Source organism: Pseudomonas sp. K8, assembly GCF_014889455.1.
GTDB classification, from domain to species: Bacteria; Pseudomonadota; Gammaproteobacteria; order Pseudomonadales; family Pseudomonadaceae; genus Aquipseudomonas; species Aquipseudomonas veronii.
The window spans coordinates 1-57671 of record NZ_VJWO01000032.1 but is presented as its reverse complement, the minus strand read 5'-3'; the positions used below and the strand labels follow the sequence as shown (position 1 = coordinate 57671).

The 57671-nt window shown below is 59.5% G+C and carries 49 protein-coding genes, 1 tRNA gene, 2 pseudogenes and 1 riboswitch (1 of these 53 running past the window's edge); of the genes and pseudogenes, 17 read left to right on the top strand and 35 right to left on the bottom strand.

Annotated features, from left to right (window positions below; all coding sequences use genetic code 11):
- The 3 genes from INT12_RS20465 to INT12_RS20455 form a co-directional block, all read left to right on the top strand.
- On the top strand, positions 1 to 385 hold the 3' portion of the coding sequence (locus INT12_RS20465; RefSeq protein ID WP_017844849.1) for a TPM domain-containing protein. 344 nt of this gene lie to the left of the window's left edge; the window shows 385 of its 729 coding nt (coding positions 345-729); its start codon lies off the left edge, out of view; it ends in the stop codon at positions 383 to 385.
- Positions 386 to 416: 31 nt separating this feature from the next.
- On the top strand, positions 417 to 1034 hold the full coding sequence (locus tag INT12_RS20460; RefSeq protein WP_193041241.1) for a TPM domain-containing protein: 618 nt from the start codon (positions 417 to 419) through the stop codon (positions 1032 to 1034).
- Positions 1035 to 1255: 221 nt separating this feature from the next.
- Positions 1256 to 2473, top strand: a complete 1218-nt coding sequence (locus INT12_RS20455; protein WP_017844851.1) for a class I SAM-dependent methyltransferase — start codon at positions 1256 to 1258, stop codon at positions 2471 to 2473.
- A 102-nt stretch (positions 2474 to 2575) separates the two neighbouring features.
- Here INT12_RS20455 and INT12_RS20450 read toward each other — a convergent pair whose 3' ends face one another.
- A complete protein-coding gene (locus INT12_RS20450; protein ID WP_046490281.1) occupies positions 2576 to 3475 on the bottom strand; it encodes a DMT family transporter in 900 nt (299 codons plus the stop codon).
- A gap of 187 nt (positions 3476 to 3662) precedes the next feature.
- On the opposite strand from INT12_RS20450, the gene INT12_RS20445 reads away from it, so the two are divergent.
- On the top strand, positions 3663 to 4244 hold the full coding sequence (locus INT12_RS20445; RefSeq protein WP_102618437.1) for a DJ-1/PfpI family protein: 582 nt from the start codon (positions 3663 to 3665) through the stop codon (positions 4242 to 4244).
- An 18-nt stretch (positions 4245 to 4262) separates the two neighbouring features.
- Positions 4263 to 4562: a ribbon-helix-helix domain-containing protein gene (locus tag INT12_RS20440; RefSeq protein WP_017844854.1), complete on the top strand. Its 300-nt coding sequence runs from the start codon at positions 4263 to 4265 to the stop codon at positions 4560 to 4562.
- A gap of 7 nt (positions 4563 to 4569) precedes the next feature.
- Here INT12_RS20440 and INT12_RS20435 read toward each other — a convergent pair whose 3' ends face one another.
- The 4 genes from INT12_RS20435 to INT12_RS20420 form a co-directional block, all read right to left on the bottom strand.
- Positions 4570 to 7128 (bottom strand): TonB-dependent receptor, encoded by a 2559-nt coding sequence (locus INT12_RS20435; RefSeq protein ID WP_193040812.1) that lies wholly within the window; start codon positions 7126 to 7128, stop codon positions 4570 to 4572.
- A gap of 126 nt (positions 7129 to 7254) precedes the next feature.
- Positions 7255 to 8223 carry a FecR family protein gene (locus INT12_RS20430; protein ID WP_046490287.1) on the bottom strand — a complete coding sequence of 323 codons (969 nt, stop codon included), beginning with the start codon at positions 8221 to 8223 and terminating at the stop codon, positions 7255 to 7257.
- Entirely contained in the window at positions 8220 to 8759 is a 540-nt protein-coding gene (locus INT12_RS20425) for an RNA polymerase sigma factor (RefSeq protein ID WP_017844857.1), read from the bottom strand. The genes INT12_RS20430 and INT12_RS20425 overlap by 4 nt, the downstream gene beginning before the upstream one ends.
- Positions 8760 to 8869: 110 nt before the next feature.
- Positions 8870 to 9886 carry a DUF4917 family protein gene (locus INT12_RS20420; RefSeq protein WP_169884306.1) on the bottom strand — a complete coding sequence of 339 codons (1017 nt, stop codon included), beginning with the start codon at positions 9884 to 9886 and terminating at the stop codon, positions 8870 to 8872.
- A 123-nt stretch (positions 9887 to 10009) separates the two neighbouring features.
- Here INT12_RS20420 and yiaY point away from each other — a divergent pair, with 123 nt between their 5' ends.
- On the top strand, positions 10010 to 11158 hold the full coding sequence (gene yiaY, locus INT12_RS20415; protein WP_193040813.1) for an L-threonine dehydrogenase: 1149 nt from the start codon (positions 10010 to 10012) through the stop codon (positions 11156 to 11158).
- Here the strand turns inward: yiaY and INT12_RS20410 are convergent.
- Together INT12_RS20410 and INT12_RS20405 are read right to left on the bottom strand one after the other, a co-directional pair.
- On the bottom strand, positions 11125 to 12312 hold the full coding sequence (locus tag INT12_RS20410; RefSeq protein WP_193058987.1) for an MFS transporter: 1188 nt from the start codon (positions 12310 to 12312) through the stop codon (positions 11125 to 11127). The two genes, yiaY and INT12_RS20410, sit on opposite strands and share 34 nt — an antisense overlap.
- A 142-nt stretch (positions 12313 to 12454) precedes the next feature.
- On the bottom strand, positions 12455 to 13681 hold the full coding sequence (locus INT12_RS20405; RefSeq protein ID WP_193040815.1) for an aminotransferase class I/II-fold pyridoxal phosphate-dependent enzyme: 1227 nt from the start codon (positions 13679 to 13681) through the stop codon (positions 12455 to 12457).
- 340 nt (positions 13682 to 14021) lie between these two features.
- On the opposite strand from INT12_RS20405, the gene INT12_RS20400 reads away from it, so the two are divergent.
- Positions 14022 to 14699 (top strand): NAD(P)H-binding protein, encoded by a 678-nt coding sequence (locus INT12_RS20400; protein ID WP_017844861.1) that lies wholly within the window; start codon positions 14022 to 14024, stop codon positions 14697 to 14699.
- Here INT12_RS20400 and INT12_RS20395 read toward each other — a convergent pair.
- A pseudogene (locus INT12_RS20395) lies at positions 14700 to 14993 on the bottom strand (DMT family transporter); the annotation flags it as partial.
- Between INT12_RS20395 and INT12_RS20390 the strand changes: the two are divergent.
- From INT12_RS20390 to INT12_RS20375, 4 genes and pseudogenes are all read left to right on the top strand, one after another.
- Positions 14986 to 15366: pseudogene (locus INT12_RS20390) on the top strand (LysR family transcriptional regulator); the annotation flags it as partial. The pseudogenes INT12_RS20395 and INT12_RS20390 sit on opposite strands and share 8 nt — an antisense overlap.
- A 13-nt stretch (positions 15367 to 15379) precedes the next feature.
- Complete coding sequence (fos, locus tag INT12_RS20385) at positions 15380 to 15790, top strand: fosfomycin resistance glutathione transferase (protein ID WP_017844864.1); 411 nt, start codon at positions 15380 to 15382, stop codon at positions 15788 to 15790.
- 54 nt (positions 15791 to 15844) lie between these two features.
- Positions 15845 to 16486 (top strand): LysE family translocator, encoded by a 642-nt coding sequence (locus tag INT12_RS20380; protein WP_046384396.1) that lies wholly within the window; start codon positions 15845 to 15847, stop codon positions 16484 to 16486.
- Between the two features lie 116 nt (positions 16487 to 16602).
- The gene (locus INT12_RS20375) at positions 16603 to 17130 is read left to right on the top strand and encodes a DUF4142 domain-containing protein (RefSeq protein ID WP_017844866.1); all 528 of its coding nucleotides are present in this window, start codon (positions 16603 to 16605) and stop codon (positions 17128 to 17130) included.
- A 92-nt stretch (positions 17131 to 17222) separates the two neighbouring features.
- Here the strand turns inward: INT12_RS20375 and INT12_RS20370 are convergent, their stop codons facing one another.
- The 23 genes from INT12_RS20370 to INT12_RS20260 form a co-directional block, all read right to left on the bottom strand.
- Complete coding sequence (locus INT12_RS20370) at positions 17223 to 17723, bottom strand: methylated-DNA--[protein]-cysteine S-methyltransferase (RefSeq protein WP_046490294.1); 501 nt, start codon at positions 17721 to 17723, stop codon at positions 17223 to 17225.
- A 224-nt stretch (positions 17724 to 17947) separates the two neighbouring features.
- Complete coding sequence (locus INT12_RS20365; protein WP_193039721.1) at positions 17948 to 18334, bottom strand: type II toxin-antitoxin system HicB family antitoxin; 387 nt, start codon at positions 18332 to 18334, stop codon at positions 17948 to 17950.
- Between the two features lie 76 nt (positions 18335 to 18410).
- Positions 18411 to 18716, bottom strand: coding sequence for a DUF6482 family protein (locus INT12_RS20360; RefSeq protein ID WP_126585689.1), 306 nt, complete (start codon positions 18714 to 18716; stop codon positions 18411 to 18413).
- A gap of 23 nt (positions 18717 to 18739) precedes the next feature.
- Positions 18740 to 19264 carry a DUF3833 domain-containing protein gene (locus tag INT12_RS20355; protein ID WP_017844870.1) on the bottom strand — a complete coding sequence of 175 codons (525 nt, stop codon included), beginning with the start codon at positions 19262 to 19264 and terminating at the stop codon, positions 18740 to 18742.
- A gap of 348 nt (positions 19265 to 19612) precedes the next feature.
- Positions 19613 to 19849 carry a thioredoxin family protein gene (locus INT12_RS20350; RefSeq protein WP_124527258.1) on the bottom strand — a complete coding sequence of 79 codons (237 nt, stop codon included), beginning with the start codon at positions 19847 to 19849 and terminating at the stop codon, positions 19613 to 19615.
- 19 nt (positions 19850 to 19868) lie between these two features.
- Positions 19869 to 20906: a permease gene (locus INT12_RS20345; RefSeq protein WP_193039720.1), complete on the bottom strand. Its 1038-nt coding sequence runs from the start codon at positions 20904 to 20906 to the stop codon at positions 19869 to 19871.
- A gap of 27 nt (positions 20907 to 20933) precedes the next feature.
- Positions 20934 to 22013 carry an ArsO family NAD(P)H-dependent flavin-containing monooxygenase gene (locus INT12_RS20340; RefSeq protein WP_193039719.1) on the bottom strand — a complete coding sequence of 360 codons (1080 nt, stop codon included), beginning with the start codon at positions 22011 to 22013 and terminating at the stop codon, positions 20934 to 20936.
- Between the two features lie 229 nt (positions 22014 to 22242).
- Positions 22243 to 22665: an arsenate reductase (glutaredoxin) gene (gene arsC, locus INT12_RS20335; protein ID WP_058410998.1), complete on the bottom strand. Its 423-nt coding sequence runs from the start codon at positions 22663 to 22665 to the stop codon at positions 22243 to 22245.
- Between the two features lie 20 nt (positions 22666 to 22685).
- Positions 22686 to 23399, bottom strand: a complete 714-nt coding sequence (gene arsH, locus INT12_RS20330; RefSeq protein WP_017844875.1) for an arsenical resistance protein ArsH — start codon at positions 23397 to 23399, stop codon at positions 22686 to 22688.
- Positions 23400 to 23446: 47 nt separating this feature from the next.
- Positions 23447 to 23917 carry an arsenate reductase ArsC gene (locus INT12_RS20325; protein ID WP_007247285.1) on the bottom strand — a complete coding sequence of 157 codons (471 nt, stop codon included), beginning with the start codon at positions 23915 to 23917 and terminating at the stop codon, positions 23447 to 23449.
- 16 nt (positions 23918 to 23933) lie between these two features.
- Positions 23934 to 25217 (bottom strand): arsenic transporter, encoded by a 1284-nt coding sequence (locus tag INT12_RS20320; protein ID WP_017844876.1) that lies wholly within the window; start codon positions 25215 to 25217, stop codon positions 23934 to 23936.
- A gap of 24 nt (positions 25218 to 25241) precedes the next feature.
- Entirely contained in the window at positions 25242 to 25598 is a 357-nt protein-coding gene (locus INT12_RS20315; RefSeq protein WP_017844877.1) for a metalloregulator ArsR/SmtB family transcription factor, read from the bottom strand.
- Positions 25595 to 26017, bottom strand: coding sequence for an arsenate reductase ArsC (locus INT12_RS20310; protein WP_017844878.1), 423 nt, complete (start codon positions 26015 to 26017; stop codon positions 25595 to 25597). Before INT12_RS20310 ends, INT12_RS20315 begins: the two co-directional genes overlap by 4 nt.
- Positions 26018 to 26557: 540 nt before the next feature.
- A tRNA-Gly gene (locus tag INT12_RS20305) sits at positions 26558 to 26631 on the bottom strand.
- Between the two features lie 238 nt (positions 26632 to 26869).
- On the bottom strand, positions 26870 to 27754 hold the full coding sequence (locus INT12_RS20300) for an alpha/beta fold hydrolase (RefSeq protein ID WP_193039718.1): 885 nt from the start codon (positions 27752 to 27754) through the stop codon (positions 26870 to 26872).
- Between the two features lie 304 nt (positions 27755 to 28058).
- A complete protein-coding gene (locus INT12_RS20295; protein ID WP_017844881.1) occupies positions 28059 to 28751 on the bottom strand; it encodes a pseudouridine synthase in 693 nt (230 codons plus the stop codon).
- Positions 28751 to 28963: a cysteine-rich CWC family protein gene (locus tag INT12_RS20290; RefSeq protein ID WP_046384387.1), complete on the bottom strand. Its 213-nt coding sequence runs from the start codon at positions 28961 to 28963 to the stop codon at positions 28751 to 28753. Before INT12_RS20290 ends, INT12_RS20295 begins: the two co-directional genes overlap by 1 nt.
- A 59-nt stretch (positions 28964 to 29022) precedes the next feature.
- Positions 29023 to 32646, bottom strand: coding sequence for an urea carboxylase (gene uca, locus INT12_RS20285; RefSeq protein ID WP_193058986.1), 3624 nt, complete (start codon positions 32644 to 32646; stop codon positions 29023 to 29025).
- A 232-nt stretch (positions 32647 to 32878) separates the two neighbouring features.
- Positions 32879 to 33508, bottom strand: a complete 630-nt coding sequence (locus tag INT12_RS20280; RefSeq protein ID WP_046384385.1) for an urea amidolyase associated protein UAAP2 — start codon at positions 33506 to 33508, stop codon at positions 32879 to 32881.
- A gap of 9 nt (positions 33509 to 33517) precedes the next feature.
- Positions 33518 to 34243: an urea amidolyase associated protein UAAP1 gene (locus tag INT12_RS20275; RefSeq protein ID WP_017844885.1), complete on the bottom strand. Its 726-nt coding sequence runs from the start codon at positions 34241 to 34243 to the stop codon at positions 33518 to 33520.
- The gene (locus INT12_RS20270) at positions 34240 to 35004 is read right to left on the bottom strand and encodes an ABC transporter ATP-binding protein (protein ID WP_046490324.1); all 765 of its coding nucleotides are present in this window, start codon (positions 35002 to 35004) and stop codon (positions 34240 to 34242) included. Before INT12_RS20270 ends, INT12_RS20275 begins: the two co-directional genes overlap by 4 nt.
- Entirely contained in the window at positions 35001 to 35816 is an 816-nt protein-coding gene (locus INT12_RS20265; protein WP_193039716.1) for an ABC transporter permease, read from the bottom strand. Before INT12_RS20265 ends, INT12_RS20270 begins: the two co-directional genes overlap by 4 nt.
- 12 nt (positions 35817 to 35828) lie before the next feature.
- Positions 35829 to 36896 carry a putative urea ABC transporter substrate-binding protein gene (locus INT12_RS20260; protein WP_046384382.1) on the bottom strand — a complete coding sequence of 356 codons (1068 nt, stop codon included), beginning with the start codon at positions 36894 to 36896 and terminating at the stop codon, positions 35829 to 35831.
- A 60-nt stretch (positions 36897 to 36956) separates the two neighbouring features.
- A riboswitch (guanidine-I (ykkC/yxkD leader) is annotated at positions 36957 to 37058 on the bottom strand.
- A gap of 313 nt (positions 37059 to 37371) precedes the next feature.
- On the opposite strand from INT12_RS20260, the gene INT12_RS20255 reads away from it, so the two are divergent.
- Both INT12_RS20255 and INT12_RS20250 read left to right on the top strand, forming a co-directional pair.
- Entirely contained in the window at positions 37372 to 37719 is a 348-nt protein-coding gene (locus INT12_RS20255) for a hypothetical protein (protein WP_017844889.1), read from the top strand.
- 154 nt (positions 37720 to 37873) lie between these two features.
- Complete coding sequence (locus tag INT12_RS20250; RefSeq protein WP_017844890.1) at positions 37874 to 38308, top strand: DUF3757 domain-containing protein; 435 nt, start codon at positions 37874 to 37876, stop codon at positions 38306 to 38308.
- A 3-nt stretch (positions 38309 to 38311) separates the two neighbouring features.
- Here INT12_RS20250 and INT12_RS20245 read toward each other — a convergent pair whose 3' ends face one another.
- Positions 38312 to 39424 (bottom strand): enoyl-CoA hydratase/isomerase family protein, encoded by a 1113-nt coding sequence (locus INT12_RS20245; protein WP_017844891.1) that lies wholly within the window; start codon positions 39422 to 39424, stop codon positions 38312 to 38314.
- Between the two features lie 136 nt (positions 39425 to 39560).
- On the opposite strand from INT12_RS20245, the gene ung reads away from it, so the two are divergent.
- From ung to INT12_RS20225, 4 genes are all read left to right on the top strand, one after another.
- Positions 39561 to 40253, top strand: coding sequence for a uracil-DNA glycosylase (gene ung, locus INT12_RS20240; protein ID WP_017844892.1), 693 nt, complete (start codon positions 39561 to 39563; stop codon positions 40251 to 40253).
- 214 nt (positions 40254 to 40467) lie between these two features.
- Entirely contained in the window at positions 40468 to 42435 is a 1968-nt protein-coding gene (locus INT12_RS20235) for a hypothetical protein (protein WP_193039715.1), read from the top strand.
- 297 nt (positions 42436 to 42732) lie between these two features.
- Complete coding sequence (locus INT12_RS20230) at positions 42733 to 44694, top strand: hypothetical protein (RefSeq protein WP_193058985.1); 1962 nt, start codon at positions 42733 to 42735, stop codon at positions 44692 to 44694.
- Positions 44695 to 45075: 381 nt separating this feature from the next.
- The gene (locus tag INT12_RS20225; RefSeq protein ID WP_226926259.1) at positions 45076 to 47259 is read left to right on the top strand and encodes an autotransporter outer membrane beta-barrel domain-containing protein; all 2184 of its coding nucleotides are present in this window, start codon (positions 45076 to 45078) and stop codon (positions 47257 to 47259) included.
- 109 nt (positions 47260 to 47368) lie between these two features.
- On the opposite strand, the gene INT12_RS20220 is transcribed toward INT12_RS20225, so the two are convergent.
- The 3 genes from INT12_RS20220 to INT12_RS20210 all read right to left on the bottom strand — a co-directional run.
- The gene (locus tag INT12_RS20220; protein WP_193058984.1) at positions 47369 to 50935 is read right to left on the bottom strand and encodes a YncE family protein; all 3567 of its coding nucleotides are present in this window, start codon (positions 50933 to 50935) and stop codon (positions 47369 to 47371) included.
- A gap of 300 nt (positions 50936 to 51235) precedes the next feature.
- Entirely contained in the window at positions 51236 to 54538 is a 3303-nt protein-coding gene (locus INT12_RS20215) for a hypothetical protein (RefSeq protein WP_017844897.1), read from the bottom strand.
- 146 nt (positions 54539 to 54684) lie between these two features.
- Positions 54685 to 57671 (bottom strand): YncE family protein (locus tag INT12_RS20210; RefSeq protein WP_193058983.1); only part of this gene is annotated, 2987 nt, incomplete at its 5' end.

Below are 57671 nucleotides of genomic sequence, written 5' to 3'. Positions count from 1 at the left end.
CCTGGAAGGCACGCTGACCGATGCGCAGTCGTGGGTGATCATCAATCAGGTGATTGCGCCCAAGTTCAAGGCCGGCAAGTTCAGCCAGGGCATCAGCGACGGCGTCGCCGCGATGATCCAGGTGGTGGGCGGCGAGCCGCTGGCGGTGCCGGCCCATGTGGCGGATGCCAACTTCGCCAAGGATAATCCGGGGTTTTCCATCGGTTTGTTTATCCTGCTGATCGGCGTGTTGTGGCTGTGCAATCGCCTGGGCCTGCCGGTGTGGGCGATTCTGTTGGCGATTCTCAGCAGCAGCGGCCGAGGCGGCCGGGACGGTGGCGGTGGCGGCGGTTTTCGCGGCGGCGGTGGCGGTTTCGGCGGTGGCGGGGCTTCGGGCGGCTGGTGATGACAATAACTAAAAACGAGCGTTTACAACCATGGCACTACTGACTGAACACGAACAACGCCAGGTCGCCGAAGCGATCGCCCGGGTCGAGCGACAGACCGACGCCGAGCTGGTGACCGTGCTGGCCGCGCGTGCCGACGATTACGCCTACATCCCGTTGCTGTGGGCCAGCCTGATCGCGTTGGTGGTGCCGGGGGTGGTGCATTATTTCTCGGGCTACCTGAGCATGTACACCTTGTTGTTGGCGCAGTGGGCGACATTCATCGTGCTGTGCCTGGTGTTTCGCCTGCCTAAAGTCACTACCCGCTTGATCCCCCGCTCGGTACGCCACTGGCGCGCGTCGAACCTGGCGCGGCGTCAGTTCCTCGAGCAAAACCTGCACCACACGCTGGGCGGCACCGGGGTGTTGATTTTTGTCAGCGAGGCCGAGCGCTATGTGGAGATCCTGGTGGATGACGGGATTTCCAAACGCCTGGATGACAGCAGTTGGGATGGTATCGTCAAGGCGTTTACCCAGCAGGTGAAACAGGGCCAGACATTGGCCGGGTTCATTGCCTGCATCGAAGCCTGCGGTGAGTTGCTCAAGGTGCATGTGCCGCTGACGCACGCGCGCAATGAGTTGCCCAATCGCCTGATCGTGCTCGAATAACCCAAGCAGTGCCGAACCCAATGTGGGAGGGGGCTTGCCCCCGATAGCGGTGCATCAGTTGCAGATGAGCTGACTGACACACTGCCATCGGGGGCAAGCCCCCTCCCACATTTGGATCTGCGGTGGGGCCCCCAATCTTACCGTTGATCAAATAACCCCGTGCCCTCAGCCCCCATCCCCCCTAAAATGCCCGGCATTCCCAGCCCGAGGCGTTTTTGTTCATGTCCGTCACCGCTCAACCTGCCCGCCCTGCGCCGGATCATCACGCCCAGTTCATCGAACTGCTCAGCGCAAGCCTTGCGCATAACGCCTTTATCAAGCTGGTGCTGGCCAAGTACGTCGGTGAGGAAGCCGAGCTGCAACGGCTGATCATCAAGGCGGTGACGGTCAAGGAGCAGCCCTGCCTGTCCTTCGTCTACCGCTACAAAACCCGCGACATCACCAAAAACCTCCCGGTGGCCGACGGTGTGGCGGCGATTGCCGAGTTGTTGCCGACCTCGTTCAAGAACGCACACTTGCTGGCGCTGACCGACGAAGCCCAGCTGGAATACAGCAAGAAGAACAAAAGCTCGCTGTTCAAAAGCAAGCCGCAGCAATTGCGTGAGGCGCCGTCGGCCGAGCACAACCGGGAGAAGAACCGCTTCCTCGACCTGAGCCGGCCGTTCCTCGCCGACCTGGGCGTGACCGACGCCAAGCACGCGCTGATCCCGTCGATGTCGCGCAAGTGGAAGCAGATCAACAAGTTCATCGAAGTGTTCAGCCATGCGCTGATCGCATCCCCGCTGAGGCTGGACCAACCGGTGCGCGTCGCTGATTTCGGCTCGGGCAAGGGCTACCTGACTTTCGCCATCCACGACTACCTGCGCAACACCCTCAATGTCGAGGCCGAGGTCACCGGTGTTGAACTGCGCGAAGACATGGTCAGCTTGTGCAACGCCGCCGCCGCCCGCCTCGAACACCCGGGGCTGGTGTTCACCTGCGGCGACGTGCGCAGCGTCGCGCCCAGCGAGCTGGACGTGATGATCGCCCTGCATGCCTGCGACATCGCCACCGATTATGCGATCCACACCGGCATCCGTTCCGGTGCGTCGATCATCATGTGCTCGCCGTGCTGCCACAAACAGATCCGCCTGCAGATCCAGAGCCCTGTGCTGTTGAAGCCGATGCTGCAATACGGTTTGCACCTGGGCCAGCAGGCGGAAATGGTCACCGACAGCCTGCGCGCCTTGTTCCTGGAGGCTTGCGGTTATGAGACCAAGGTGTTCGAGTTCATCTCTCTGGAACACACCAACAAGAACAAGATGATCCTTGCGGTGAAACGCGCCGAACCGGTGGACAACGCGCAGCTACTGGACAAGATTCAGGCACTCAAGGACTTCTATCACATCACCGAGCACTGCCTGGAAACCCTGTTGCGCACCGACGGTTACCTCGGCTGAACACGAAGCCAATGTGGGAGGGGGCTTGCTCCCGATAGCAGAGGGTCAGTCAGCACATTTGTTGCTGATAGACCCCTATCGGGAGCAAGCCCCCTCCCACCGTTAAATCGCATTGGCCTTCGAGATTGGCGCCGGCTGCACCGCGGTCTTGCGCCCCAGCATCACCGTCACGATCACCCCGCAAGCGAACAGCCAGGTGATCGGCTCGATGTGTTCACCAAAGAACAACGCCGAAAACGCGATGGTGAAGAATATCTGCAACAGCTGAATCTGGCTGACCCGCGCAATGCCGCCCATGGCCAACCCGGCGTACCACGCAAAGAATCCCAGGAACTGCGAGAACAGCGACACATAACCGAACGCCCACCAGGTGCCCATGGAAATCGCGCCTTGATGCTGCACCGCCAGGTAAGCCACCGGGCCGATCAACAGCGGCGTCGACAGCACCAGCGCCCAGCAGATCACCTGCCAGCCGCCCATCTCCTTGGCCAAGCGCCCACCTTCGGCATAACCCAGGCCGCCCACGGCAATCGCGCCGAGCATCAACAGATCCCCCGCTTGAATACTGCCGGCACCGCTGATCAACGCATAACTCAGCACCAGCGCGCTGCCCAAGGCGGCGCAGGCCCAGAAGGCTTTCGACGGCCGTTCATGGGACAGCCACGCGGCGTACAGCGCCACGCACAGCGGTTGCAGGCCATTGACCAGCGCGCCGTGGGACGCCGGCAGCGTCTGCATGGCCCACGCCGACAACACCGGAAAGCCGAGGATCACCCCGGCAATCACCAGGCACAGGCCGCGCACTTGGCGCCAGCTCGGCCAGCGCTCGCGGCGCCACAGCAACAGCGCCGCCGCCGGGATCGCGGCGAACAACGCACGGCCCAGACCGTTGAGCAGCGGGTGAATTTCCTGCACCACGATACGCGTGAAGGGCAGGGTCAGGCTGAAGATGATGACGCCCAGCAGGCCGAGGGCCATGCCGGTGTTTTCGCGCGAGCTCATGGCGGGAACCGGAATCGAGTGGTCGGAAGTGGACGATCATCTAGCCACAACCTCCGCGAATCGGGGGTCTACAGCTGGGCGCGGATTGATCCGTACAGTTGTAGTAGCGGGGGATTACCCGGCCCGTCGGCACGCGTCTATCTTGACTACTCTTGTCTGCCCAACCATTGAACTGGAGGAATGCCCCATGGCTGCGAAAAAGATCCTGATGCTGGTCGGCGATTATGTCGAAGACTATGAAGTGATGGTGCCCTTCCAGGCGCTGCTGATGGTCGGTCATATCGTCCACGCGGTGTGCCCCGACAAGTCGGCCGGCGAGACCGTGCGAACCGCGATCCATGACTTTGAAGGCGATCAGACCTACAGCGAAAAGCCCGGTCACCTGTTCGCCCTGAATGCGGATTTCGCCCAGGTCGAAGCCGCCGACTACGATGCGCTGCTGGTGCCCGGTGGTCGTGCGCCGGAATACCTGCGCCTGAATGAAAAAGTCCTGCGACTGGTGCGCGCCTTCGATCAAGCCGGCAAGCCGATTGCTGCGGTGTGCCATGGCGCGCAACTGCTGGCGGCGGCCGGTATCCTCGCCGGTCGCGAGTGCAGTGCCTACCCGGCCTGTGCCCCGGAAGTGCGCCTGGCGGGCGGTTCGTTCATCGATATTCCAGTGACCCACAGCCACGTTCAAGGCAATCTGGCCACGGCGCCGGCCTGGCCGGCGCACCCAAGCTGGCTGGCCGGGTTCCTCGGCCTGCTGGGCACGACAATCACCTTGTAAGCAACGGAGGTCATCGCCATGTGCGAGCTGTACGTCAAGGCCGACCCGATTCTCTATGAGTCTCGCTCGCGCTCCCTGCGCATCTGCGGCGTCGTCACCACCGTGCGCCTGGAGAACCAGTTCTGGGACATCCTCAGCGAAATCGCCAGCGTGGATGGCATGACCACCAATCAACTGATCACCAAGCTGTACGAGGAAGTCATGGACTACCGCGGCGAGGTGGTCAATTTTGCTTCGTTTCTGCGCGTCAGCTGTACCCGCTACTTGAGCAAGCAGCGCACACCGACGGCCGAGTTGAGCCTGGTGCGCAACCGCTAGGCCGCTGTCAGAAGAACCGTGTCACGCTGATCTTCGCGTCGCGCCCCTTGGTGTAGGCACGGTCGCCGCTCAGCGCCGGACGGAAGTTGTTGTTGAACAGGTTGTCCACGGTGAAGTTCACCACGGTGCCTTTCAGGTAAGCCTGTTGCGGCGCCCATTTGGCGAACAGGCCCTGGGTGTTGTAGCGCTTGTTGCCGTACTGGTCGTAGAACAAGTCGCCGACGCCGGAGCCGGGGCCGCCGGAGTATTTATCGCTGGGCAGGCGATCGGTCGCGCCGATGAATTGCCCCATCCATCCCACCTGGGCATCCCAGGCCGGGATGTGGGTGCCCATGACCAGCACCCATTTGGTCGGCGGAATGTCGCGGGCCGACACATCCGGGCCCCATGGGTTGGTGTAGGCGCCTTCGTGCTTGCCGGTGGCGTAGGCGAACGATACCGAGCCGAACAGGTAGGTGGAGTTATAGAACGATTCCAGCTCGAAACCCTTGATGGTCAGGCCGCCGATGTTGCGGTAATTGGACCTCGGCCCCGGCGGGCACGCGGTGGCGATGGTGCCGCCGTTGATAGCCTGGTTCTGGCAGCCCACGCCCGTGGCCTTGAAGATTTCGTCTTCGACTTTGTTGTGGAACAGGGTGGTGCGCAGTTGCAGGTTATCGTCCTGGGCGATCAGGTTGTCGAAGCGGGTGATGTTGCCCACGGTGATCGAGGTGATGCGCTCGGGGTCGAGGTCGACGCTGGTGGCGGTGCGGCTGCCCAGGCCCTGCACTTCGTACTGTTCGTCGATCACCGGGGCGCGCCAGGTCTGACTCCAGTTGGCGAACAGGGCGACGTTCGGGGTGACGGTCCAGAACAGCGCCAGGCGCGGCGACCAGCCGGTATAGGTGCGATCGCTGTAGTCGTGGCCGATGGCCGGGTCGGGGTTGCTGTAGTACGGCGCATCGTTGGCCTCGCCGCGGTTGCGCACATGGTCGTAGCGCAGCGATGGCGTGACGGTCACGTCGCCCAGGGTCAGCGCATCCTGGATGAAGAAGCTGTTGGTATCCACCTTGCCATGGGGCATGAAGCTCGGCTGGAAATGCCCATAGTTGTAGCGCGGCGTGTTGTAGGTGGCGCCGGGCATCCACATCTCGGTTTCGCGGGTGTGCTTGCGGATTTGCCCGCCGACTGTCAGTGCGTGTTGCAACGGCCCGGTGTCGAACAGGCTGACGTTGCGGATGTCGAGATGCTTGTCGGTGTAGGCCGTGTCCATCTTGCGCCCGCCGGTGGCCAGCTGGAAAAACGCGGTGGCGTCGCGCTCGTCGGTCTGCTGGGTGTCGGACTGTGAATATTTGACGGTCAGGTCCACCAGCGGGTTGTCCAGGGGCTGGTATTCATACTTGCCCGACCAAGTGGTGTCGAGCGTGTCGCGGTTGGCCAGGAAACGTTTCAACGCGCCTTCGTAGCCGTAGCGGTCGATGTTGGCCTGGGTCGGTGGCGTCGGGTAGCTCGCGGCGGAAAACGGCGTCCACCGGTTGCTGCGGGCGCTCGAGTAAGACAGGCCGACACTGTGCTCATCGGTGAAGTGCGCGTTGACCTTGAACAGCTTGCCGTCCACATCCTGGGCGGTGTTGGGCAGGCGCTGGGGGTTGATCGGGTACTGGTTGTTCTCGTTGGGCAACTTGGCGGCCACCTTCATGTCGCCGCCGTCGCGCTGGGTCAGGTAGGCCAGGGCGTCGAACCGGCCATCGTCGGTGCGGCCATACACGGCGCTGCTGTAGACCTGTTCGTGGTCGTTGCTGGAATAACCGTACTTGAGCATCGCGCCGCTGTTGCGGCCGTCCTTGAGCAGGTCCGGGGCATCCTTGGTGGTCATGTTCACCGTGCCGCCAAAGCCGCCGTTGCCGCTGAACGGTGAGTTGGGGCCTTTCTCCACTTCGATGCTCTTGATCAGCTCGGGCTCGATGAACACCGTGCCTTGCTGGTAGCGCTCGAAGCCGCTCTTGGTGGCGCCGTCGACGGTCAGCGGGACGTCTTCGGCGTCACCGAAACCACGGATGTTGATGGTCTGGCCGCCGGGTTTGAGCGAACCGCCCTGGCTGATCCCAGGCAACGTCTGCAGCAGGCTGGGGATGTTGTTGGCCTGGTAGCGGTCGATGTCCGCCTGGCTCAGGGTCGAACGGCCAACGGTGCTGGAGTCGACTTGATTGCCGGTGCCGATCACGCTCAAGGCGTCCAGCTGGATCGCGCCGCTGCTGGTGGTCTTGCCCTCATCGGGGCGCACGACGTAGGTGCTGCCGACCTTGATCAGGGTGAACGCGCCATTGTTCAGCAGGGTACGAATCGCTACTTCCGCGGTGAAGTCGCCGTTGAGCGCCGGCGCCTGGACGTTCTTGAGCTGCTTTTCATCGAACAGCAGCTGGATTTTCGCCTGTTGCGCGACCTGGCTCAGGGACGTGGCCAACGCCTGGGCGGGCAGTTGCAGCGTGAACGACTGCGCATGGGCGCTGAGGCTGAAGGCCAGGCATGTCGCCATTAGGCTCGGTCGAAAAAGCAGGTGCGAAGCGTGGCAAGGCGCGCGAAACATGAAATCCCCCGGGGTGGCCAAACAGCCAAAAAGGTGTGCGGATCGAACACAATCAGGAGGAAGACGGGGCTGGGGAAAAAAACCACACATGCGAATGAAAAATATTCTCATGTGTTTGCTGCAGGGTTATTTTCGGGGTTCGATCCGGACAATGCCATCGGCCGAGGTCACGGTTTTCACCGGCAACAAGGCGGGCAGGGCGTTGAGCAAGGCATCCGGGTCATGCACATCCAGGTTGCCTGACACCTTCAGGTGCGCCACGGCGTGACTCACCTGCAGCGGGGGTTGGGGACGGTACAAACTCAACTCATCGATCAGGCTGGCCAGCTCGCGATTGCGGAACGACAAATGCCCGCTGCGCCAGTCGGCAACCTCCTCGGCGGTGAGGGTTTGTTGTTGCACGGTGCCCTTGGCGTAGTCGAAGGTGGCGCGTTGCTGGGCGCCGAGCAACGCGACCGGTTTGGTCGCATCCGGCGCGAACGCCACCTGGCCGTGGGCAACACTCACCACCAGTTGCTGCTGGCCGCGTCGCACATCGAAAGCGGTGCCCACCACGCGCACCGTCGCTTCGCCGGCTTGCACGTACAGCGGCCGTTCCTTGTCGGCCGCCACTTCGATATACAGTTGGCCTTTGTCCAGGTGAACGATGCGTTGGTGGGCGCTGAAATCTACGCGCAGGCGGGTGTTGGCATTCACGTAGAGGCGGCTGCCATCGGGCAGGTTCAGGGTACGCATGCCCTTGGCGTGGGCTGCGACCTGGGTGTGGTACAACTCGCGCGGCGCGCCGAGGGGCGTGGTCAGCACCGCGCAGAGCAGGGCGGCCGCCACGGCCAGGGCCGGGCGCCAGATCACGGCGGTGCGCTTGGGCAGCGCCACGGGCGTGTTCAGTTGCTGCAACTGGGCGAGGTCGGCCCACAGTTGTTCGAATTCGGCATAGGCTTGGGCATGGGCCGGCACCGCCTGCCAGGCGGCGAAGGCCTTGCGGTCGGCACGTGCGGTGGCGTTGCGGTTGCGTGCAAACCAGCTGGCGGCTTGGGCATCGACGGCGTCGCTCGTTTCGATGTCCGGGGCGTCGATGTCGCTCAGGCGGTTCATGCTGGCTGCTCCGTGCCGGGGTCAGGTTGAAGGCGTCGCTTGCAATGCAGCAGGGCAAAAGCGATGTGCTTTTCCACCATGCTGGTCGAAATACCCATGCGCTCGGCGATCTGCGCCTGGCTCAAGCCTTCGAAGCGATGCAGCATAAGGGCTTCTCGCCTGCGCGGCGAGAGTTCGGCGAGGACTTCTTTCAACTGTTCCAGGCGTTGCAGGCGAAGCGCGGCGGCCATCGGCGGGTTGTGCTCGTCAATGACCGGCTCGGCATCCCTTTCAACCTGATCGGCGTGGACGGCCTGCCGTACCTTCTGTTTGCGCCAGTGATCGCGCAACAGGTTGCGCGCCATCTGGAACAGAAACGCCCGTGGCTGCTCGACCTTGGCCCGGTCGCGGTAGTCCAGCCATTGGGTGAAGACATCCTGGGTCATGTCCGCCGCGTCGCTGGCGTTGTCCGTGCGCTTGCGCAGGAAATACAGAATGTCTGCATAAAACCCGCGAAAGGCATCGTCCGACAGCGGGTCGGATTTGGGACGCGACATGGATATCCTTCTTGGCGAAGCACGACGTAGAAAAGTCGTGAATGATATCGAGAATTATTGTCGTTTGTCTCCAGGCAAATACACTGACCCTGCGCAAGCGGCTCAGGACCTCAGCGTTCGACCGGCACCGACAGTGCCGGATGCCCCAGCGCATGGCTGCGCGCGGCAAAGAATCTCAACGCCACGCCACTGCCATCGAACAACTGCGAATACCGCCGCTTCTGCTGGCGGATAAACCCATCGCTGCGCCCCGATACCGCGATCGCCAGGGTCGTCACCCGGGCCTGGCGAATCGCATCCACCAAGTGTTTATCCTGCGCTCCCAGGTCGTGGCCGAAGATGCACAGTGCCCCTTCATGGCCGAGTAACTGCTCGTAGCAGAACGACAGATAATCCGAGCTGCGGATGGTCTTGAGCTTCTCTTCTACCTTGCCCTCGCTGACAAACAACGGCACATCGTCCAGGGTCTTGATCGTGTTGTTGATCGCAAAACTGCTGAGCAGGGTGCTGTCGGTGGTCGGCAATTTGCGTGCGGTGCCGTCGAGGTTGCGCACCAGGTGCAGGCCGCCGTGCAGGTAGAGGATGCGCGTGGTGTCGGTGCGGGTGTCGCGCAGGTCGAAGCTGGCGTCGGCGCTGCGGAACAGGTCGTCGATGCCGGGGGTGTGCAGGATCGCCCAGTAGTTGAGCAAGTCGTAGTTGCTGGTGAATACCGTGGAGTAGCTGGCCAGTTCCGCGTTGATCGTCGCCAATGTCGACGGCTGCACCAGGCGCCACGGGATGTGTACGGCGTGGATGGTGTTGATCAATGCTTCCTTGATCGCATAGTAGCGATTGCGCGGCGCCGCCGAACTGACCGCCAGGGCTTTGTTGACCCGGCTGGTGGTCTTCAGCGCGCTCAGGGCCTGCTCGAAACTGCGGGTCTGCAGAGCGTCGAACACGCTCAGCTCGGATTGGCTCAAGGGTTTTTCTTCAACGGTGCGTGCGTTTTCGAACAGCGAGTCGTAGGCAAAGTCTTCCCAAATCGCTCGGCTGGCGCCGTTGCCGATCAGAATTCCACTGAAGTCGATGGCGCTGCGCAGTGCGCTCCAGTCTTCAAGGTGGGCGTCAATATCCTGGAAATCCTTCATCGCGGCGGGTCTACTCGAAATCGGCGGGTCGGTGACTTTATCACGAGCGAGGGTTGATCCTGATCAAGGTGGGCCCTGTGATGAACGTTGATGCTGTCGGCATAACGCCTCTGAGGATTCGCCATGAGCAGTACCTTCTTCATCCCCGCCGTTAACATCATGGGCACTGACTGCCTTGACGACGCGATGGTCGCCATTCGCAACTACGGTTTTCGCAAGGCCCTGATCGTTACCGACGCCGGCCTGGCGAAGGCGGGCGTGGTCAGCATGATCGCCGAGAAACTGGCGATGCAGGACATCGATTCGGTGATCTACGACGGCGCCAAGCCCAACCCCAATGTGGACAACGTCGAGAAAGGCCTCGCGCTGTTGCAGCAGAGCGCCTGTGATTTCGTGGTGTCCCTGGGCGGCGGCTCGCCCCATGACTGCGCCAAGGGCATCGCACTGTGCGCGACCAATGGCGGGCATATCGGCGACTACGAAGGCGTCGACCAATCGAGCAAGCCGCAACTGCCGCTGGTGGCCATCAACACCACCGCCGGCACCGCCAGCGAGATGACCCGTTTCTGCATCATCACCGACGAAACCCGTCACGTGAAAATGGCCATCGTCGACCGCAACGTCACGCCGCTGCTGTCGGTCAACGACCCGTCGCTGATGGTCGGCATGCCCAAGGGCCTCACCGCCGCCACCGGCATGGACGCCCTGACCCACGCCATCGAAGCCTACGTATCCACCGCCGCCACGCCGATCACCGACGCCTGCGCGATCAAGGCCATCGAACTGATCAGCGCCAACCTGCGCCTGGCGGTACGCGACGGCACCGACAAGGCCGCGCGGGAAAACATGGCCTATGCGCAGTTCCTCGCCGGCATGGCGTTCAACAACGCCTCCCTGGGTTTCGTGCATGCCATGGCCCACCAACTGGGCGGCCTGTACGACTTGCCCCACGGCGTGTGCAACGCGGTGCTGCTGCCTCATGTGCAGAGTTTCAACGCCAGCGTCAGTGCCAAGCGCTTGAGCGACGTCGGCCGTGCGTTGGGTGCGGACATCAACGGCAACTCGCCGGAAGAGGGCGCCCAAGCCGCCATCGCCGCCATCCGTACCCTGTCCCAGGATGTCGACATCCCCGCCGGCCTGCGCGAACTGGGCGCCAAGTTGCAGGACATTCCGCTGCTGGCCACCAACGCGTTGAAAGACGCCTGTGGCCTGACCAACCCACGCCGGGCTGATCAGCGTCAGATTGAGGAGATTTTCCGCAGCGCGTTCTGATCCGACCGGCAGCAGGCGACACACACACATGCGCCGCCCGCCAAGGCCACGCACAACAGCGCCAACGGCCATGCCTGCTGACTCACTAGCAGGCTTGCCACACCACCGATCAATGCCGCTATCAACTGATGCATAAAGCCGCTCAACGCCATGGCGTAGGAGCCGCTGATCGGTGACTCATCATTGGCCACGGACAAACTGATGGGGTAACTCATTGATTGCCCCAGCACCGCCAGGCAATACGGCAACCACAGCAGCAATGCGAGCCCGCTGGCAAACACACTGCCAAGCAGCATGATCGCTGTGCCGAGCAACACTAACCCCACGCCCCAGCACATCATCATCAAACGGCCCGTGTGCGCGACGAAGCGATTGACCATCAACGCTCCCGCCAGATACGCCCCGCTGATCGGCCAGCCCAGCCAGCCGTACTGCGCGGCACTCCACTCGAAACGCCCCTGCAGAATCATCGGCGCACAGGTGTTGAACGCAATGATCACCGCATAACCCAACCCACCCGCTAATGCTGCATGCAGGAACGCGGGGTGTCGCAGAATCCGGGTGTAAATGCGCCAGGCTGACGCCGACGAATCGGCCTTCACCAATGTCGGAAAAATCACGCGTGGTAACACCAGCATCAATATGACGGCGCCGATCGCTAGGCTATAAAAGATCGCCTTCCAGCCAAATGCTGCCTGCAACAGCGAACCCAGGAATTGGCCGATGCCCAGGGCGATCACAAAGGTCATCCCCAACCACGACAAGCCTTTGGCCAACAGCGTGCCGCTGAAACTGTCCCGCACCAATACTCGCGCCATCACCGATATGCCGCCCGCGCCCAGGCCTTGAATCAGGCGCAGTGCCAGAAAAGACTCAACATTGAACGCCGACGCAATCGCGACACTCGCCGACGCATACACCGCCAGCGCCACCAGCAACACCGGCTTTCTGCCAAAGCGTTCGCCCAGGCTGCCCCACAGCAACATCGGAAGTGCCATGCCCACCAGATATGCTGCCAAGGCCAGGGCGACCTGCTCTTCGGCGGCCGGTAGAGACTGGGCGATGGCCGGGACTGCCGGCAGGTAGCTGCTGATGCCCACTTGGGAAAGGAATGCGGCGCTGCAGGCGAGGGCTAGGGGGGTGGTATTTTTCAATAAGTATTGTCCTTCACTCCAGGTTTCAAGGGGATTGTTATGCGTCTTATAGGATTATCGTGGTGTTCACAGGTGCCTGGTTTTTAGAGGGGTTAATAATCAATGCGAGTAAGTGAATGTTGTTTTTTAGCTGGTGTGAGTGTTAATTATTGATTTCGTGCTTGTTCAGTAGAGTGGTGAGGTACGAGCAAAATAATATTATTGTTGCAGGGTCCATGTCTGCTCGAAGAGTGACGCGTATTGCAGCTTTTCCTCTTGGCACCACTGGGAAAAATACGGAGGATGTAAAAAAGCCTTTTTCCGCAAGATGAATGGTGAGGGTGTTTGCTTTTTCCGCTTTGCCACAGGTGATCAGCCGTATTGCAGCATTTGTACCGGATTGGTCGGTATGTATCAGGCTGTCAAATAATTTTATGTTGAGTAGGAGTTTCTCTTGAAGTGAACACAGTTCTTCCGTTTGATGTATTTTTATTGAGGCTAGTCCTGCACCTATAGCTGCCGAATTTAGGCTTTGAGACCAGTTGCTAGGGCCTCCGTATCGGTGCATCAGGGTCTTTTGTCTTTCACTACCAAACATGATTAATCCCCCACTAGCACCAAAGGATTTACCTAGAGAGGCTACAATTAACGTCTGATCGTCTAGCGTTTGTATGCGCGGCCGGATGAAACCTCTTCCTCTCTCTCCGAATGCCGATAGCGCATGGGAGTCGTCCATGTAAAGAAATAGTCCGTAACGCGACTTCAAATAAAGTAACCCATCAATGTCCGCAATTCCGCCCATGCTATATATTCCATCGCATACATAGGCGACCTTCTTTCGTTTTTTACATAATTCCTCAATGAAGGAAAGATCATTATGTGGCGCTGTTTTAACTTCGGTCTCATCAGCGCATGAGGCTTTGATATGGTTCATGGAATAGTGAGAATGCTTGTCGAAAACCATTGTTGGCGAACAGTTATTTGTAAGCACTCCGCTGGCGAGCAAGGGGAGTAGCCCCGAGCTGGCTGAACTGCACGATAAAGTACTCAAGCAGATGGAGTCGAAGAGAGTCGAAAGCTCCTGTTCGTACCGTTCCAGAATTTCAAGTTTGCATCGGTTTTTTGAGTTTGCAATTCGGAGGGTTTTAGCCTCCCTTATTCCGCAAATCGCTCCCTCTATTATGTCTTGATGATAATCAAGGCCGAGATATGAGGTTGTGCAGAAGTGATGGAATTCACGTCCGTGCTGGTCGGTCAGGTAGTTGTTGTTTTTGATGGTGACGTTGAGTTCGCATATTCTGCCTGTCTTTGCAAAGTGCCAATCTGTTTCAGCCAGCTCAATTAGTTTTTTGTAGTTTGAAAATTTGTTTGTGAATGATGTGTTTTCCATTTGCCTATTCGTCCTTGGGCGTTGGCGGAAAACAGTAGCGGGTAAACCATTGTGAAATAAGTCAGACATTTCCCGTGCTCGTAACTCAAAATGGAGTTATTTGTGTGAGTAAGGTCCTACTTTTTATGATGGCGAATAGATGTCTCGATAGACGCTTTCTAATCTGTGCCCTTTGCGTCAGAGGAGTATTAGAGTGTGGCGTTTTCGTGGGGGCATGTAATTTATTCAGGTTGTGCGTCACGCGATTAGGTAAGGTGTCAGCGTGCAAACGGATGTGCCGATAGCGTTCAAAAGACTTGTCTGTCGGCTAGGTAAATCTAGCGGGATGAAGGAGGATTTGATGAGAGTTCTGTTATTCGGTGCCACTGGCATGATCGGTCAAGGCGTTCTGCGCGAGTGCCTGCTGGCCGCCGACGTGCAGGAAGTCGTCGCCGTCGGCCGCACGCCGTTGACCCTGGAGCACCCCAAACTGCATCAGGTGCTGCACGCGGACATGCTGGATTTGCAGGCTCTGGAGAACTTGCTGCAAGGTTTCGATGCCTGCTTCTTTTGCCTCGGTGTTTCATCGGCGGGGATGAATGAAACCCGCTACACCCATCTTACCTATGATCTGACCCTGGTCGCCGCCAGCACCCTGGCGCGGCTCAATCCGCAAATGACGTTTATCTATGTGTCCGGCGCCGGCACCGACAGTTCCGAAACGGGCCAGTCGATGTGGGCGCGGGTCAAGGGCAAGACCGAGAATGCCTTGCTGCGCCTGCCGTTCAAGGCGGTGTATGTGTTCCGGCCAGGGCTGATTCAGCCGTTGCACGACGTGCGTTCGAAGACGCCGTTGTACGCGTTGTTCTATACGGTACTCGGGCCGTTGCTCTCGTTGGTGCGTCGGATAAAGCCAGGTTGGGTAGTCAGCACCGAGACTGTTGGCCGTGCGATGTTGGCGGCGGTGCGTCACGGCGCACCACAGCCGGTGGTGGAGCAAGCCGAGATCCATCGGCTGGCCTCTCTGAACAACCGCTGATCAGCTCGCCGTCGCGAGTGCGCGGGCGGGGGTGGCGCTGAACTGAATCAACGCGACGCCACCGATCAACAGCAACGCGCCCAGTACCTGGGGCGTTGTCAGCGGGCGTTCCACCAGGCCGAACAGGCCGAAGTGATCGAGCAGCAGCGAGGCGAGAAGTTGCCCGGCCATGGCCAGCGCGATAAAGCCCGATGCGCCCAGCTTGGGCAGCAGCATCAACGCCAACGAGATAAAGCACACGCCAAATACACCGCCGGCCCACATCCACAGCGGCGCCTTGCCGATAAACGCCAGCCTGCCACCCAGCGGCACGCTCGACCTGCCCACCTACCTGTCGCGGCCCCATGTGCTCTTGGAAATGCGCGGCAGCGGCACCCCGGAAATCGAGCGGGCGCTGAGCGTGATCCGTGAGCGGCGGCATGTGGCGATCAGCCTGCCGCATTGGGGCGTGGCGCCGCAGTTGATCGAGGGCACGGACCTGATCCTGACCGTCTCGTCGAGGGGCGTGCTCAACATCGACCGTGAGCAACTGTCGACGGTGCCGCCGCCGTTTCATATTCCGTCGTTCGCCTTTGAGCTGGCGTGGCATGCGCGGCGGGGAGGGGATTCGGGGTTGCAGTGGTTGAAGGCGCAGGTGCAGGGTGTATTGTCCGAAGGTTGCCACTAACAGGAACGACCCCATGCTCACCGGCCTCAACCACCTGACCCTGGCCGTCACCGATCTGCCGCGCAGCGTCAGCTTCTACCATGACCTGCTGCAACTTCGTCTCGACGCCACCTGGGACAACGGCGCCTACCTGTCATTGCCCGGCTTGTGGCTGTGCCTGTGCCTCGACCCACTGCGCCCGTCGGTGCCGGCGGCTGAATACACCCACTTTGCCTTCACGGTAGGCGCGAGCGACTTCGCCGCGCTGGTGCAACGCCTGCGAGCCGCCGGCGTAGCAGAGTGGCGCGACAACCGCAGCGAGGGCGCTTCGTTCTATTTTCTCGACCCCGATGGCCACAAGCTCGAAGCCCATGTCGGTGATCTGGCCTCGCGCCTGCAAGCCTGTCGCGCCAAGCCTTATGCCGGCATGCAGTTTTACCCGTAGCGCGGGAACGTGCAGAATCCTTCCACCTCTCAACCGTCAGTCAGAGTCACGCCCATGACCCCATCCTTGCTGCTCGCCGTCCTCGCTTCGGGTTTTATCTACGGTATTACGCCTGGCCCGGGGGTGTTGGCCGTGTTCGGTATCGGCGCGGCCCGGGGGCGTCGCGCCGGGGCCGGTTTTCTGTGCGGGCATTTGCTCGGCGATGTGCTGTGGTGCAGCACCGCGCTGATTGCGATCGTGGGGGCGCGGGAAGTCGGCAGCACTGCGTTCGATGTGCTGGGCGTGCTCAGTGGCGCGTACTTGTTCTGGCTGGGCTGGCGCGCGATCCGTACCCAGCGCCGCAGCAGTGAGGCACCCCAGGGCGCGGCGCGGCATCCGTTCTGGCACGGCATCCTGTTCGGCCTGACCAACCCCAAGGCCTACCCGGTGGCCGTCGCCACGTTTACCGCCTTGCTGTCCAGCCGTGCCGAGCTGCTGACCTGGGCGATGCTGCCATCGTTGATCTTGCTGAGCTTTATCGGCGGGCTGTTGGCCTACGCGATTCTGATCGGCGTGGTGGGCGCACAGCGGGTACGCACGGTGTATCAGCGTCACGAAATCCTCATCACCAAGCTCTGTGGGGTGATGTTCATCGGCTTCGCCATCAATGCGCTGGCCCACGCGTTGCCGGGCCTGTTCGGCAGTAAACCGGCGTGAGGCGGCGACCGTTCGTCGCACTGGCAAGCTTTTTCTAAACCTTTGCGGCGGTTAAAATTCGAATTCAGAGCGGGGCGTATGTTCTCGCACCTATTTTTGCCCTGGAGGAACCCATCATGAGCCGCATGGCTATCCGGTTACGCACCGCCAGTTTCGCGATGCTGCTGGGCCTCGGCGCCAGCAATGCTTTCGCCCAGTCGCCGGCTGAATTCATCGAGCAGGCTTCGGCCAAAGGCATGGCCGATATCGAAACCAGCCGCATGGCCCACGCCAAGACCTCGTCCCAGGAAATCAAGGACTACACCATCGAGGTGATCAACGAGCGCACCCTGGCCAACCAGCATCTGGCGGCCATCGCCAAGAAGCTCGACCTGCCCGTGGCGCCGCGCGAGAAGATCGTCGACAAAGCCGAAACCCTCATGCCCGAGCTCAAGGACGGTGATTCCTTCGATGCTGCCTACACCGCGCAACAGGTCAAGGAAAACGAAGACGCCATCGCGCTGTTCAAGCAGGAAGGTGCCGCGTCGGATGTCCCGGAAATAAAAGCGCTGGTGGATGAGACGCTGCCCAAGCTGGAAGAGCGTCTGCAAAAGGCCCGCGCCCTGGCATCCACCTACGGTAAAGGCCGTCAAGGCGACGGTTGAGGCTTGCACTCGATATGCAAAACGGCGGTTGGCGCCCATCCAACCGCCGTTTTTTTATGCCGGGTTCAAGTCGGTCCTGGTCGCCGGCGCACTCAGAACCGCAGTTCCGCCTGGCCTGTGCCTTCCAGTGCGAGCAGATACTGCTTGGCCGCAAGCCCGCCGGCAAACCCGGTCAAGCCGCCCGATGCGCCAATGACCCGATGGCACGGCGCAATGATCGAGATCGGATTACGCCCATTGGCCGCGCCCACGGCGCGCACGGCTTTCGGGTTGCCGATCTGCTGGGCGATCTGGCTGTAGCTGCGGGTTTCGCCGAAGGGGATGGTCAGCAGTGCCTGCCAGACTTGTTTCTGAAAGTCGGTGCCGGTGAAGTCCAACTCCAGCTCGAACCGATGACGGGCACCGGCGAAGTATTCCTGCAACTGGCGCTCGGTTTCCAACAGCACGGGGTTGTCTTTCACTTCGCGCAATTCCCCCAGGCGTACACGGTTCGCGCGCTCTGTTTCCCATAGGATGGCGCTGAGTTTGCCATGGCGGGACACCAGGGTCAGTTCGCCGACGGGGGAGGGCATGAGTGTGTATTCGTAGGCCATCAACGGGCTCCTCGGAGAACGGACGTAAAAGGGTACAGCGCTACGGTAGTTCCATCGACCTGGAGGAAAACTACGTTTCTTGCGGTCAAATTCCGCCGACTGGGCGTTCCAGTCGAGGCATTCAGAAAAATAGCGAAACCCGGTGATGTGGAGAAGCGCCATGAGCAGTGAGGCGGATGGGGCGACATCCGCCGGAACGAGTCTGTCGGCGCATTCAGATGCCGCTATCGATCCTGTTGCAGCACCTTGAGCGCTGCGGACGCGAGGAACCCCGAACGGCTTTTTTTCTCGGGATGGTGCAGTACGTATTCATCGATACGATTGAGCAAATAGCCTGGCAGGGTGATGTTGAGTTTCTGCGCCTTGCCCAGGTATTTGGTGACATCGATGTCCACCACTGCCCACATGCAACCAGCGTACTTGGGGTTGGCTGCATGCAGGGTGACTTTCTGCGCGCTGGGAATCGGCGCACCGTCTTCGGCGAGAATTTCGAAGTGGCCTTCAATCGCTTCACGGGCCATGGCCGTGGCGTCGTCCAAGTCGTCACCGACGAAGTAGCAACCAGGAATGTCCGGGACTTCCACGCCCCAGGCATGTGACAGAAGCGGCACAGGATCGCGTGCGATAGGTTTCCCTTTCCAGGCCACCCATACCAAGGGGAAGGCCAGCCAAAGAATGAAATGCACCCTAGAAGGACTGGGCCAACGTAAACGGAATACGCAACGCACCGATGGGGTCTTCACGGGTACCGCACATTTCATCGTGGACGCAGTGCTGCACCAGCACACAAGGAAACGCCGGAACCCGTTGCAACAGGTCGCGCAAATGCGTGGTCGAGCCGATACGCATCGGTTTCGCATCCTCGTTCAGCAGCGTCATCGCCGTATGCTCGAGCCTGACGCGCGCGATGTAGAAACCGCCCTCCAGCGACAGCAGCTCCAGCTCGCGTATCTCACCCTTCACGGCCAGTTCGGTCAGCATTTGCATGTTCATGATTCAGCCTCGCAGTGGGTCGTTCATTGGCGACGAAAGAACAGCGTGACCTGGCCCCATTCGACGCCAAACTTGGACATGCTCGACCGGTTGATCAACGTGTCTTCGTCCATCAAGTACATCCAGTCGTCAAAACTGACTTCGTAGACCGAGCCATCCACCGCCAGGTTGAGGCGGTAGCGCCAACGCAATGCGTTGCCGGCCACCTCGCCAATCGCCTCGCCGACCACATCCCCCGCGCGCCCGCGCCAGCGCCCGGGGCCATCCGGTGTCAACGTCCACACCCGCTGCTGACGCGTGCCATCGCTGTAGAGAAAACGCTCGTCGAGAATTAACGCATCGCCCTCGCGTCGGCTGGCGATATCTACCTCAAAGCGCTTGGCCACTTCCCCCGAACGCTTCTGGAATATGCCCCAGGCCTTGACGGGTTTGCTGAAGAAACGCTCCAGGTCCAACTGCGGTTGCTGGTCGGCATAGTGGTCGACCTCTACGTTGCCGCAGCTGCACAGGCTCAATACCAGAAGCAGTGAAACCAGTAGGCGTGCCATGGACCGGCTCCTTGATCGAGTGGGGCGGGGTGCTGAGGTTCAAGGACTGATAGTTGTACAAAAATATTGTTTTGTACATGTTTTGCGGTGTTTATTTTGAAGGCTTCCGAGGCTTTGAAGCGCCCGACTCTATATTTCACTCATAAAACCGGCCACCAAGGACCGGTTTTTTACATCCCCCGTCAAAACCATCCTGACGCGAGACCAATATCTGAGTGGAGCGGGTGAAGGGAATCGAACCCTTAATGGACAAGGAGGTACGAAGGTTGTGTAGGTGTGTAGGTAGGCGAGCTGCGTTCTCAGCCAGCAGCGGTCACCCCACTGTGGCCTGAGGAGCCTCTAGTCCCTCTAAGCGCTGAGCCACTCTTCAACCTTGTCACGGGTCGGGATGCCCCCTGAGTGAACAACCTTTCCATCAATCACAACACTCGGGGTGGACATGACCCCGTAGCTGACGATCTGTTGCATGTCTTCGATTTTTTCCAGCTTTACGGGGACGCCTTTCGCACTCGCCACTTGTTCGATGATGGCGACTGTCGATTTGCATTTTGCACAACCGGTGCCCAGAACCTTGATGTCTTTCATAAAAACCTCGGTAGGTGGATTACAAAGCGAAGTTGAAGACGTAACCAACGATGAGAATGCCGACGGCGACGACCCCAATGAAGGTGGCTATCAGGCGAACTTTAAGCACCTTGCGCAAAATCACCATCTCCGGAAGAGATAGAGCGATGACACTCATCATGAAGGCCAGCACAGTGCCCAGTGCCGCGCCCTTTGCGAGTAGTGCCTGCACAATGGGGATGATGCCTGCCGCATTGGTATACATGGGGATGCCGATAAGAACCGCGAGCGGAACCGACCACCAGGCTTCCTTGCCCATGAAACTGGCCATGAAATCCTCTGGCACATACCCGTGAATGCCCGCGCCAATGGCAATACCGGCGAGGATGTAAGGCCAGACTTTTCCGACGATTTCACGCACGCTGCCAAACCCGGCACTTATCCGCTCATACAGGGGCATGCGGGTGTCCCCGGCAGTTGCCTGGATCCTGGGCATGTCACGAACCCAGTCTTCCAGATAGGCCTCCATTTTCAGGCGGCCAATGACCCAGCCAGACACAATCGCAATAAACAACCCTAGGCTGAGATACAGCAACGCAACTTTCCAGCCGAACAAGCCAAGCAGCAGTGTCAGCGCGACCTCATTCACCATGGGCGCAGAAATGAGGAAGGAGAACGTTACCCCCAGGGGCACGCCAGCTTGAACAAAACCTATAAAAAGAGGAACGGCTGAGCACGAGCAAAATGGGGTAAACACACCGAGCGAGGCCGCCATGACATTGGCCGTGCCCTCGCTTCGCCCTGCCAATATTGCGCGGGTGCGTTCAGGCGTGAAGTGGGAGTTGAGCATGCCCATCAAGAACACGATGCCAGTCAACAGCATCAACACTTTGGGCGTGTCGTAGAAAAAAAACTGTAACGCGCCTCCAAGGTGGCTATTTCGATCAACCGGAAGCGCTGCGACCAAAACCTCTGAAACAGGTATCAGGGCTTCATACAATCCGAACCAGACAAGCGCTGCAACCGCTAAAAACAGGCGGGGATTGCGCTCCGGCCAGCGCACGATCATTTCATTCATGTCCTCTACTCCTGGGGTGTAGGCGCACTAGGCCACGGACGGCTCGTCAAGATAGGTCGCGATCTGATTGACTGTGCTGCGTGCTGTGCGTGTTACACCGATCAGTGTGGCGGAAGCCGAACCTGTCCACTCGCCATAGCCCACCAGCCATAGTCTTGGTTCCAGGATCGAGTGAGTGCCGTCGACCTCAACACGACCTTCAGTGTCGATCACCCCCAACGAATCAAGATGCTGAAGTGCGGGCCTGAATCCGGTACACCAGATCACTACATCCACTGCAGATTCGGAGCCGTCGGCCCACGTCACACCGTCGCGAGTGAAGCGTTCAAAAGGGCGTACAGACTTGAGAACTTCACGCTCACGGGCGTCTACAACTGGCGGCACCATGACAATGTCTCCCAACCCGCCGACGGGCTGATCAATGACACGCCCCTCCTGCTGAGCTTTCAAGCGCTGAGTGGCACGTTCGAATAGCACCCGCCCATCCACTTCATCAGGCAAAAACACCGGCTCAGTAGGCGTCACCCAAGTGGTCTCAGCGACCTTGGAGACTTCTGCCAAAATCTGCGCTCCTGAATTGCCACCACCCACCACCAAAACCTTCTTGCCAGCAAACGCTTGTGCATCGACATAGTTCGCGGAATGCAATTGCCGACCGGCGAATAACTCGGCATCAGGGTAGTGAGGGATATACGGATTGCTCCAAGTGCCGGTAGCGCTGATTACAATCTTGGCATCCCAATACTTGGCGTCAGAACGCACTCGTAAGCCAGACTCTATACGCTCTACAGAAACGGCCCGAACCGGGCGCTCAACCGGGAATTGATAGCGCTGCTCATATTGGCTGAGATAGTCGATCACATGATTTCGCGTTGGATACCCTTCCTGCGCAGGAGGCATCATCCAGCCTGGGATCGAACTCCAAGTGGACGGGGAGAATAAACGCAGCGAGTTCCAGCCATGCCGCCATGCACCACCGGGCTCTTCCTCGGCGTCGAGGATGACAAACGACAGTTGAGTTCGGCGCAGAAAATACGCCACTGCCAAAGCTGACTGCCCCCCGCCAATAATGACTACGTCTAGTTTGTCACGGGCCGAATGAGTCATGGGGGGGAAACCTTAAGTCGATGCTGAACTGTCGCCAGTATAGAGACCCAAGAACGAATCCAATCTGATCTCGATCATCTGTTGAACATGCTAAAGCTGCCATTGGCCAGCCGGCAATTAGGCCTCATGCAAACGGTGAGCGCGGATTGGCCACCGCCAATGACCACTGCATCAAATTTCGAGTTTTGATTCACCAGCATCCCTCCAGGCCCATCTGCTTCACATCCGTTTAAACCCTACGGCCATTCTCATCAATGACGACTTGTCCGTCTTCTTTGACGAAGCTGCCGCGCTGCTCTTGCGGCAGAAGGTCGAGGACTGCCTCTGACGGACGACACAAGCGTGTCCCCAAGGGCGTCACGACGATGGGGCGATTGATCAGAATGGGGTGAGCCATCATGGCATCGATGAGCTGGTCATCAGTAAGTGACGTATCACCGAGTCCCAGCTCCTCGTAGGGAGTGCCTTTGATACGAAGCAGGGCCCGCACCTCGATACCCATATCCTTGATCAACCTGACAAGCGTGGTGCGGTCAGGTGGGGTCTGTAGGTACTCGATAACAGTCGGCTCTTCTCCGCTGTTGCGGATCAGCTCCAAGGTGTTGCGAGAGGTGCCACATTGCGGGTTGTGGTAGATCGTTATCTGACTCATACAGTTTCCTCGCGGTGACGTTAAATGGAGCGCTGGTTGACGCGCTTGGACAGCTCTTCAGCGGACTCTTTACGCTCGGAGTAGCGATCAACCAAGTAGTCCTGGCGACCCCGCAACAGCAGCGTGAACTTCATTAGCTCTTCCATCACGTCCACCAGTCGGTCGTAGTACGAGGACGGCTTCATGCGGCCTACCTCGTCGAACTCGGTGAACGCCTTGGCCACCGAAGATTGGTTTGGGATGGTGAACATCCGCATCCATCGACCCAGTACGCGCAGCTGATTGACCACGTTGAAAGATTGCGAGCCGCCGCAGACCTGCATCACAGCAAGGGTTTTGCCTTGCGTAGGTCGTACAGCGCCAATCGCCAGCGGAACCCAGTCAATTTGGGCTTTGAATACTGCACTCATCGAGCCGTGACGCTCAGGGGAGCACCACACCTGCCCCTCAGACCATTGCATCAGCTCGCGCAGCTCAGCGACCTTGGGATGTGTATCGGGAGCGTCATCCGGCAGCGGCAGACCCGATGGGTCAAAGATCTTGGTTTCAGCGCCAAACTCATTCAGCAGGCGTGCCGCCTCTTGCGTGACTAACCGGCTGAAAGAGCGCTCTCGCGTCGATCCGTACAAAAGCAGAATTCGAGGCTTATGGAGTGACGGTGTACGCGGCTCCAGTTGCTCCAACGACGGAATGTCGATCAGGTCGGTGTGTACGTTCGGCAATGTATCTTGCATATAAACTCCTACCACGGCGCCGGCTAGGACGCCGCCTCGGTTGATCTTTAAAGCGAACCGATGCGGTTCAGTTCAGCTTTCAGTTGGTCAGGGCTCATGGTCTTGAGCGGCAGTGCAAGAAACGCACTCACGCGTTCGTGAATTTTGGCCAGTGTGGCTTCAAACGCTGCGGTGATCTCGGCTTCCGACCCGCTAGCCTCAGACGGGTCGGCCAGCCCCCAATGCGCCTTCAAAGCTGGCCCAAAGAAGATTGGGCATGCTTCACCCGCTGCCCGGTCGCAGACAGTGATCACGATGTCTGGAGGCGAGCCTTCAAAAGCATCCGAAGCCTTGCTGCTCAAGCCCACCGTAGAGATACCCGCCGCCTCAAGCGTTTGCAATGCCCGTTGATTCACCCGGCCACTGGGAAAGCTTCCTGAACTGACGGCTTCTACACCCTCGGGCGCCAAGTGGTTGAAAAGCGCCTCGGACAGAATGCTGCGGCAGCTGTTGTGGGTACACATGAACAAGACTTTCATCAGATGATTCCTTGATTCAGAAACTGAGGCGCAGTGCCAGGGCGGACAATGTGGCGACGAGGATGGGCACGGTCAGCACGATCCCGGTCTTGAAGTAGTAACCCCAGCTGATCGTTATGTTTTTCCGGGCCAGCACGTGCAGCCACAACAGAGTGGCCAAGCTCCCAATTGGGGTGATCTTCGGGCCCAGGTCGCAGCCGATGATGTTGGCGTAAACCATCGCTTGCTGGACTACACCATCGACTTCGGCGGCATGAATGGATAAGGCGCCTACCAGAACGGTGGGCATGTTGTTCATGATCGATGACAGCAGCGCTGTTAGCAGCCCTGTACCCAGGGACGCGCCCCAAACGCCATAACCGGCGAACACGTTCAGGATTTGCGCGATGTGGTCGGTCAGGCCGGCGTTCTTCAGGCCATACACAACCAGGTACATACCCAAAGAAAAAATCACCACCTGCCATGGCGCCTCTTTGAGCACCTTGCTTGTGTTGATGGCGTGACCACGAGCCGCGATGACATAGAGAATGAACGCACAGACCGCTGCAATGGCGCTGATTGGTACCCCCAATGGCTCAATGACAAAGAAGCCGATCAGGAGTAGTGCCAGCACCCACCAGCCGGCTACAAAAGTGGCCCGGTCGTGGATTGCCTCGTCCGGATTGTCCAGTTGGTTGAGGTCATAGGTCTTTGGTAAATCTTTGCGGAAAAACCACAGCAGCATGGCTAATGTCGCCGCCACGCTGACGATGTTTACCGGCACCATGATCGAAGCATATTCGTTGAAGCCGATATCGAAGTAGTCGGCAGAAACGATGTTGACCAGGTTGGAAACCACCAGCGGTAAGCTCGCCGTATCGGCGATAAAACCGGCGGCCATGACGAATGCCAAAGTAGCCGCAGGAGAAAAACGCAACGCCAGCAACATCGCGATCACAATGGGTGTGAGGATCAATGCTGCTCCGTCATTGGCGAACAGGGCCGACACCGCTGCGCCCAGCAGGACGATAAATGCGAACAGCTTGCGGGTGCTCCCGCCTCCCCATCGGGCCACATGCAGCGCAGCCCATTTGAAAAAGCCTGCCTCATCAAGCAGCAAACTGATGATGATGACCGCAATGAACGTCCCGGTAGCATTCCAGACGATGCGCCAGACCTCGGGTATGTCTGCAAGAGTAACGACGCCTGCCAGCAACGCCACGATGGCACCCAACGTGGCACTCCAACCAACTCCGAGCCCCTTGGGCTGCCAGATGACGAGTACGATGGTGGCGATAAATATCAATACGGCAATCAGCATTTTGTTAATCCGGTTGGGCGTGAATCAACTGCACACGGCCTGATTGATCGGACGGTCGTTCATAGCGCACAGGCGTTTAGTCTCGGTTTCCAGCCATTGCTGATTGGCGTCTACGACTTCTTTCAAAACCGCAGTTACCCACGCAGGCAAATCGGGATTCAGGCGGTAGTACACCCACTGACCCTGGCGACGATCCATCAGCAAGCCTGCTGAACGAAGCAGCGCCAAGTGACGAGAAATTTTGGGCTGATTCATCTCAAGAGCGGCTGTCAGCTCGCAGACACATAACTCGCCTTCACTCACGACGAGCATCGTAATTTTGGTTCGGGTGTCGTCTGCCAGGCACTTGAATAGCGTGATGGGGTTCATGGGGTCTGTCATAGATCCTCCAAGTGTTTGGTCTTAAGCAAAACGAAGAGCTTGATGCGCTCGTGGATGTTGTGGAGCGTGTGGCGAAATGCGCCGGGATCATCGCTATTTACTGGGTCAGGAAAGTCCCAGGCAATGACTTCACCTGCGCTGGGCATTGGTAGGCACTCGCTTGCGGATTTATCACAAAGAGTGATTACGTAATCGAATCGATCAGCTTGAAACTCGCTGATGGACTTGCTGCGCAGGCCCGTTGCATCGACTCCAACTGCCTCCAATGCTTGAGTCGTGCGCGGATCAACCTCAGACGGTTCGGATCCTGCGCTGAAGGCCTCGAAGCGCGGGTCGGTGTGCCGCAGCAAAGCCTCTGCAAGCAGGGAGCGGGCTGAGTTGGCAACGCATACGAAAAGCACTTTGATCGCAGGGCTCATGGTTGAACTCGATGTATATGGAAAATCGAATATACGCTTTAGCGAATATTCGGTAAAGCGAATATGATGAATGCTGCTTCGGCTTGAGCCGTAACAGTCCATGTAAAGCGGCATAAAGGAGATAAAAGCATGGAGAGGAAGATGATGATCCAGTCCACGGAGATAGCCAGAGAGCAATGGCAACGCTTTCGCGCTGCGTTGGAATCTGCTGACCTTCCAGCAGACGATATTGATCTTCCAGGCCGAACCTTTTTTGAGTTCACACGATGGCTTTGGTCTGATGCGCGGCGTAGTTAATCTATGATTTCCTGCCTCATGCAGGTCTCACTGCCTAGCGCGTATTCACCGTGTCCGATAGTTGACCGTTTGGCGTGCGTTTTCAGAGTTTCTTTATTCACAACCTAATGTGATCGCGGATGGTCGTTCATTGGCACGGAGGGGAGGGGCTGTGCGATTGGAAAGTAGGTCGGGATGGAGGGAATGCTGATCAGGGATGAGGGGAGGGGCAATCCATATTTGCTGGGGCGTGGTGCTGTGTTGTGGAGCGGGTAGAGGGAATCGAACCCTCAACTAAAGCTTGGGAAGCTTTCGTTTTGCCACTAAACTATACCCGCATTACACATATTTCTTTGCTCACAAAACGGGGTGTCCTATTAGAACCCTCGTTATCAGCTTGGGAAGCTGGAGTAATGCCATTATACGACACCCGCTCAGAGCGGCTGACTTTGTACCAGATGTGCGCCGCGATTTGAAGTTTTTCTTTGAGAAATGTGCAGGTTGCGCGTGTTTGCGTAGGCGGCGAGCCGACCGACTGTAGGAGCGGGCGTGCTCGCTCCTACAGTCGGCTGTGTTTCAGAGCGCAAAGGCATGCTGCGCCTGGCCCTGGTGATAGCGCAATCGGTGGGTCTGCCGCGCGGGCTTCAGAAAGCCGACCACGGCGTCGCGGCTGTCGCGGCTGGCCGCTTTGTGCTCCATGTCCAGAAAATGCCCGGTCGCCTGGATCGTGCTGAAGCTGCTGTTTGGCACGTATTGCCCGAACAGCTGGGCATCCTCGGCGCTGGTGTATTCGTCCCATTCACCGTTCATGAACAGCACCGGCACGGTGATCTGGCGTGCGGCCTTGAGGTAGCACAGCCGGTCGCTGTTGAGTACGTGGCTGATGTGGAAGTGCATCTGCCCGTATTCGTGCTCGGCCAGGCTGCTGACGTGGCGGTAGTTGAAGCGCTTGAACAGCGACGGCAGGTGTTTGCCGATGGTGCTGTTGACCAGGTGGCCGACGCGGTCGCGGTCGAGCTTGCCGAGGTAGTCGACGCCGCGTTCGAGGTAGTCGCGCATGGGCGCGTTGATCACCGGCGAGAACGAGCTGATCACCGCCTTTTCCACGCGGCGCGGGCGTTGGGCGAGGGCGACGAGGGTGGCGGCGCCGCCCCAGGAGAAGGACAACACGTGTTCGGCGGCGAAGTGGTCGATGAGTTCCAGGAGGATCTGGCCTTCGACTTCCTTCGTCAGCATCTGCTCATGGCGGTTATGGATTTTGGAGCGACCGGCGTAGGGCTGGTCGTACAAAACCACGTTGAACTGCGGGTACAGGCTTTTCACGGTTTGGGCGAAGGAGGCCGTGGTGGCCATGGAGCCGTTGACCAGGATGATGGTCTTTTCAGCCGCGTCCGCGCGATAGAACTCCGTGTAAACCCGATACTGACCCTGTATATCCAACACAGCGATTTCTGGCCTCATGTCGTAAGACTCCTGGCAAGCGGGTAGGGCGCGCAGATCACTCTGCACGAGCTTTGTGACAGGTAGGCATACGCCTTGAAGATGAGCGCCCATGTCGCGCCGATGACGGCTGGCCGACGGGTGTTACCAGGGCGGGTTGTTTGCCGGGAAGGCCCGTGGATCAAGCGCGGGCGCGGCAAGGTGTTTCTTGGAGGTTATAGGCGACTCGCCAGTCATCTTTTGGCTGACGTTTTGATTCAAGCAGTCGGTTCGGGATGTCGCAAGTCGCAGGGATGGGTTTTAGCCATCACCGGCCGAACGGTCGTCAGACCTGGCGGATTTCATCGGCGCTCAACGCTCGATACTCACCGGGCGCCAGCGCGTCATCCAACGCCAGCGGCCCCATGCGTTCCCGATGCAAGCGCAGCACCTTGTTGTCGAAGTGCCCGAACATGCGCTTCACCTGGTGATAGCGACCTTCGATGATGCTCAAGCGTGCCAGGCGAGGCGCCAACAGCTCCAGCTGGGCCGGTTGAGTCGTCAGGTCTTCAAACGCGAAATACACGCCCGCCGCGAAGGTGGCGGCGTATTCCGCGCCGATCGGTTGTTCGGTCTCCACCAGGTAGACCTTGGGCAGTTTGGTCGTCGGTTGCGTCAGGCGCCGCGACCACTGGCCGTCGTTGGTGATCAGCATCAGCCCGGTGGTGTTGAAGTCCAGGCGGCCGGCGATGTGCAGCTCGTCCTTGTCCGGTTCGTCCAGCCAATCCAGCACGGTCGGGTGCTGGGGATCGCAGGTGGCGCTGACGCAGCCCTGGGGTTTGTGCAGCATGAAATAGCGCGCCGGTTTACCCGCCTGCAGCACCTCATCGTCCACGCACACCCGGCTGAATTCGCGCACCTCGTGGTGAGGATCGCTGACGGGCACGCCATCGACGCTCACCCGCCGTTCCACCAACAGCAGGCGCACTTGTTGGCGATTGAAACGCGGCAGGTTGCTGAGGAATCGATCAACCCGCATTACAACGGCTCAGCCCCGCGCAACTGTGCATCGACCTGGGCACAGCGCGGGCACAGGCAGGCCTGGTTGCGCAATGCATCGGGCAGGGCTTCGAGCACCGCCGGGTCGATGGTGACGCTGTAGCACCAGCAGGTCTGGTCGGCGGTGCGCGGGTCGGCCAGGGTGCAGTCGTTGCGGGCGCCGCAGGCGGGGCAGAGGGTGGCTGTGGTCATCGTTCGGTTCAGGCTGGATCGGGCAGGGCGCCGAAGGTCCCTGCACGATACAGCGCCGCTCAGTCCCGTTCCAGCACCACGACCCGCTGGCCGGCGCCAATCGCGCTGCCGGGCTGCACGGTGATTTCCCGCACCACTGCGGCGAACGGCGCCGGCAGCGCGATCTCCATTTTCATCGACTCCAGCACCACCAGCACATCGCCGGCCGCAACGCGTTCGCCCACCGCCACCCGGACCTGCCACAGATTGCCCGCGATATGGCTGTCGATGCTGTGCTCGTTGGCCTTCAGCGGCGTGTCCTGCGCGAGCGGCGCTGGCGCTTCCTCGCTGTCGAAGTGCGCCTGGCCGCTGGCGATCCAGCGTTCGCGCTCGGCATTGAACGCCTGTTGCTGGTGCTCACGAAACGCATCGATACCGGTGGCTTCACGCGCCAGAAAATCCTGGTAGTCCGCCAGGTTCAACACGCTGTCCTCGATGTGCAACGCAAAGCGCCCCAGCGGAAAGTCCCGACGAATCTTTACCAGTTCTTCGGCACTCACCGGGTAGAAGCGGATCTGGTCGAAAAACCGCAGCAGCCACGGTTTGCCGTCGAAGGCCGCGACTTCGCGATAGCGGTTCCACATCTGCAACGTGCGCCCGACGAACTGATAGCCGCCGGGGCCTTCCATGCCGTACACGCACAGATACGCGCCGCCGATGCCCACCGAGTTCTCGGCGGTCCAGGTGCGGGCCGGGTTGTATTTGGTGGTCACCAGGCGATGACGCGGGTCCAGCGGCGTGGCCACCGGGGCGCCGAGGTAGACATCGCCCAGGCCCATCACCAGATAGCTCGCTTCGAACACGGTGTGGCGCACCGCGTCGAGGTCGGCGAGGGCGTTGATGCGGCGGATGAACTCCAGGTTGCTCGGGCACCACGGCGCGTCCTTGCGCACGGTGGTCATGTATTTGTCGATGGCCAACTGGCACGCCGGGTCATCCCAGGACAGCGGCAGGTGGACGATGCGCGAAGGCACTTGCAGGTTGGGCGTGGCGCACACGGCCGTCCATTCGCCGCTGATCAGCCCCAGCAGGTCGGCCAGGGGTAATTGTTCCGGCTGGTAGTGGACCTGCAGCGAGCGGATGCCCGGCGTCAGGTCGATCACGCCGTGCCGTGCGTGGGTTTCGAGGGCCTGCATCAGCGCGTGGGCGCGAAAGCGCAGCACCAGGTCGAGCTCGGGCGCGCCGATTTCCAGCAGCAGGTGGGTGTCGCCGGCCAATCGGGCAACCAGACGCGTATCTTCCTGGCCGATATCCAACACCACAGGCGCCGCGGGCCACTGTGGGCGCGGGCTTGCTCGCGATGGCATCGCCTCGGTGTTGCTGTGAGCGCGCGTCGCCTGCATCGCGGGCAAGCCTGGCTCCGGCATTTGATCCCATTTCAGCGCGAGATCGCGGGCGGTCTCGAGGTTCACCGCTTCGAAGCGCAGTTTGTCGCCGGCCTTGAGTTGCCCGAGTTGCCACAGGTCGGCTTCGATCACCGTCACCGGGCACACGAACCCACCCAGGCTCGGCCCGTCCGGCCCGAGGATCACCGGCATGTCCCCGGTGAAATCCACCGCGCCGATCGCATAAGGGTTGTCGTGGATATTCGACGGATGCAGCCCGGCCTCGCCGCCGTCGGTGCGCGCCCACAATGGCTTGGGGCCGATCAACCGCACGCCGGTGCGGCTGGAGTTGAAATGCACTTCCCACTGTGTGGCGAAGAAGGTGTCGATGTACTCGGGCCGGAAGTATTCCGGCGCGCCGTGGGGGCCATAAATCACCCGTAGCGTGCGGACCTGCGCCAGCGGTTGTGCGATCAGTTGTTGCCCTGCGGTGACGTCGACCAGCGGCAACAGATGCAGCACGTCGCCCGCGCGCAACGCGCGCCCGCCATGCCCGCCGAACTGGCCCAGGGTGAAGGTGCTTTGGCTGCCCAGGTAATCCGGCACTTGCAGCCCGCCGCGCAGGCACAGGTAACTGCGCGCGCCGGCCCCGGCGAGAGTGCCGAGGCTCAACCGCGATCCGGCTTCGATCCGCAGCGTGGTGTTCATCGGCACGGGGTGATCGTCCAGCAGCAGCGGAATCTCCGCCCCCGTCACCGCCACCACGGCGGCGCAGTTGAAGCGCAACAGCGGCCCGCTCATGGTGATCTCCAAGGCTGCCGCGCCTTCGCGATTGCCCAGCAGACGATTGCCCAGGCGCAGCGCGCGGCTGTCCATCGGCCCCGACGGCGGTACGCCCACGGCCCAATAACCGAGGCGTCCGGGATAATCCTGCACGCTGGTTTGCGTGCCCGCGCTGAGCACTTCGAACGTGTGGGCAACGTAGACCAGATCTTCCAGGCAGCGCGTCCACGGATGGCCACCGGCAAAGGGCGCGGCCAGCAGGATCTGGCGCAGGTAATCGCGGTTGGTTTCCACGCCGTAGAGCTGGCTGTCGCTCAAGGCGCGATGCAAATCCAGGCGCGCCTGTTCGCGGGTGGGCGCCCAGGTGATGAGCTTGGCGATCATCGGGTCGAAGTACGGCGGGGTCTCACAACCGGCTTCAACCCAAGTGTCGATGCGCAAGCCTTCGGCCTGCGGAAAATCCACGCAGGTCAACAGCCCTGGGCTCGGCTGGAAATCGCGGCCTGGATCTTCCGCATACAAGCGTGCCTGGATCGCATGGCCCTGGGGCTTCAACGCCAACTCACTCAATGGCCGCATGTCTCCCGCCGCCAGTTGCACCATCCAGCGCACCAGGTCCACGCCCCACACCTGTTCGGTGACGCCGTGTTCCACCTGCAACCGCGTGTTCACTTCCAGGAAGTAGAAGCGACTGTCTGCGCTATCGAAGATGAATTCCACGGTGCCGGCGCTGCGGTAGTTGACCGCCTTGGCCAGGGTGATGGCGGCCGAGCACAGGGCCTCGGCCATGCCTTCGGGCAGGTTCGGCGCCGGGGTTTCTTCGAGGACTTTCTGGTTGCGCCGCTGCACCGAACAATCGCGCACGCCAAGGGCGATCACCTCGCCCGCGCCGTCGCCGAACACCTGCACCTCCAGGTGGCGAGCGTGCTCGATGTACTTCTCGATAAACACGCCGGCATCGCTGAAGTTGTTCTGGCCCAGGCGCTTGACGGCGTCGAAGCACTCGTTCAACTCCGCGGCGTGGCGGCATACGCGCATGCCGATGCCGCCGCCGCCGGCGGTGCTCTTGAGCATGACCGGGTAGCCCACGCGGTCGGCGGCGAGCATGGCGGCGTCGAGGTTGTCGAGCAGTTCGCTGCCTTCGAGCAAGGGGAGGTGGTGTTGCTTGGCCAGCGCCCGTGCGGTGTGCTTGAGGCCGAATACGCGCAGCTGTTGCGGGGTCGGCCCGATAAAGGCGATGCCAGCGTTTTCGCAGGCTTGCGCGAAGGTGGCGTTTTCCGAGAGAAAGCCGTAGCCGGGATGAATCGCCGTGGCGCCGCTGGCCTTGGCGATGGCGAGGATTTTGTCCACCGCCAGGTAGGTGCCGGCCGCGGCGCCTTCACCGAGGCTGTAGGCTTCGTCGGCGTGTTGGATGTGCAGGCTGGCCGCATCGGCTTCGGCGTACACGGCGACGCCCTTTACATGCAGCTCGCGCAAGGTGCGCAGGATGCGGCAGGCGATGGCGCCACGGTTGGCGATCAAGAGTTTTTCGAACATGGCAAAACCCTGCGGGCCGTCCCGCAAAGTGAAGGAGCACTACGGTCGTCCGCAGTGCATGTCGTGAGTGTGGGAGGGGGGCTCCCGATGGTGGTGAGCCAGTGGGTGCGTGTTTGGCTGACTTGCCGCCATCGGGGGCAAGCCCCCTCCCACAGGGTTCAGCGGTTTTGAAGACACTGCCCGGCTCGGGCCTGGCAGAGTGCAAATAACCAACTGCGCAAGCGCTTGAGTGTCAGTTCCATACGAGTAACTCCGCAGGCGTCGGGTTGTAGGCGTTGCACGGGTTGTTCAATTGCGGGCAGTTGGAGATCAGCACGATCACGTCCATCTCGGCGCGCAGGTCGACGTACTTGCCGGGGGCGGAAATGCCGTCTTCGAAGGTCAACCCGCCGTCGGCCGTGACCGGCACATTCATGAAGAAATTGATGTTCGGGCCGATGTCGCGTTTGCCCAGGCGACCGTCATGGGCGCAGGCCCGCAGGTAGTTGTCGCGGCAGCTGTGCATGTAGCGTTTTTCCAGGGCGTAGCGCACGGTGTTGCTCTCTTGGGCGCAGGCGCCGCCGAGGGTGTCGTGGCGCCCGCAGGTGTCTGCGACGAGGGTCAGCATCGGCTGGCCGAGGTTGGAATAGAGCACGCTGCCGGCGCCCAGGTACACGCTGTTCTGGCGGCGCAAGGTGCGTTGCACGTCGTAGCGCTCGCGCGGGTTTTTCACGCTGTAGAACAGCGTGTCGACCGCCTGGTTGCCCTCCAGGTCAAGGATGCGCAGGGTCTGTCCGGCCTTGACCTCCATCAGCCACGGCTCGCCGGCGGGAATGGTGGCGCGGTACACCGCCGTGTCGGGTTGTTTCAGTGCGATAGACATGGCAGCTCCTCAGGCGAACAGACGGTCGGTGTTGATAAAACCGCGCGCGTTTTCCGGGCGCGAGGTGCGGCAGTGTTCGGCGACGCTTGGGTCGGCGTTCATCCAGCTCAGTTTCAGCGGTTGGGGGGCGTAGTCGGGGTTGGGGTCCATCGGATGCTGCAGCGCGGTGAGCACCACCAGGGTGTCCATCGGTGCGTAGAGTTCGATGTAGTCGCCCGCCTTGGAATTGCCCGGCACGAAGTGCAGGCCACCGTTGTCGTCCACGCTGACTTTGCTGAACAGGTTGAGGGTCATCAGCAGGTCGGACAGCCCCAGGCCCCACTTGCCCAATTCCACCAGCAGGTTGTCGGTGCCGTTGCGATAGAAACCGTTGCGCAGTTCCTGGTAGCGCCCCTGGCCGTACTTCTCGGCCACCTCGGCCGCGCACAGCACGCCGCCGATGCTGTCACTCCAGCCGCAGGTGTCGGCGGTGATGGCGGCCAGCACGCGGCCCATGTCCGAGTACAGGCAATGGCCGCGGGTGAGCTTGGCGGTGTGTTGGCATTTGAGGCTGTCGGGCAGGTTCAGGCGTTCGGTTTTTTCGTTCGCGTTGAGCAGGGTCAGGCTGACGTTGGCGCCGCCGCGCAGGTCGGTGAGGCGCAGCAGTTGGCCGCGCTTGAGCACGAAGGAACGGTGGCCGCCGCCGGGCAGTATTTCTTCGGCGAACGGCGGGAACAGTTGAGTCGAATCGGTCATTTGGAAGTCGCTCCAAGTTCGGCGGCGAGCGCCTTGCGCCGCTCGCTGTTCAAAGGGATGTCGTAGGTGATACGGGCGCCATAGGCGCCGGGGGCGTGGGGGTCGACGCGGACCTTGTCGAACACCAGCAGGCGCGTGCCGAGGCTGAAGCCTTCGCTGAGGTCGTGGGTGACCATGAACACCGTCAGCCGGGTTTCGCGCCACAGCTCCAGCAGCAACTGGTGCATGTCTTTGCGGATGCCCGGGTCGAGGGCGCCGAAGGGTTCGTCCAGCAGCAATACGCGCGGTTTCATGATCAGGGCCTGGGCGATGGCCAGGCGTTGTTGCATGCCGCCGGAGAGCTGCGCCGGGTACTTGTCCAACGCGTGGCCGAGGCCGACTTTGTGCAGCAGCGCGGCGGCCTGTTCGCGCGCGGCTTTTTTGGCTTTGCCGAACAGCCGTCCGAGCAACGGCGCGCGCGGCAGTTCGAGGCCGAGGGCGACGTTGTCGAGCACGCTCAGGTGCGGGAACACCGAGTAGCGCTGGAACACCACGCCACGGCTGGCATCCGGTTCGCCGGCCAGCGGTTGGCCGTCGAGCAGGATGTGGCCCTTGCTCGCGGTTTCCTGGCCCAGCAGCAGGCGCAGAAACGTCGATTTGCCGCAGCCGGAGGTGCCGACCAGGGTGCAGAATTCGCCCTCGGCGACCTGCAGATTCAAACCCTCCAGCACCACCTGATCGCCGTAGCGCTGCCACACATTGTTGACGCTGATAAAGCTCATGCCCGCGCTCCTTCGTACCAGGGGAACGCGCGCCGGGTCAGGGCCTTGAGGCCCCAGTCCATCAGCCAGGCGAGCAGGGTGATCCACACCACGTAGGGCAGGATCACGTCCATCGCCAGGTAGCGGCGCACCAGGAAAATCCGGTAGCCCAGGCCGTCGGTGGAGGCGATGGCTTCGGCGGCGATCAGGAACAACCACGCCGAGCCCAGCATCAGCCGCAGCGAGATCAGCAGGCGCGGCAACAGTTGTGGCAACACCACGCGCAGCATCAGGGTCCAGGTCGACGCGCCGAGGGTCTGTGCCTTCACCAGCAGTTCCACAGGAATTTCGCGTGCGCGCTGTTCCAGGTCGCGGGCCAGGCACGGGGTGACGCCGATGACGATGAGCATCACCTTGGACAATTCCCCCAGGCCAAACACGATGAACAGGATCGGCAGGATCGCCAGCGGCGGCACCATCGACAGTACCGTCAGCAACGGCGACAACGGCGCGCCGAACAATGGCAACGTCCCGGCGGCGATGCCCAGGCACAGGCCGGCGAGGGCACTGATGCCCAGGCCGAGCGCGAGGCGGCGCAGGCTCGACGCGCTGTCCTGCCACAGCACGTATTCGCCGGTGCGGCTGTCGGCGCTGAATGCCAGGCGCTTGACCGCCTCGAACATTTGCCCGGCACTGGGCAGCAGTTTGTCGTTGGGGTTATCCGCCAGGCGCTCGGCCGAGCCCACGAAGTAGGCGAACAGCAGCAGGGCGAACGGCAGCAGCACCAACAACAGGCGGCTGGAGCGGTCCGGGTGACGGTTGATCAGGCGCATGGCCGGGTCCTCTTACAACGTGCCGTCGGCGGCCATCTGCACGTAGCGGGGGTCGAACTGCAGCTTGAGGTTGGCTTTGTCGCCGCTGGTCACGCCATTGGCGAAGCTCATGCCCACGGCGCTGGTGTCCTTGGCCCCTTCGCCGAGCAGGCCGTGTTCAAACGAGAACTCGGCGACCTTGCGCATGGTCGCTGGCAGCTGCGCGCTGGTGGCGAAGGCCAGGGCTTCCTTGGGCGTGGCGAACAACTTGGTGGTGTCCAGTTGCGACTGGAACCCCTTGAGGTCTGTGCCCGAGGCCTTGGCCATGTGTTCCAGGGCTTCGCTGCTGGCGGCGCCTTTGGCGTTCATCAGGGCGACCACTTCGAACCAGGCGCCGGTGAGGGCTTTGCCCAGGGCCGGGTTGTCTTTGAGGGTCTGGGTGTTGACCACCATCATGTCCATGATTTCGCCGGGCACTTTGCTGGAGTCGAACACCTGGGTGACGCCGGGTTTGGCGTTGATCGCAGAGAGCATCGGGTTCCAGGTCGTCACCGCTTGCACCTGGTCGGTGTTGAAGGCGGCGGCGATGTCGGCGTCGGAGGTGTTGACCACTTTCAGGTCTTTTTCCGTCAGGTCCGCCGACTCCAGCGCGCGGGCCAGCAGGTAGTGGGACACCGACAGTTCCACCAGGTTGACGTTCATGCCCTTGAGGTCGGCGACGGTCTTGCCGCTGCCTTTGATCACCACGCCATCGTTGCCGTTGGAGAAGTCGCTGACCACCAGCGCGGTGCTGTCGACGCCACCGGCGGCGGGGATGGTCAGGGCGTCCATGTTGGTCATGGTGCAGCCGTCGAACTGGCCGGCGGTGTACTGGTTGATGGACTCGACGTAGTCATTGAGTTGCACCACGTCGATGGTGATGCCGTACTTCTTGGCCCACTTGTCGAGGATGCCTTGGCTGCCGGCGTACTCCCACGGCATCCAGCCGGCATAGATTGTCCAGCACACGCTGAAGTGGTCTTTGACGGCGGCCTGGGTCTGGACGCTCAGCACAGCGGCAAAGGCGGCGGCGAGCAGGGCGGGTAAACGGATTGAGGGCATGGGGCTTCTCCAGTTGATCGAGGGCGAGCAGGAGCAACGCGGCACCGTGAACGGTGGCTTGTCTCCCGGGCTTTTATCCCGCCGTGTAACCTCAACTGGAGGTCGCCGACTCTCGGACCAGCCACTCGCGTTTCGCGAGCCGGAACCCTAGTCAGCCATTGCAAATTGTGGTGCCGCGAACCTGTGATGAATCCTGCACGCAAGAGGCTAAGCGAGAGTCATGCCAAGTAGGGCGCGGGCGTGTAGGTCGCGGGTTTGCGCGCAACGCCCGACGCTTGAGTGCGTGCGGCTGCGTTGCAGTGGTGCGCCGTCGCACTGCAATGAGGCATTCGGCTCGTCCGAAACAGATGTTTCAGTCTGTGTCGAAATCGCACCAGTTTCGCTTTTTGATGTCAGATATTTCGTCATTCAGCAAAAGTTGAATGCCGCCCCCCAGCGTCGCTGGCGGTGCTCTTTCGCGGTCCAGGAGGCCGCCATGTATCGACGACTGCTTCTTATCGCTGTGCTCGGTCTATCCCTTTCTGCGTGCGTGCCCTATTACGATGGAGGCCCAGGTTATTACCGTTCCGAGGTCTATACCGCGCCCGCGCCGGTGTATTACTACGGCGGCGGCCCGGCGTATCAATATCGGCGTGGCTATTACCCGGCGCCGCGTTACTACGCGCCGGCGCCGCGTTATTACCAGCCGGTGCCACGTTATTACCAGCCGGCGCCCCGCATGGGTTACCGGGCTTATCCAAACCAGGGTTGGGGGGATCGCTGGGGCAATGGCGGGCACGGTCGCGGTGGCGATCGTGGCGCTGGTCGCGGCGGTCATCGTTGACCGCGCTTGAAGGCAAGCGGCGCAGGCAGCGCCGCTTTTTCGTAGCATTTAGCAGTACTGTCAGATTTAACAGCTATCGTTTGGGTTTCTAGTGCATTCAACTGGAAGCGGCCGTTGCGCCTCTTTGACCGCCCAGTGAGCGAAGGAACCCCCGATGATCAGACAATTGATGTGCGTTTTACTCCTCATGGTCGGCGGCGTTGCACACGTGCAAGCGGACCAAGGCTGCCCTTATTCCTCGGCAATCAAGTACGTCGATGGCCACTTCCAGGCGACGGCGGGAACACTCGTCTGGCAAAGCCCGAAGATCGGCTATCGGGACTTTGTCGACCAATTTATTGGCGCCATTTTTACCCCGGGCAAGGAACAGGATCGGGAAAACGGCTATGTAGACAAGTGCAGCTACCTGACCGGTGACGGTCAGAGAGTGGACTTGCGGTACAGCAAATCGGCAGAGGTGGAGACGATGTCGCTGACCGGTACTTTGCATTGGCACCTTGCCAGCGACCCCTTCGGCCTGCCGGTGTATATCTGCCAGGACAGTCAGCCGGACAATTGCGCATTCACGGTTAAAAAGCCAAAAAACTGACTGTCAAAAGTAGGAAAAATCCGCGAGCGGATGGCGGCCTTCCCAGGCTTTGTTGAAATGCGCCTGCACCACGGCCTGCGGAATGGCATTGATATCCGGCCAATGCCAATGAGGCTGCTGGTCTTTGTCGATCAACCGCGCGCGGACCCCTTCGCTGAATTCCGGGTGACGGCAGCAATTGAGGCTCAGGGTGTATTCCATCTGGAACACCTCGGCCAGCGACAGGTGGCGGGCGCGCTGGAGCTGTTCCCACACCAGGTGCGCGGTCAGCGGGCAGCCTTCGCTGAGGGTCTTGCCGGCACGGCTGAGCAACGGGTCGGCGTGCTCGCGCAACGGGCTCAAGGCCCGCCAGGCACTGCGCACGTCACTGACATCCAGCCACTCATCGATCTGCGCCCGGCGTGGTAGCCATTGCGCTTCGGGTTGCTGGTCGATGGCTTCCTGGGCCAAGGCCTTGAGCAGGCTGTTGAGCTGCATCGCGGTCTGTTCCTGCCAGTTCAGTTGCAACAGGCCTTCGAGCAGTTCGTCTTGCTGGTCGTCGCGCATGAAGCGGTCGGCCAGGCCCAGATCGAGCGCGTCGCGGCCGTTGATGTGCGCGCCGGTCAGGCCAAGGAACAACCCCAGTTTGCCCGGCATGCGTGACAGGAACCAACTGGCGCCCACATCCGGGTACAGGCCGATGCTGATCTCGGGCATGGCCAAGCGGCTGCTGGGGGTGACGATACGCACCGAGGCGCTTTGCAGCAGGCCCATGCCGCCGCCCAGCACATAGCCGTGACCCCAGCAGATCAACGGTTTGGGGTAGGTGTGCAGGCGATAGTCGAGGCGATATTCCGCGGCAAAAAACTGCGCGGCCAGCTCCGGCACGACGCCGGGTTGTTCACGGCAGGCCATGGCCAGGCTGCGCACTTCGCCGCCGGCGCAAAATGCCTTGGGGCCCTTGCCGCGCAACAGCACGCAGACGATGTTCGGGTCTTTGGCCCAGGCGTCCAGGCGATCGCCCAGGGCCAGGATCATCGGCAGGGAGAGGGCGTTGAGGGCCTTTTCGGCGTCCAGGCTGGCGATGCCGATGCGCGCGCCGCCGCTGCCGGTCAGCTCTTCGAAGTGCAGGTTCATCGTGACCTCAATCGGGAAGGTGAAGGTTGAGTATGATCCCTTCATGGGAAAGTGCCGGTTGTGTGTCAGATCAATTGACAAGCGGGGTCGGCTTTCCTAGGGTTCGCCTCATTCTTTTTTACAAGACCAGTCAATCATGAGCGAAGGCGACCGTATCAAACTCGAACCCAGCTGGAAACACGCCCTGCGCGATGAGTTCGAGCAGCCCTACATGGCCCAGTTGCGTGAGTTCCTGCGCCAGGAACACGCGGCCGGCAAGGAGATCTACCCGCCTGGCCCGCTGATCTTCAACGCGCTCAATTCCACGCCGCTGGACAAGGTCAAGGTGGTGATCCTCGGCCAGGACCCCTACCACGGCCCCGGCCAGGCCCACGGCCTGTGTTTCTCGGTGCAACCGGGCGTGCCGGCGCCGCCGTCGCTGGTCAATATCTATAAAGAGCTCAAGCGCGACCTGAATATCGACATCCCCAACCACGGTTGCCTGCAAAGCTGGGCCGACCAGGGCGTATTGCTGCTCAATACCACCATGACCGTGGAGCGCGCCAACGCCAACGCCCATGCGGGCAAGGGCTGGCAGTTCTTTACCGATCGGATCATCGAAGTCGTCAGCGAGCACCAACCGCACCTGGTGTTCCTGCTGTGGGGCGCGCATGCACAGAGCAAGCAGAAGCTGATCGATGCGACCAAGCATCTGGTGCTGACGTCGGTCCACCCGTCGCCGTTGTCGGCATATCGCGGCTTTCTGGGCTGCGGGCATTTCAGCCGCACCAACAAGTTTCTTGAGCAGAATGGCGAGACGCCGATTGATTGGGTGTTGCCACCGGTCTGAACCATTCGCTGCGATGTGTCACCCGCTTGATTCGCAGCGCGCGTGGCTAACTGCGCCCCCTTGATATGCGCGAATCAAGGGGGGTACCTGTTATTTCTGACAGTATCCGACCGTCTTGTATCAGCATTAAATGATCTCCCTGGCCTCGTCGGTCTCATGCCGGCCGGCGCGTTTGTCAATGGTCAACCTGTGACTCATTGCGAGGAGAGTAGAAATGTCTGATTCGAAAGTATCTTCAACCGCCGAGTCGATTGCTTCAGAACCCGTCGACGCCCCCCAACGCAAGCGTTCGGCTTCCATCCAGACTCTCGACGTACCCTTGGTGCCTGAAGCCTTGCCACTGCTGTCGGACGAGGCTGCGTACACGATTCCGTTAGCCCTTCAGAATCAGCCATTGATGGTGACGATCGAGAGGGTTTGGCCGGTAAATTTCGCTAACGTCTCGATGACGACATTGGTTCAGTATCTCTGGCAGGGCCTTGAGGTTCACCGCCATGAGATCTTTGGCCCTTACGAGCCGGACGTCGAATTTCCATTGGTTCAACTGTTGCCGGCCAGTGTGCTGTCTACGGGGGGGATTCGCCAGCTCACGTATCGGGTGAGTGCTCCGCTGCTGACGACGACTGACTCTTTCCGAACAATGGTCAATGTCGACAAGAATGCGCCCAATAATGGCAATCAAGGGCCGGCGCTGATTTTTGACCCTGAAGTGATAAGCGACGGGGTGACCGACGACTACCTTGTGGCGCACAACGGTGTCGATGCAGAAGTTGTGCGTTGGCCGGATATTCGCCTTGAGGACCGGATTGAGTTCTTTTGGGGGGAACTTCCCAACGTCCGTTCTGCGGGCACGCTGAGCATCGGGTTGGGGCATATTGCTGGCGCGCCGATAGAAATACATTTTGATGAGGCCTTTATTCGCGACAGTGGGGAGGGCCGAAGGTTTGCCTCCTATCAGCTCACTGACCGTGCGGGCAATGTCGGGCCGTTTTCCACGGTGAACGAAATAAACGTCAACCTGCAGGTTTTGCCGGATCTGCCACGGCCTGAAGTACCCTTGGCGGAGTTCGATGGCCTGATTGACCTGGACGATGCACGTACCGGCGTAGTTATCGAAATTCCTCAGATTTTTGGGGCGCAGGAAAACGACCGGCTTGTCATCTTTTGGAATACCCACTCGCTGCCCCCTATTACGGTCGGTGCAGGGCAAGCGTGGCCCATCCGTGTTCCTGTTTCTTGGGAGATCCTCTCTGCCGGTGGTTTTGCGCAGTCGATTCCCGTGCGCGTGCGTTACCTGTTTCAGCGCGGTACTGCGTCGAGAAACTCGCCCAACAACTTTTTTATTCAGGACCTCAGTGTGGCCGGGCCAGACCCGCAAGGTCCCGACCCGATCAATACCCAGTTGGCGCGGGTTGTCGTGAAAGGTGTCACAGGGGACGACGTTGTCACCGAGTTGGATGCCCCGGGGCCCGTCCGTGTAGAGGTGCCGCTATGGAGCACTCCCGCCCCGGTACCTGGGCACCGGCTGGAATTGTTCTGGGGCGGTGAGGCTGCATTTGTAGGCGACTACGAGATCCAGCCCACAGACCTGCCCGGCCAAACGGTGGCTTTTTTTGTGCCCTGGATCGTGATCATGGGCGCCGCGTCCGGCCAGATACCGGTGTATTACTGGACGGATAATTCCGTCAACCGCCAACGCAGCCCCACCAAACTGGTGCGGGTGGAACTCGATACACTCAGGGGCTTGGAAAAGCCTGTATTACTGAACGACAGCACCCGTGATTTCGTTGCCTGTGATACCCGCCCGGAACCTTGGACAGGTGTCTTCATCGGGGTGCTCTGGGATGTGACCCATTTCGAGGTGGGTGACAGGATTCAAGTGTACTGGAGCAGCTATCCCACAAAAGCCGGCAATGGTGATCCTTTCCCGGGAACGAGTGTCACGTTCGACGTCGTGTTGACCGAGGATCATAGGAACGCCGGACGAGTAGATGTTCTCATCACACCCTTTGACCCATTGTTTACCCGTCCAGGGCTAGTCAGTGATTTTGGCTCAGGCGTGACTTACTACCGGCTGTTCAAAGTTTCGGGGGCAACAGGTGTGTCGTCTAAAAAACTGATTTTCATTAATCTGAAAAGACCGCTTGGTGGCGTGTGCCTCGGACCTGTCCGTACGTCATGAATCATTGAAAAACAGCGGAGCGAAAGAGGGCATTACACCTAATGCCCTCTTTTTTATAGTCGGCGTTTTCATCACCACTTAGACTTTATGTTGCTGATAGTTGGACTGTTGATTTTGATCGGTTATTAAAACGCTATGTATTGATTGAATCAGCGCGGATACACGCTTTATTGGTTTACGCACCTGTGAAGTTTGACAGGTGCGCGCCTTGCAAGACGCAGATTTAATAGGGCTGTCACTCGGCCCAGTTAGATGTCGGAGAACGAGCCATTCTCTATCCTGCGAGAGTAACTAGCTATGGCGAAGTCCAAAAAAAACCAAGCACCTCAATTAAAGGCCCGGAGCACAAAAAAAACGGCAGTGGCGCCCGATTCCCCCCTGCTGGTACGGCCGCCGTGGGCTCGAACCCCTGTGGGGCCGCTGGTGTTGAGTGATTTGCGGGTGATGAATGCACTGCCGCCAGTGACGAACGGGCAGCCGAACTTGATGGACATCAGTGAGTTGTACGCTGAGGGTGTTCAGTGCGAAATCGACATGTGGATTGAGATCCTGCCTTTTGGCAACGACGGCTTGGAGGTCTTTATCAATAATGTCCTGTATGGCAGTCGCATCCCGTTCAGTAAACCGTTGTCTGCCCATACCTGGCCCTACCGTTTCTCGATACCGGAGGAGGATATTGGCGAACATGGGCTGAAGAACCTGACGTATGAAGTGTTTTCATCTAACGGTTCGACAGATGGCCCTGCCGCGCCTACCCCTGTCACCAGCGACCGCCGAGATCCTAACGCAGGTATCAGGCCTGGCTCGGTGACGTTACCAAGTTGGGTCGGCAATTTCGTGACGCTGCAGGACCTGGACGCTAATGGCGGCGCCATGGTGATCGAGGTTCCACGTCGGTTGGACCCGCAAGTGGGTGACAAACTGGAGATCTACACAGAGTTTCCAAGTGATACCCCCTCATTGACCATTGATGATTTACCGCGCACCACGGCTCCCGTGATGGTGAGTCTGACCAAAGCGCTGCTTGAGGCGAGTGGCGGCGGCGTGAAGCAGCTCAACTATGTCTACACGGATCGTGCCGGTAACCCAACCAGCTACCCGAGCTCGTTTCGAGAGTTCACATTGGTAACGGAAGATCTTCCCGAGAACCTGCGTGACCCCGAGTGCCCCGAGGCGCCGCTTGACCTGCTTGACGCCCAATTGAACCGCGCCGAGATCTGGATCCGCGAATACGACAACGCACTTGCTGGGGACCGCGTTCTTGTCGAGTTCAATACCCTGCTGCTCGTTGGCATTGTGAATATGGTCTGGCCGCTCAGGGTGACAATCCCATGGGACGTGCTTCGCGATGGCGGTCTTGACGCGCCTTACGAGGCTGACGTGCTTTACAACATTGATCGTGGCGGGGTCATCACCGGGCCTTCCGACACCATCACGGTGGATGTCGACTTGAGGTCGGCGGGTGGGCGTCCGGAAGATCCGGGGCCTGTCAACCCTGACCTTGATCCGGTGGAGGTGACTTCATCCGAGGGGCTGACCAATCAGATCGGCCCAGGCGACATGGACGACGCGACGGCGCGGTTTGACGTGTATACGGGGGCGACGGCGGGGCATCGCATTCAACTGTGGTGGAAAGGCCTGCCTTGTTATGACCCTCCTTACGAAGTCACTCTTGCAGATGAGAGCGCTACTGAGTTTGTGCTTACGGTTCCCGCTGCGGTGATCAAGGACGCAGGCAACGGTGATATTCCCACCTGGTACACGCTCAATAACGGCGCGAACGATAACGTCATCGACTCCGTGGAAACAACGGTGTCAGTCAGCGCATTTGCGGTGGATAACCTATTGCCCATCAACTATCCGGATGGGTTGTCCTTCGGTGATGGCCGATTTGCGCTCACCTGCGCGCAAGGGATTCCCAGTGGGATCAGAACCGTTATCAAGGACCCTGCAAACCTGCGGGCGGGCGATCGGATTACGCTTCATTGGGTCATCTTTGGCCCGGATGATTTCGAGTCCACGGTCATTACGGTTGATGAGTCCTTCCCTAGCGTGACGATTACTCACAATCACGACAATCCTGGCCATCCAGGAGAGCTTTTTACCGTACCGTTCCCGACCTATATCCAGCCTGTCCTGGTCGGGCGTATTGAAGCGACCTATCACGTATTAAAAGCGGATGGCGTAACTGAAGGCAATTCACCGGCCACCATTGTGCTGATGACACGGCGCCAGACAGATGGCACCATCTGCGGTTAGTACCCAGTGTGAATGCGTTGAGCCAATAGGCCGCTACCTGGTCGCGAAAGCGTCCGGGTAGCGGTCTATTGGCTCTGATCTGGTGAGGCCCCGTCATTTTGCGGGATCGGAACCATGGTTTTGATACACGAGAAGGAGGTGCTACGCGCGTTAAATTTTAGTGGGCGCATTCTTAAGGAAAGTCCTACAAGGCACTGGAATTGCCCTACATGAAGTTCCCCTCTAGGTCCGTACTCTTGGCGCCGCTGAGAGCCTGAGGCGATAGATCTGTTAATCGCTTGGCTTGTTCAGTCACCCGACTAGAGGTTTATCACCCCCATGACTAATGTTAAAACGTTCACCCCTTCTCGACTGGCGACCGCTATTAAGGTACTGGCACTGATGCCACTGTCGTTGGCCGCTACGAAAGCAGCTGCACTCGAAATTTTTCCAGGCCATGAACTGACGATTGACGCCAGTTCGCCTTTTGACCGCTATCAATTGAGCGGTGATGCAAAACTCATCTCCAATGGCGCCAGGATCGTCAGTGTCCTTGCCCGCGACTCGACATTCGAAATGAATGGCGGCCGGGTACAAGCCGGTAATGAAGTCGGTGTTTCGCTCTACGGCAGTAACGCCACTATTCGTGATGCACATATTTCCAGTGGACGATCCACGGGCTTGATCGTCGGCACCGTGGATAACCGGGCGTCGACCGCTACTGTTTTCAATACCTCGATCGAAGGCGCCACGCAAGGCGTCATCTTGAACGGCTCCAGTGTGCTGTCGTTGAATAACAGTGAGGTCAGAGGGGGCGAGCAGGGCTTGTTGGCCGTCGACGGCCAATTGATCGCAAACCAGAGTCGCATCACTGGCGCCACCAACGGCATTGAAATCTATCGTCATCCGATAACCCCAGACTCGGCCTCCTTTACGTTCAACCAGACGGCTGTGGTCGGTGAGACCGGAGCGGCCATTGTGGTGAATGCTCCCGGCACGGTTGAAATCGATGTCAACAATGGCTCCACCCTGGTGGGCGGTAACGGCAACATGCTGGAACTGACCGCGGGTGGCTCGGCCAACATGCGCGTCAACAGCAGCGCTCTGAGCGGCAATATCCAGGTTGGCAGCCTCAGTGAGTTGGACCTTAACCTCGATCGCGCCATCATGAACGGTGACGTGATCAACGGTGGCGGTACCGCCAGTGTGGGGCTGAACAACGGCTCGGTCCTCACCGGTCGCCTGGAGCACGTCGATAAACTGGCGATCAACAGCGACGCCACCTGGGTGATGGTCGACCATCAGCAGGTGGGTGACTTGTCCCTGAGCGGCGGCAACGTCAAGTTCGGCGAGACCGGTACGTTCTACCAGCTGGACGTGGCCAACCTATCGGGCAACGGCACCTTCATCATGAGCGCGGATTTCGCCACCCTGAGCAGCGATTTCCTTAATGTGACTGGCACGTCGTCGGGCGACCACAAACTGCTGATCGCCAGCAGCGGTGCCGACCCGTTGAGCGACGACCGCCTGCATGTCGTACACACCGCCGATGCTGGCGCCCAGTTCAGCCTGATCGGCGACCGCGTGGATATCGGGACCTATTCCTACAGCCTGATCAATGACAACGACGGCAAGGACTGGCTGCTCGACCCAGGCAGCAAGGTGATCAGCCCGAGCACCAACTCGGTGTTGGCGTTGTTCAACGCGGCCCCCACTGTGTTGCTGGGTGAAATGACCACCCTGCGCACCCGCATGGGTGAACTGCGCTTTAGCGAAGGTCAGTCGGCTGGGCTGTGGACCCGCGCCTATGGCAACAAGTATGAGGTGTCCAATGACAAGACCGGCCTGGGCTACAACCAGTCGCAACGCGGCTTCACCCTTGGTGCCGACGTGCCGGTATCGGGTGGCGACGGCCAGTGGTTGATCGGTGCAATGGCCGGTCACAGCACCTCGGACCTGGACCTGAACCATGGCAGCAGTGCAACCGTCAACAGCTACTATGTCGGCGGTTACGCCACCTGGCTGGATGCCGAGAGCGGGTTCTACTTTGACGGTGTGCTCAAGTTCAACCGCCTGCACAACGAGTCCAATGTGGCCATGAGTGACGGCAAGAAAGCCAAGGGCAACTACACGCAAAACGCGGTGGGCGCATCGGCGGAAGTCGGTCGCCACATCACGCTGGACGACGGTTTCTTCGTTGAACCATATGGCCAGTTGTCTGCGGTGATTACCCAGGCCCAGAGCTACACGCTGGACAATGGCCTGGACGCCAAGGGTGACCGCTCCAGTACGGTGATCGGTGAACTCGGTACTACCGTGGGGCGCAATATCCAGCTGGAAAGCGGCGGCGTCTTGCAGCCGTACTTGAAGGCAGCGGTGGCCCACGAGTTCGATCAGAGCAACAAAGTGTTCGTCAACGACAACTCGTTCAACAACGACTTGTCGGGTTCGCGCCTGAAGCTGGGTGCGGGTGTGGCGATGTCGGTATCGCAGAACCTGAAGTTGCATGCGGATCTGGAACACAGCACGGGCAAGAACATCAAGCAGCCGTATGGGGTTAACCTGGGCTTGCGCTACGATTTTTAACGGGCTGGATGTATAGCGCGGTAGCGGTATAAACCGTGCGGGTAATGAAAATGCCCCGTCTCGAAAGAGGCGGGGCATTTTTTTGCTTTAAGGCAGGGCGGGGTGGTTTTTAAATGCTCACCACCGCCACGGTCGTGTTGCCAGAGTTGCAGACCAGCAAGTATTGGCCATCGGGTGTGCAAGCCACCCCATCGGGTTGATCAAAACCAGTAATAGTACCAACGAGTGTCTCGGTGGTCGTATCAATGACTCTGACACGGTTACCGGAAAGTTCCGCTACATACGCCCGGGGGAGAGTGGGATGGAAGGCAATTCCTCTTGGATCACTCAGCCCGGTTAGGGTTTTGACGTGAGTAAGACCCTCATCGGCGGTGTTGTAGATTTCAACTCTGTTTATGGCCGATACCGACACATAGAGTCGTTCCAAGGGGGAGTTAAGAGGGCTGTGGGCAAGTTCTTGAGCAACTCCCCCGTTGACAACGGTGTGGGTACGCAGCCCGCTGCTGAAAATAAATCGCTCCGTGTTGACGCCCGTTGTAAATGCCGATATGCCTTGTGGGTCGACTATCGCAGCTCTAGGGGCGGACGTGCCAGTATAGTAAGTTGAAAGCTGGTTGCTTATTGTATTGTAGCCGAACAGCGCATAGTTACCATATGCGGTGTTAGGGCCGAAAAGTACTCGCGAACCGGTGGGGTTTAGGCAAATTGCCTGGGTTATGGCGCCATAGTTGTAGGGGTAGGAGAAGCTGAAGGAGCTGATATTAAAGACTAGGATGTTGGAGTTGGCAGCAACGCCATAGGCCGAGATAAAGAGCCTTGAGTCAGTAGGGTGCAACGCCAATCTATAAGCAGCATAGGCATAGGGAGTGCTCAGTGTTCTGACTGCATCAGTTGTAAGATTGATGATTGAAATCGCATTGGCACGCGAGTTCGCGACACATGCCGTTGTGCCGTCTCGACTGATTACGATTTTAGCCGGGCCATTCCCAGCTGTAATGTGACGAATAATCTCCCCGGTTCCCTTACGCGTCACATAAGTAGGCACCTTGAAGTACTTGGCCGTATCCAGGCTGTTGGAACCGTCCAGCGATACCCAGGCTTTGACCGCAACTTCGCTGTTGTTCTCCAAGCCCGACAAATAGCTGGCGGGTATCAGGTCGAGCGTGCGTCCTGCATTGAATTCCGCGGATGTCACGCCGACCGCAAGCCGCAGGTCGCGATTGGTCGTGCTGAGTAACTGAATCCACACGGGTTGCCCGGCCCTGAAGAACGGCCATTTATCAATCCGCACGTTGTTCGCCACCGCCGTATTGATCGTCCCACCCGAGGCTTCAGGGATAGTGACCAGGTCCAGCAACGAACTCGGCAGCGCCAGGACCTCTACTGTCAGGTCGCCGGAAATCGTCGTTCCTGAGGATTCAATGAGTTGGTACGACACCGTGAACTCACCATCCAGATAAGCCGCAACAAAGTCGCTCGACAGCTCGAAGCGTGTGTAGTTCTCACCCGCTTCAGGCACGGCCGGTTTCGCAGGAATGTTTGGATTACCAATCCCCGATTTGCCTTTGATATTGACTTTGATGTCTGCATCACGCGGGAGTTTGTCTGAGATCACGCGAATTTCAATCGTTTGTGGTTGAGGTGCAATCACGTGTGTGGGGTTGAGTTCAACGCGAGTGTCCGAGATGAATGTGGTTGGCACTACTTGGGGCAGCAGCAGGGTGCGAGGCGTGCCTATTTTGATAAGCAGGTCGAGAGAGAAACGGTTCGGACCGCTAATGGGCTTGAGCTCGTAGTACAAGCGCGCCGTGCCATCGTCATTGTTCAGGACAATATTGCGAGGGACGGTGAAAGGGATCTCGGCGTCTTCCCAGTTGATGTCGACCGCGAACCAGGGGCTGGTGAAACTGCCGCCGGGTGCCGACCCCACAAAGATCAGCCTGAGTTCGGTGCCTGCGACGATGGCGGGGTGCGGACGCACCCTGACGTTCAAGTTAGCCTTGTGAATCAATGGGTTGAAGGTGAAGTCAGGCGCCACCGCCTGTAATGTGGTGGGCGCTGGCAGGTCTTCCAGGGCATCGCCGACGGGCACGCTTGCCTTTTCTGAGGCGGGTCTTGGGTTACCTCGATTGATCAGGTAATGCGCCTCGAAATAACCACCGCTGAGTGCGGTAAAGAAGGCGTTGTCCAACAAGAATTCAACATCGCCATTGCCGGCCATTTCCGTGTATTCGGCATAAGTGGACGTACCGTTGGCGGAGTGCCCCAGTACGATCAAGTCAACGCGGTCGTTGGGGTTCTGCCCGAAGTAGTGCGGGACCACGATGCGGACTGGGTTGGTATCTTCTGGCAGTGCGCCATTGACCAGGTCCTGTACCTCTGGAGGCGGCAGTCGTTGACTGACGGGGTCGCCGAAAATGTTATATAGCGCCCCTTCGGAGTGGCGGTCGGGAGTTCCAGGGCGAACGCGTTTGTAGGTGATCAGGATACGACCACCTGCCAGGGGCCGCAGGAAGGAAAGGGGCAGCGGGATAAGCGCCCGGATCACGTTGATAGATTGTACGTCGTATTCGAGGGTGATTTCGGTACGCACGCCGTCTGCGCTGAGTCCGCTGACGGTCAGGATAACCTTGTCGTTGACGCTATACCCCTGGCCGCGTATCGGCAGTTCAATGGTCGCGTCGCCATCGAGGTCCGGCACATTGATGAAGTCTTGTTCGCTGTCCGGGTCGTAATCGGACTCGGTGACATGCACAGGCGACAGCAGAGGTTCAACGCCACTCCCGACCCGCAGTTCGATCATTCGGGAGGGGGAGAACCCCGGTGATTTATTACCTGCCTTGTCGACGACGAACCATTCGACAAGGTGCGCGCCGTTGGGCAACTGGTTCCAGGTTCCGAAATACGCCGTGATTGTTATCGGGTTATTGCCAGAGGCCTCGAAAGACGTGACGGTGTGCTTGATGATCACGCCACCGATACTCAGGTGAATGACGTCATCCTCTTTGCGGTGGTGAACTTGAGGCTCTGCCCTGTCAAGTGGGTAATTACCAATCTGTATCTTCACGCCCGCGCTGATATCGGCATCGGTAATTACCCTGAAGTCTTCGATTTGCGGGTTGGTAAACCTGACGGGACTCATGTTGTCGTTATACGGCGTGCTGACGATCGGGTCCCTGCCGACAGGTGGCTCGCGATCAGCGAGATAATTGAACTGGCGGGTGCTATCAGTGGTGCCGCTCAGATGTTCGACGAAGACTTGCACCGTATTATTCGCCTGGTCAATAAAACGGCCGGCGTCCATAAACAGGAGGGTGAGTTGGTCAAGGTCGATTTCTTCTTGGGTAACAGTGTGGATAGGCCCCCGCACTCCGTTGATTTCAATCCAGATAAAGTCATGTTCGGCTTTATTCAGATACCCCGGCAGCAGACAGATGACGCCGTTGGTGTTGACCGTCAATGCCGCTGCGTTGAACGCTGCATCATGGCCGCTAACCGGCTTTGTTTCAGTGGGGAAAAGCACCACCAGGTCGCTGAACGGCCGGATGCCGGAGGTTGCATCGTCGGGGAACAGTTCATTGGGCATAAGCCCGCCGGGCCGGTGGTGGGAGGGGGCGATGAGCGCGGGTAGAGTGTTGTCGTCTGAGATGGCGTCAGTGTCTTGATCGAAGGTCATGATCATCGTCCTGTCTGGGCAATAGGCGTGGGCGCAATGTTCCGTGGGGAGGAGGAGGGCGCTTCAGTATTGATTCAACGCCCCGTGCAATGGGCTGCCTAGCTGTGAGAAATGACAGTGCCGACGAATGGTAAAACCCTGGAGATATTGCGCGGGTAAACATATTGAACCGCCGCCGGGCGTGCGCGGTTGGGTGGCGATGTTAAAAGCGTGAGCGTATAGCCCGAAGGAAACTCAACATGCTGGGTAATGAAAAAATGCCCCGTCTCGGAAGAAACGGGGCTTTTTATGTTTACAGTGTTAGTAAATCGCTAAACCATCGAAGCTGTTAGTTGTACTACCCCACTGCATGTCATTAGGTGGCCACCCCCGGTTTCCATAAATGTTGACAAAGCAATAAGCCAGCCCAGGTTGCGGTTGGCCAGGTGCTTGTTCAGTGGTCCATATATTACCCATCGATGGCCAGCGCCCACTGTATTGGCCACTAAGCTCAACAGCGATACTGAAGTTAGGAAGTACGCCGCCCCATGCAGCGGCTGCACTCACCATGGAATGCCATTGCCCTGTCCCCACAAACCGGCATCTGCGGAAGGACCCGTTGACAGTCACGTTATAGCTGGCTGTTTGCGCGGGTTGCGCACTGTCCCGAACTGTGATCGTCGCGGTACCTGCGGCAGTGATGTGAACGCGGCCCCCCGCATTGACGGAAATGGCTCCTGGATTATTGGAACTGTAGGTGTACGGTGGTACGCCGCCAGTGGCAGTCCGAGCTGAGCCAAAGTAAAAGATCTCATTGAAACCACCGAAAAAGTTCACCAGCAAGTAACCATTGAGATTTAGAAACCTTGGGCTGGTATCCATTGCCAGAGCGGGCGTAGTTCTGACCGTATAGCTGACGTCTTCCAGGTTCAAGGCGCTAGCCTCGCCATTGGTACCGTCCACGGATACAGAGCCTTTGACGTGCAGCTTGCTGTTTGCAAGCAGCTGGCTCAAATAGGCACTCGGTACGGGCTCCTGTACAAACCTTTGATCAAACTCCTGTTGATTAAGAGCCTTGCTAGCATCTCGCAAAGTGAGCAAGTGGGGTTGATTCCCGGCTTTGACACCTTCCAGATAGATCCACGAGGATTGTCCTACTGCATAAAAGGGCCAGGCAGCGGTTCTGACGGTGGCGGCGTTTCTGATATCAATGACACCTGCCGTGGCCTCAGGAACGCTCAACAAGTCTAATGCTTGTGCCGGCAGAGGCTCCACCTCGAGGGTCAGTGGTACCGACCCAGTGGTATTGCCGCTGCGGGTAACCTCGAAATACACCTCGCAAGAGTCCCCCAGGTAGGCGGCGACAAAATCGCTGAAATGTTCGAATCTAATATAGTCTTCGCCAGGCTCCGCAATGCCGGGTTTTGACGGAATGTCGGGAGTCCCCAAGCCTGATTTGCCCACGACCCTCAGTTTGACGTCATCGCTGTCGAGCATCGGGAAGTATTTCACCCTGAACTCTACTTCGACCGGAGGCAGCACGTGCAACGGGTTCAGGCGCGACAGGGTTGGCGTAATTGCGGTGGCCTGCACAACAACCGGCGGCTCGGACAGTTCCAGCTTAATGCCGATGTAGATCACAAGCTCCTGGGAAAACCGGGAAATTGCACCTGGCGTCTTAGGCCTTACCTCGTAGGAAAGCGTCATCGTGCTGTTGAGATTGGCCAGGACGATAGTTCTCGGAATAGTGAAAGGGATGACCGCGTCCTCCCAGTTGATATCGACATTGAACCAGTCAGTCGTAATGCTGCCGCCTGGACGGGTACCTGTGGCGATCACTCTGATCTCTACGCCTTCTACAATGAACGGATGGGGGTCAATCCTGACATTGAGGTTGGCCAGGTTGGTACCGGGGTCGAACACAAAACCGGGCGGTAACGCTTGCAATGTCCTGGGGGGCGGTAATGTTGCCCTTGCATCACCGACAGGCACCGTTACCTGTTCAGAGGCTGGCCTTGTTACGCCACCATTGATCAAGTAATGAGCAGTAAAATACCCACCGCTCAGTGCATTGAAGAATGCACTCTCCAACAAGAAAACAACGTCACCGATACCTGCCATTTCGGTGAATTCGGCATAGCTGGGCACGTTATTGGCGCTACGGCCGACCACTATCAAGTCGACTCTGTCATTTTCATGCTGCCCGAGGAATTTAGGCACCAGAATGCGTACCGGATTGGTATGGTCGGGTAGAGAGCCGTCACTGTCCAAATCCAGGACTTGTGGTGGTGGTAAACGGGTTCCGACCGGGTCACCGTAGATCGCGTAGAGCGAGCCTCTGGAGGGACGATCAGCAACGCCTGGACGAATCCGTTTGTAAGTGATGAAGATGTGCCCACCCGGCAGGGGCAGCAGAAAGTCAGCAGGCAGGGGGATGTTGACCCTGATTGGAGTGATCGAGGTCACCCGATGGTCGATGGTTATTTCGACTGGCACGCTGCTGGCGCTGAGGCCCTTTATCGTCAGGCGCACCGTATCGCTGACGGCGTATCCGTTATTGCGTATGGGCAATTCGATGTTTGCGTCGCCATCGAGATCACGGATATCGATAAAGTCCTGATCGTGCTCCTCGTCGTAGTCGGACTCGGTTACAAACACGGCGGGCAGTATTGGTTCGCTGCCACTCCCCAATTGCACTTCAATGAGCCTGCGAGGCGAGAAGCCTGGGGAATGATTACCCACCTTGTCGAGCACATACCATTCCACAATATATTCGCTGTCAGGTAGCGCTTCCCATGTGCCGAAATAGGCCCAGACACTAATAGGCAAGTTGCCTGAGGCTTCAAAATTGGTAACCGTGTGTTTGATCAGCAAGCCGCCGATACTTACGAAAATTACGTCGCCTTCTTTACGGTGATGTTTCGTGGGAACTGCGGGATTCAGTGGATAGTCTTCAATCAATATCTCGACCCCAGCGATGGCATTTTCCTTCGTGATCACGCCGAAGGCCTCGATCTGTGGGTCTGCAAACTTCACGGCAGCCATATTTTCGTTGACGTTGGGCGTGCTGACGATAGGGTCCGGGCCGACTGGGTGCTCACGATCAACGTAGATTGTGAACAGCTTGCTTTTATCAATTGTGCCGCTCAGTTGTTCGACAAAGGCCTGTACCTTATTGTTTGCCTGATCGATAAAGCGGGTGCTTTCTATAAACAGGACAATTTGCGTGCCCAAGTCGGCTTCGTCAGCGCTGACGGTATGGAAGGCTACTTGCACGCCGTTGAGTTCCAGCCAAATGAAGTCATTTTCAGCTTGTTCCAGATACGGCAGAAGGATGCAGATGACCCCCGAAGGGTTTACCTTCAAGGCGGCATCATTGAAGCCACCGTCAGCACCTGCGACAGGTTCCCATAACGTTGGGAAATACAGGGGCAAGTCGGAAAATGGAGTGTTGATAAATGTTCTTGAGTTCAATGCAACGTCGGTTGGCGGTGGTGAGGTGAAGCCTTTGCGACGCAGGTCATTGGGGTGAAGCACACCGAGTGTATCGCTGGAGGAAATATCAAGGGCCTCCGGAAAAATCGACTGGTTGTCGATGGGGTCAGGGGCTTGATCGTATGTCATGATTAGGATTCCTTGTCATAGGGAAAACGATCGGAAACCCGTCACACAAGTGGGTCTCTGGCTTGATTCAGCGCCCGTCATCTATCGCCTGCCTAGCTGTGAGAAATGACAGTGCCGACGAATGGTGAACCCGACTTGTCCGTCAGCTAAAACACCACCAACGACACTGAATCCCCGCCGATATTGGCCACGTAGCCGTGGGAATCGTCTGGGGCCACCACCAGCCCGCGCGGCTTGTTAAACCCGGCATAGCTGCCAATCACCTGTCGCGAGCGCGTATCGATAATGCCCAGCAGGTCGCCATCGGTCTGCGACACGTAGGCCCGATCACGCCCGCGTTCGAAGGCGATGTCGTAGGGGCCCAGCAACCCGGTCAAGGTCTGCTCGATGCGCTGGGTCGAGGTATTGCCGATCGTGACGCTGCCGCCTTCGCGCGCGCTGATATACACCTGAGAGCCACGGGGGTTATGGGCGATGGCGACGGGGGCGGAGCGGGTGTCGGCGCTGTTGATCAGGCTGTTGGTCGGCAGATTGATGATGGACCAGTCGAAGAATGTGGCCACGTGTGCGCGGTTGTTATCGGGGCTGACGGCGACATCGATGGGCGCGCGCACCGGGATTGAAGCCACGCGTTGGTGGTTGCTTGTGTCGATGACGACCAGGCGCGATGCACCTTCATCGGCCACATACAGGCGCGAGCCGTTGGCATTGAAGCGAATGCCTCGGACGGTGGTGAACCCGGTCAGCGTGTCGATCAGCGAATAGTCCCGCGTGCTGTAGAGGCGAATCGGGGTATTGGTGGCGCTGCTGTTGTCGGTCACATACAGACGCTCGGCCGTTGGATGAATGGCCAGGCGCAACGGCGAGCCCGGCACGTCGAAGCTGTCGATGACGCGGTTACGCAGGGTGTCGATGACCCAGATCGAAGTGCGGCCGAAGGTGCAGGCGACGTAGAGCCGCGTACCGTCCGGGCTGAGCGCCAGGGCGTTCGGCGAATTGCCCACCGGGATCGTGGCGAAGATGCCCACGGTGTTGCTCATGCGGTAGTCGACAGGGCGAAAGGCGATAGCGAAATCCTTATGGGCGCTGCCGTTCAGCGATACCCGCGCCTCAACCCGCAGGGTGCTCTGGGTCGGCAAGGAACGCAGATAATCGGCGGGTAAGCGGACTTCCACGCGTTTGGCATTGAATTCCGCGGCGCTCAGCGGTGTGCCGTCGCGCAGCACCCGATTGGCCGCGGCCTTGATTTCGAGCCACACCGGCTGCCCGGTCCGCATGAACGGCCATGCCTGAATCACTGCACTGTGCGTCACGTTGGCGTTGATGATGCCGTTCGACGCCTGGGGCACGTTGACCAGGTCCAGCGCTTGTTCAGTCAGCGGGTCGATGGTCAAGGTCAGCACCTGGGAGGCGCTGGTGGCACCGGCGCGGGTCACGGTATAGGACAATGCAGCGTCTCTGCCCAGGTTGGCGGCAATCACCCGATTACTGATGATGAAGTCGACATAACCCTTCAGCGGGTCGCCTGGCCGTGGATTGATGACGGGCGTTCCGAGCCCGTAGGTGCCGATGAATCTGGGCTGGATATCATCGCCGGCGAGCATCGGCTTGTAGCTCACCCGAAACGTACAGACCGGCGGCTCCAGCACATGTTGCGGGTTGAGCCGGGCGGTGGAGGGGTCGGCGATGTTGATCGTGCTTTCCAGAATATGCGGCACCGGCAGTTGCAGGCCGCTACCGACGGTCATCACCAACGCCTGGGAATAACGGGTGCGCTGGCCGGCGTGCTCCACCCGATAGTAAATGCGCGCCGAGCCGTTGAGGTTGGCCACGACAAACACCCGTGCGATGACAAACGCCAGGTCCTGCCCGACCCACGGCCGGGTGATGGGGAACCGGTCCGGTGGGGCGCTGCCGCCCATGGCGCTGCCTTCGACGTACAGGGTGACCGTGGCGCCTTCCGTGAAAGCGGCATGCGCCGCAACCCTCACGTTGGCATTGCCTCGGGATTGCTCGGGGTCGAAGTTGAAGGCGGGGGCGGGGGCTTGCAACACCTCAGGCGCGGGCAGGGCGTCCTGGGGCTCGCCGATGTTGAGTTGCAGAATGGCCGACGGTGGGCGCCCCCCGGCGGTGTTGATGTAGTAGTAGAGCATCAGCTCGCCGCCATCGAGCTGGCGGATGTCACCGTCGATCCCATTGTGCAGTTCGAACACGACGCTGCCTTCGCCGGCCGGCAACCCGTGCTCCTGATAAAAACGGTGGCCGTTGGCGTAGGTGCCTTCCAGCACCAGCGTGACACGGTCAAAGGGCTTTTGGCCGGTATAAGCCGCGATCGTAACGGTCACCGGGTCGGTCAAGGGATGCAGGACGCCGCCGCTGGCGGCGGGCACTTGCGGTGCCACGAGGCCGGTTTGTTCGGGGGTTCCGCTCACTTGGACGAAGGTGTTTTCCGAGGGCCGGTTGACTTGTCCTGTGCGAATTCGCTCATAACTCAGTTGGATCAAGGCGCCGATAAGCATACGCACGTCAGCATTCGGCCAAGGGACGTCGACGAAAGGCGTTGTGGTCGATGTGATACTGGCATCGTAGGTCTGTTCGACATCGACACCTTCCGGCAAACGCCCGCGAATGGTCAGTCGAAGACCGTCGCCCGACGCCCAGCCTTTTCCCTCGACCGCCACCCTGAGGGTTGCGTCTTTGCCTGCCAGCGTGTCCGCGTCCAGCGTGCCGGTCGGTGCTTCGACAATCTGGGCGGCGTCCAGCAACCGTTCGTTGGGATCCAGCCGCACTTCGATCAGTTGCATCGGCGAGCGCCCCGACGCGTAGTTGCCGACCTCATCGATGACATCGTAGGCGCAGGCCTGAAAGCCACTGCCGATGCGCAGCCAGGTGCCGTAATAGACCGTGATTGAAATCGGGTTGCGGCTGCTGGCCTCATTCTCTGTGACGATGTGCTCGATGATTTGCTCGCCGATGATCAAGCGAATGCGATCGCGTACCGCCCGGTAGGTACTGGGAGGCCGGTTGAGGTCCAGCGGGTAAAAGGGGATTCTCACCACCACCCCGCGCCCGGCTGCGGCCGAATCGATCAGGATCTGCGCGGGTTGCGGTCGCGACAGTTGTTCATTGACCC

Excerpts from the sequence above, each read along its gene's own strand:
- INT12_RS20310 (WP_017844878.1), bottom strand. The coding sequence starts at position 26,017 with ATGAGCCCTGCGATCAAAGTGCTTTTCGTATGCGTTGCCAACTCAGCC.
- INT12_RS20430 (WP_046490287.1), bottom strand. The coding sequence starts at position 8,223 with ATGAACCGCCTGAGCGACATCGACGCCCCGGACATCGAAACGAGCGAC.
- INT12_RS20295 (WP_017844881.1), bottom strand. The coding sequence starts at position 28,751 with ATGCGGGTTGATCGATTCCTCAGCAACCTGCCGCGTTTCAATCGCCAA.
- INT12_RS20380 (WP_046384396.1), top strand. The coding sequence starts at position 15,845 with ATGACCCCATCCTTGCTGCTCGCCGTCCTCGCTTCGGGTTTTATCTAC.
- ung (WP_017844892.1), top strand. The coding sequence starts at position 39,561 with ATGAGCGAAGGCGACCGTATCAAACTCGAACCCAGCTGGAAACACGCC.
- INT12_RS20225 (WP_226926259.1), top strand. The coding sequence starts at position 45,076 with ATGCCACTGTCGTTGGCCGCTACGAAAGCAGCTGCACTCGAAATTTTT.
- INT12_RS20275 (WP_017844885.1), bottom strand. The coding sequence starts at position 34,243 with ATGACCGATTCGACTCAACTGTTCCCGCCGTTCGCCGAAGAAATACTG.
- INT12_RS20220 (WP_193058984.1), bottom strand. The coding sequence starts at position 50,935 with ATGACCTTCGATCAAGACACTGACGCCATCTCAGACGACAACACTCTA.
- INT12_RS20455 (WP_017844851.1), top strand. The coding sequence starts at position 1,256 with ATGTCCGTCACCGCTCAACCTGCCCGCCCTGCGCCGGATCATCACGCC.
- INT12_RS20350 (WP_124527258.1), bottom strand. The coding sequence starts at position 19,849 with ATGAAAGACATCAAGGTTCTGGGCACCGGTTGTGCAAAATGCAAATCG.
- INT12_RS20355 (WP_017844870.1), bottom strand. The coding sequence starts at position 19,264 with ATGGCACGCCTACTGGTTTCACTGCTTCTGGTATTGAGCCTGTGCAGC.
- yiaY (WP_193040813.1), top strand. The coding sequence starts at position 10,010 with ATGAGCAGTACCTTCTTCATCCCCGCCGTTAACATCATGGGCACTGAC.
- INT12_RS20245 (WP_017844891.1), bottom strand. The coding sequence starts at position 39,424 with ATGAACCTGCACTTCGAAGAGCTGACCGGCAGCGGCGGCGCGCGCATC.
- arsH (WP_017844875.1), bottom strand. The coding sequence starts at position 23,399 with ATGCAAGATACATTGCCGAACGTACACACCGACCTGATCGACATTCCG.
- INT12_RS20300 (WP_193039718.1), bottom strand. The coding sequence starts at position 27,754 with ATGAGGCCAGAAATCGCTGTGTTGGATATACAGGGTCAGTATCGGGTT.
- INT12_RS20215 (WP_017844897.1), bottom strand. The coding sequence starts at position 54,538 with ATGACATACGATCAAGCCCCTGACCCCATCGACAACCAGTCGATTTTT.
- INT12_RS20440 (WP_017844854.1), top strand. The coding sequence starts at position 4,263 with ATGTGCGAGCTGTACGTCAAGGCCGACCCGATTCTCTATGAGTCTCGC.
- INT12_RS20265 (WP_193039716.1), bottom strand. The coding sequence starts at position 35,816 with ATGCGCCTGATCAACCGTCACCCGGACCGCTCCAGCCGCCTGTTGTTG.
- INT12_RS20340 (WP_193039719.1), bottom strand. The coding sequence starts at position 22,013 with ATGACTCATTCGGCCCGTGACAAACTAGACGTAGTCATTATTGGCGGG.
- INT12_RS20230 (WP_193058985.1), top strand. The coding sequence starts at position 42,733 with ATGGCGAAGTCCAAAAAAAACCAAGCACCTCAATTAAAGGCCCGGAGC.
- INT12_RS20325 (WP_007247285.1), bottom strand. The coding sequence starts at position 23,917 with ATGAAAGTCTTGTTCATGTGTACCCACAACAGCTGCCGCAGCATTCTG.
- INT12_RS20435 (WP_193040812.1), bottom strand. The coding sequence starts at position 7,128 with ATGTTTCGCGCGCCTTGCCACGCTTCGCACCTGCTTTTTCGACCGAGC.
- INT12_RS20280 (WP_046384385.1), bottom strand. The coding sequence starts at position 33,508 with ATGTCTATCGCACTGAAACAACCCGACACGGCGGTGTACCGCGCCACC.
- INT12_RS20345 (WP_193039720.1), bottom strand. The coding sequence starts at position 20,906 with ATGAATGAAATGATCGTGCGCTGGCCGGAGCGCAATCCCCGCCTGTTT.
- INT12_RS20260 (WP_046384382.1), bottom strand. The coding sequence starts at position 36,896 with ATGCCCTCAATCCGTTTACCCGCCCTGCTCGCCGCCGCCTTTGCCGCT.
- INT12_RS20255 (WP_017844889.1), top strand. The coding sequence starts at position 37,372 with ATGTATCGACGACTGCTTCTTATCGCTGTGCTCGGTCTATCCCTTTCT.
- INT12_RS20375 (WP_017844866.1), top strand. The coding sequence starts at position 16,603 with ATGAGCCGCATGGCTATCCGGTTACGCACCGCCAGTTTCGCGATGCTG.
- INT12_RS20315 (WP_017844877.1), bottom strand. The coding sequence starts at position 25,598 with ATGACAGACCCCATGAACCCCATCACGCTATTCAAGTGCCTGGCAGAC.
- INT12_RS20320 (WP_017844876.1), bottom strand. The coding sequence starts at position 25,217 with ATGCTGATTGCCGTATTGATATTTATCGCCACCATCGTACTCGTCATC.
- INT12_RS20405 (WP_193040815.1), bottom strand. The coding sequence starts at position 13,681 with ATGGAAAACACATCATTCACAAACAAATTTTCAAACTACAAAAAACTA.
- INT12_RS20425 (WP_017844857.1), bottom strand. The coding sequence starts at position 8,759 with ATGTCGCGTCCCAAATCCGACCCGCTGTCGGACGATGCCTTTCGCGGG.
- INT12_RS20360 (WP_126585689.1), bottom strand. The coding sequence starts at position 18,716 with ATGAACATGCAAATGCTGACCGAACTGGCCGTGAAGGGTGAGATACGC.
- INT12_RS20270 (WP_046490324.1), bottom strand. The coding sequence starts at position 35,004 with ATGAGCTTTATCAGCGTCAACAATGTGTGGCAGCGCTACGGCGATCAG.
- INT12_RS20235 (WP_193039715.1), top strand. The coding sequence starts at position 40,468 with ATGTCTGATTCGAAAGTATCTTCAACCGCCGAGTCGATTGCTTCAGAA.
- INT12_RS20370 (WP_046490294.1), bottom strand. The coding sequence starts at position 17,723 with ATGGCCTACGAATACACACTCATGCCCTCCCCCGTCGGCGAACTGACC.
- INT12_RS20290 (WP_046384387.1), bottom strand. The coding sequence starts at position 28,963 with ATGACCACAGCCACCCTCTGCCCCGCCTGCGGCGCCCGCAACGACTGC.
- INT12_RS20460 (WP_193041241.1), top strand. The coding sequence starts at position 417 with ATGGCACTACTGACTGAACACGAACAACGCCAGGTCGCCGAAGCGATC.
- INT12_RS20400 (WP_017844861.1), top strand. The coding sequence starts at position 14,022 with ATGAGAGTTCTGTTATTCGGTGCCACTGGCATGATCGGTCAAGGCGTT.
- fos (WP_017844864.1), top strand. The coding sequence starts at position 15,380 with ATGCTCACCGGCCTCAACCACCTGACCCTGGCCGTCACCGATCTGCCG.
- INT12_RS20450 (WP_046490281.1), bottom strand. The coding sequence starts at position 3,475 with ATGAGCTCGCGCGAAAACACCGGCATGGCCCTCGGCCTGCTGGGCGTC.
- INT12_RS20420 (WP_169884306.1), bottom strand. The coding sequence starts at position 9,886 with ATGAAGGATTTCCAGGATATTGACGCCCACCTTGAAGACTGGAGCGCA.
- INT12_RS20445 (WP_102618437.1), top strand. The coding sequence starts at position 3,663 with ATGGCTGCGAAAAAGATCCTGATGCTGGTCGGCGATTATGTCGAAGAC.
- arsC (WP_058410998.1), bottom strand. The coding sequence starts at position 22,665 with ATGAGTCAGATAACGATCTACCACAACCCGCAATGTGGCACCTCTCGC.
- uca (WP_193058986.1), bottom strand. The coding sequence starts at position 32,646 with ATGTTCGAAAAACTCTTGATCGCCAACCGTGGCGCCATCGCCTGCCGC.
- INT12_RS20250 (WP_017844890.1), top strand. The coding sequence starts at position 37,874 with ATGATCAGACAATTGATGTGCGTTTTACTCCTCATGGTCGGCGGCGTT.